Raw genomic sequence first — 56,471 nt, forward strand, 5'->3', positions numbered from 1 at the left:
GCCGAACAGGCGCAGGGCCGAACAGGCGCAGGGCCGAACAGGCGCAGGGCCGAACAGGCGCAGGGCCGAACAGGCGCAGGGCCGAACAGGCGCAGGGCCGAACAGGCGCAGGCCGGTCAGGCGCAGGGTTGCCAGCAGGTGCCGAGCTGGCAGGTGCGGACGCTGGGCCGAGCAGGCGCAGGGCCGGACCGGGCCAGGCCGGACGAAGCTGCGACACGGGCAGACGATCCGGCGCTTTCCCCACGGCCCGTCCCAGTCAGGGCGGCACTTCCCACAGAGCGGCCCCGGGCGGGGCGACGCACCCCTGCGGGCTGGGCTACGGAGTTGATCAAGGAGTTTGCGCCCTCAGACCTGCCCCTCCGAGACCAAAACTTCTTGATCAATGCGGGCGTCGGCGTGGGGGCGGTGCGCTTGCGCCTAGACGGGGCATGATCCGCGCAACTTCAGCGATATTGCTGTCTCCGAGGGGGCCTGAGGCAGCAGTATCCATGAAGTTGCGCGGATCATGATGTGCCGCGTGGGGTGAGCGGACTGCGGACACGGTGCACACCGTCGGACGGTCCCCCGGCAGCGCGAACGGTCCCGGGCAGCACGAACGGTCCCGGGCAACGCGAACGGTCCCGGGCAACGCGAACGGTCCCGGGCAGCCCACCGTGGACGGGTGAGCTGCCCGGGGTGGCGCCGGGGCGCCGGTCGCCCGGGGACGCGGGCGGGGATCAGCCGAGCCTGCGGGACGTGCTGGCGGTGGGAATCAGCCGATCTGGCAGGACGTGTTGTTGAGGCGGAAGTCGCCGGGGCGGTCGTTGGTGCCGGAGTAGGTCGCCTGGAGGCCGAAGGTGGCCGTGCCGTTGGTCGGCAGGCTGCCGTTCCAGGACACGTTGCGCGCGGTCACGGTCCGACCGGACTGGGTCACCTGGGCGTTCCAGGCGTTGGTGACCTGCTGGTTACCGGGGAACGACCAGGTCAGCGTCCAACTGCTCAGGGCCGACCCACGGTTGGTGACGCGTACGTCGGCGGTGAAGCCGTTGCTCCACTGGTTGGCCGTCCAACTCACCGTGCAGGCGGCCGGGCCGGTCGTGGGCGGAGGCGTCGTCGGAGGCGGCGTGGTGGGCGGCGGCGTCGTCGGCGGAGGCGTCGTCGGCGGGGGCGTGGTGGGGGGCGGCGTGGTGGGGGGCGGCGTGGTGCCGTCGCGGGGCGGGAAGCGCAGCACCCGGTCGTCGGTGGACGCTGGGGTGCCCCGGCCATCGCGGTTGCTGGTGGTGACCCAGAGCCAGCCGTCGGGGCCGTACTCGACGGTGCGCAGGCGTCCGTAGGCGCCGAGCAGTTCGGCGGTGGGGGTGCCGACGCCGCCGGAGCCGTTCAGCGGCACGTTCCACAGCCGGGTGCCGCGCAGGCCCGCCACGAAGAGCCGGTTCCCGGCGATGGTGACGCCGCTCGGTGACGCCTCGGCCGGGGTCCAGACGAGCAGGGGGTCACGGAACCGGGGGTCGTTGGCCCGGCCCTCGACCGTGGGCCAGCCGTAGTTGCCGCCCGCGACGATCAGGTTGAGCTCGTCCCAGGTGTTCTGACCGAACTCGCTGGCATATAGTCGGCCTTGGGCGTCCCAGGCAAGACCCTGTACGTGGCGGTGGCCGAGGCTGTAGACGGGCGAGCCGGCCGTCGGGTTGTCCGGCGGGACGGTGCCGTCCGGTCGGATACGCAGGATCTTGCCGTTGCGACTCTGCGGGTTCTGGGCCGTGGCGGTCTGTCCGGCGTCACCCACTCCGACATAGAGCATGCCGTCCGGCCCGAAGGCGATCCGGCCTCCGTTGTGGATCGACGCGCGGGTCAGTCCGGTGAGGATCGGTTGCTGGTCCTGCACGGCGGTGAGTCGGAACCGAGAGATGCGGTTGTCGGTCGCGGTGGTGAAGTAGACGTAGATCCAGCCGTCCTGTGCGTAGGTCGGCGAGACGGCGAGGCCGAGCAGACCACCCTCGCTGGTCGCGGTCACCCCGGAGATCGTGACGACGGGTACGGGCTGCTGGCCGGGACGGACGCGGACCACCTGGCCGGTGGGACGTTGGGCGACCAGGGCGCTGCCGTCGGGCAGGAAGTCCATGCCCCACGGCACCTGGAGCCCGGTGGCGACCGTTTCCGGACGGGTGAAGTCGAAGTCGCCGACGGCGAGCAGCCCGGGGGCTCCGGCGGTGACGGCGGACGGGCGTTCGACGGCGGGTACCGCGCCGGCGAGACCACCGACACCGACGGCACCGGCGACCAGCCCGGCGGTGAGTACGGCCCCGACCGTGAGTCGGATTTTCATGCCACCTCCCGAAATAGAGATGTTTATCAATGTAACATGCGCGAATTCTCGACACGCGCGAATCGCGCCATGCAGAATGCGGCGGAGGAAGAAAACGCGGGAATCATTCGCATTTCTGCCACGGGCCGTCGCCCGACTACGGTAGGGAGTCAGGCGATCCGGACTGCGGCTCGCCGGTCGAGGTGACGGGCCGCCCACGCGGCGGCGACAGTCTCGACACGCTCGGTCACCGAGGTCGCCGTCACATGCTATTCTCCGGCGTCGATCTCCGCAGCGCGGACCCGGATCGGGTCGATTGTCGCAAAGGACGCCCTCCCCCGATGTCGGCCCACACCGCTTCGATCGCGCCAACCGCTTCGGCGGAGCGCCCGGCCACCGGTGCGTTCACGCTGATCTTCACCCGGTTACCGGCGTTGCTACGACTCTCCTGCGGCCTTTTCGTCGCGGTGGTGGCGCTCTCCGTCCGTACCCCTCCGGTCCGGGTGGAGTTGTTGATCCCGGCCGTGGCGGTGCTGACCGCCTGGGCCGGCTGGTATTCGCTGCGCGCCTTCCGGCACGGCATCGGTCCCGCCGTGGTCACCGGGGACGTCGCCCTGACCACCGCCGCGTGCCTGGCGATGCCGGTCCTGGTCGCGCCGGAGGTGCTGCCCGGCGAGGCGAGCTGGATCGCGGTCCTGGCCAGCACCACGGTCATCAACGCCCAAGCGACCGCCCCGGCACGCTGGTCGATCGCCGCCGGCCTGCTGGTCACCGCGAGCTACGCGATCGGCGCGTACGCGACCGGGGACCCCGTCGAGGCCGGCGCCCACGCCGCGACACTGCTGGCACAGGTCGCCTGCACGGCGATGATGACCGCGGTGATGCGTCGCCGGATGGCCCGCGCCGACGCCGAGTTCGTGACGAGTCAGAAGGCCACCCGGGAGGCGCTCCTCGCGCGTACCGCCCGGGAGTCGGAACGGCAGCAGAACCGCGACCTGCACGACACCGTCCTGGCGACGTTGACCATGGTGGGACAGGGCGCGGTGCCCGGTCCGTCTCCGGCGCTGCGCGAGCGGTGCGACAGCGACCTGCGTACCCTCGCCGCCCTCGCCGACGCCCGGTCGGTGCCGGTGGGCGGCACGGCCCGGGTGGACGAACGGTTGCGGGCGGTCTTCGCCCGGCTGCCCGGCCTGCCGGTCAACGCCGACCTGCCGCCGTGCCCGGCACCGGTGCCGGTCGCCGAGGCGCTCGCGGAGAGCACCCACGCCGCGCTGACCAACGTGCTCCGGCACGCGCCCGGCGCCGCCACCACCGTGCGGCTGCGGCGCATCACCGGCACGGTCGCGGTCGAGGTGGTCGACGACGGTCCCGGCTTCGACCCGGCCACCGTCCCGGCGCACCGGTACGGGCTACGCGAGTCGATCCACGGCCGGATGGCCGCGATCGGCGGGCGGTCCGAGGTGGACTCCGCCCCCGGTCAAGGCACCCGGATCCGGTTGGAGTGGTCGGATGTCGGCTGAGGCGGGGACGGCACCCGGGGCGGTGGTACGGCCGGCGGCGCGTACCACCGGGGTGGTCGACGGTGTCGACGCCGGCCGGGCGGCGGCTGCGGTGGCGCGCATCTCCGACCGGGGAGCCCGGGTCGTCGCGGTGACCATCGCGCTGGTCTGGCACCTGGTGATCGGGCTGCCGGCGGTGCTCTCCGCCTGGTCCGAGCTGGCGGTGCCACAGGTGGTGCTCGGCGGCTGGCTGCTGGTGACGGCGGTCGGGGTGGTCGCCGGCGTACGCCTGCTGCACGACCGCCCGCTGCCGGCGGCGCCGACGGCCGGGCTGCTGCTGGCGGTCGACGTGGTGGTCTTCGCGGCGGCCGGCCGGGCGCAGTTGTTCAGTCCCGCCAACTGGGTCTGGGGCACGCTCGCCTGGTTCTTCCTGGTGGTGCTCTGGGGGCAGCGGGTGCGCTGGCTGCTCGCCCTGCTGGTGGCGCACGCGGCGATCGCGATGTCCGCCGTCGCGCTGTACGGCGCGACCGGCGCGGCGGACCTGGCCCGCTCCACGATGGCCCTGTACGGCACCTCCTCGCTGCCAGCGGCGGTCTTCGTCGGCGCGGTGGCCCTGTCGCTGCTCTCCCGCGAGCGGGCCGCCACGGTCGCGACCACGAACGCGATGGTGGCCGAGCGGGAGGCCGCCGAGCACGCCCGGCGCGAGCGACGGGAGCGGCTGGCGCTGGCCGGTGCGGCGGCCAGCGAGGTGCTGACCGAGCTGGCGCAGGGCCGGGCCGACCCGGCCGACCCGGAGGTGCAGCGCCGCTGCGTACGGGCCGCCGGCCAGTTGCGCCGGTTGATCGCCGAGTCCGACGACGTGCCACACCCGCTGTTCCACGAACTCCGTGCCGCCGCCGACCTGGCGGAGCGTAACGGGCTGCCCATCGACCTGGTCACAATTGGTGCACCGCCACCGTTGCCGGTGCAGGTCCGCCGGAGCCTGGCCGATCCGCTCATCGCCGTCCTCGCCGAGGCACACCAGTGGGCCCGGATGACAGTCGTCGCCGGTCCCGACGAGGTGGTGGTCAGCCTGGTCACACCGGACCGGGGCGGCCCGGAGACCACCGGGCCGCCGCCGGAGGAGAGCGACGCGCAGGTCGAGCAGGTACACGAACGGGACGGGGAGATCAGATGGACGCAGACGCGGTGGCGTCGTTGACGCCACAACGCCCCGTCGGAGTGGCCATCGTGGACGATCATCCGGTGGTCATCGACGGGGTCCGCGCCTGGCTGTCCACCGAGCCGCGACTGACCGTACTCGCCACCGGCGACGACCCCGACCAGGTGTTGCGCGCCGCGCCCGACGCCGACGTGGTCCTGCTGGACCTGCGCCTGCACGGTCGGCTGGTGCTGGACAAGCTCGCCGAGCTCTGTGCCGCCGGCCGGCGGGTGGTGGTCTATTCCGAACACTCCGACCCGCGCACCATGCTCGCCGCGCTGGACGCCGGGGCGGTGGCGTTCCTCGCCAAGCACGAGGGGCGGGAGCACTGCGTGGCGACGGTGCTGGACGCGGCGAGCGACCGCCCGTACGTCGCCCCGTCGTTGGCAGGTGCGATGGTCGGTGACCCCCGACCGGACCGACCGGTCCTCTCCGACAAGGAGCGCGAGGCGCTGTTGCTGTGGTTCCAGTCGATGTCCAAGGCGTCGGTGGCCCGCCGGATGCGGATCAGCGAACACACCGTCAAGCAGTACGTCGACCGGGCGCGGATCAAGTACACCCGGGCCGGACGGCCGGCGGCCACCAAGGCGGCACTGCTCGCCCGGGCGATCGAGGACGGACTAGTCCGACCAGAGGAAATAGGCATCTATCGGTCGCATGCGTCGACCGATTGGCCGACCCCCTAACGGGCGTCATGACAGGGTGTGTCGGATTGGGCGAGGCTCGTGATCAGATGCCACCGCCCGCACCGGAGGTTCCGTCCCGATGCACGATGATGCGTCCCCGTTCTTCATCGCCCCGCATCGCTTCGACGCGGTGCACGACGACGACGCCGGCCCGGTCCTGGACCGGCGGCACGAGCTGGTGCCGGAGCCCGGCGAGCAGGTGCTCGGCCGCCACCGGCTGAACGTGGCGGGTTACCTGCTGGGCCCGTCGGACGCCTCCCGGACGTGGACGCTGCCCGCCCCGGTCACGCTCACCGTCACCGACTTCCGGATGGTCTACGTCGGTACGCGCTCGCACCTGTCCCTGGTCGGCTCCCGTTCCGGCCCGGGCGGCCGGACCCCGGGGCTGGTCAGCGGGCAGATCCGCTGGCAGTGGCCGTCCCGGTTGGAGTGGTTGCCGGGCACCGACGACGACGCGATGCGGCTGCTGGTGGTCTGCGACGCGTTGCGGACCATCCGGCAGCCGGCGCTCGGCCTGATCGGGCAGCGCGCCGAGGTGGGCGAGTTGGCCCGGCAGATCCGCCGCGCGGTGGCGGTGTTCCGGCTCACCCGGCCGGAGCTGGTGGACCTGTCGCCGCCGGAGCGGGACGCACTCGCCCGGGTCGCCCGCAGTACGCTGCTGGCCGGCCCGGCACGGGTGGTGCTGCCCGGTTCCCTGCCCGTCGAGTTCCACTCCCGGGACGACTACTACCGGCCCCGGCACGCCGACCCGATGCCGTACGACGCGGCCTCCGGGCTACGGTGACCCGCCCGCCGACCTGATCCGCACAGCCAGATCCGCGCCGGTCTGATCCGCGCCGCGCGGGTCAGGGGTTCCGGGCACCCCGTTCGGCGTCGATGGCGTCGGCCTGCTCCGGGGTCGGCGCGGTGCCGCCGAGGTGGGCCGGCAGCCACCAGCGGTCCTCCGGTCCGGCGGGCCGGTCCGGGTACTCGCGCTGGGCCCGGTCCACCATCGTGGTGAGCCGGGCCGCCAGGTCGGCGGTCATCGCCGCGGTGTCCGGGTACGCGCCGGGCAGCATCGGCTCGCCGACTTCGATGGTGATCGGGGTGTGCCGGCGGGTCAGCGTGCGCGGTCGGCCCTTGGTCCAGAGGCGCTGGCTGCCCCAGAGCGCCACCGGTAGCACCGGCACGTCGGCGTCGCGGGCCATCCGGGCGGTCCCGCTCTTGAGCTCCTTCACGGTCAGCGACCGGCTCACGGTGGCCTCCGGGAAGACGCCGACCGCCTCGCCGGCCCGCAACGCGCGCACGGCGGCGGCGTACGACTCGGCACCCGCCTGCCGGTCCACCGGGATGTGTCGCATCCCGCGCATCAGCGGGCCGGACACCCGGTGCCGGAACACCGCGTCCTTGGCCATGAACCGGACCAGTCGCCGGGACTCCAGCGCCCCCAACCCGCAGAAGATGAAGTCCAGGTAGCTGACGTGGTTGCTGGCCAGCACCACGCCACCCGTGCGGGGCACGTGGTGCGCCCCCTCCACGGCCAGCTTCAGGTCGAGTACGCGGAACATCGTCTTGCAGGCGGCGATCACGGGTGGGTACACGAGTTCCGGCATCCGGCAACTTTACCGTTGGTAGGTTACGCATCGGTAGGACAGTGGCGCAGCCCCGTCAATCGGCGAGTTTGTGCAGGTCCAGCCGGCCTCGGGCGAAGGCGTCCACCCGACCCCAGCGGCCCGGGATGTCCAGCACCTCGATCCGGCCCATGCCCACCGGCAACCGTGGCTCGACCGCCAGGTGACCCTCGTGCGGCTCCAGCCCCAACATGGTGCGCAGCAGCAACAGCGGGGCGCCCGTCGACCACGCCTGCGGGCTGCATGCCGTCGGGTACTCCACCGGGAACTTCGTCTGCTCCCGCTGGTAGCCGCCGAACGCCTCGGGCAGTCGCCCGTCGAAGTAGCGGGCGGCGTCCAGGATGCCGTTGGCGATGACGGCCGCCTCCTCGGCGAAGCCGTACCGGCGCAGGCCCCACGCGCAGAACGAGGTGTCGAACGGCCAGACCGTGCCGTTGTGGTAGCCGATCGGGTTGTACCGCACCTCGCCCTCGGCCAGCGTGCGTACCCCCCAGCCGGAGAAGAGTCGCGGCCCGACCAGGTGGTGGGCGACCTGCTCGGCCCGGTCCTCGTCGACGATCCCGCTCCACAGCAGGTGACCGATGTTCGAGGTGAGCACGTCGCACTGCCGACCGTCCGGGTCCAGCGCCAACGCGTAGTAGCCGCCGTCGTCGACCCACCAGTCCCGGTTGAACCGCTCCTTGAGCGCCGCCGCCTCCCGCTCCAACTGGTCGGCGAACCCCGGATCGTCCCAGAACTCGCGGGCCAGCCGGGCACCGCGCATCTTCGCGTCGTACGCGTACCCCTGCACCTCACAGGTGGCCCGGGGAAACGGCGGCAGACTGCCGTCGGCGTACGAGATGGAGTCCCAGGAGTCCTTCCAGCACTGGTTCTCCAGGCCGGTGTCGGTGTTGCGGCGCTCGTACCAGATGTAGCCGTTACCGACCAGGTCGGCGTACTCGTCCATCCACCGGAACGCCCGGCGGCACTCCTGCTCCAACTCCTTGACCAGCGCCGCGTCCCCGCTCCACCGCTCGTACTCGTCGAGCAGCACCACGAACAGCGGCGTGGCGTCCACCGAGCCGTAGTACGGCGAGTGCGGCTGCTCCTCGAACGCGGCGCTCTCGCCGTACCGCATCTCGTGCAGGATCCGGCCCGGGTCCTCCTCCCGGAAGTCGTCACACCGGGTGCCCTGGAGGGCGCCGAGGATCCGCAGCGTGGTCGCGCTCAGCTCGGGCGTGAACGGCAGCGTCTGCAGACAGGTCAGGATGCTGTCCCGGCCGAACATGGTCATGAACCAGGGCAGACCGGCGGCCGGCAGCGTCTGTCCGCCGAGCGAGAGCGGCGCGAACCGCAGCGCGGCCAGGTCGACGATGCACCGTTGGTACGTCGCCGCGACCCGGCCGTGCTCGCTGTTCACCTTCGGCGCCTTGGCGATCCACTCCTCCAGGTCGTGCTGGAGGGCGAGCCGCTCGGTGCCGTGCACCTGCAAACCGATCCGCAGGTCCCGGTGGTCCGGGCCGAGCGCCAGCGTCTGCACGTCGATGGTGGTGTGCCACTGCTCGTTCGGCTCCAGATGGATCGTGTACGAGAAGCCGTTGCGGTCGTACCGGGTCGGCTCGGAGGAGGAGATGACGGTCTCCCGCCGGAAGTTGCCGCGCCGGTAGCCGATACGCAGCCGGTCCGACTCCACCTCGGCGTACGTCTCGCCCTTCTTGTTCAGGATCTCGTCCTTGACCTCGAACAGGTCGGCGAAGTCGCACGCCGCGTCCATCCGCACCTGGAGGTCCACGGCCTTCTCGTCGTGGTTGAGGATGGTGATGTTCTCCCGGAAGCTGCCCCCGACGGCCCGCTCGCGGATGATCGACAGCTTCGCGTCCACGTAGTGCGTGGCCAGGCCGGGCACCAGGAAGAAGCGCGACTCGAAGTACTGGAGGTCGTCGTAGGAGAGCGAGTTCAGCCGCTCACCGTTGACCGTGAGCACCCACTTGGACAGATAGCGGGTGTCGAAGGAGAACAACCCGGTCGGCTCGGTCGGTGTCGCCTCGATGTCGCCGGTCGCCTCACAGACCACGAAGGTGCTGCCGTCGAGGATCCGTACGGTGTGGCCGGGAGCCATCAGCGGACCCCCTTCCGGTACCGACGCGGCCCCTGCGCCTGCGGCGGCCCGGGAAAGAGCCGATCCACCTGGATCACCAGACGCGCGTCACCGGACACCGTGATGTCCCCGCGCAGCAGCGCCGCCAGCCCGTTCTCCCGGCCGGTCACCAGGTCCTCGAACAGCTCCGGGCTGGTCCCGACCACGGTGTCGGCCGCCAGGTCCTCCCGGGAGACCGTCATGTTCCCCCGGTCGATGCGCAGCAGCCAGTGGCTGGTCCGGGGTCCCTCGTGCAGATCGAAGCGCAGGGCGCCCGACGACTTCGCCAGCAGGGGCTCGTACCCCCGGTGGTCGAGGTCCTCGAAGAACCGTGTGGTCGCGTCCGACATCCCGCACTCCTCCCGGTCGCTGTGCTCCGACAGGCGGGTCCCCACGCTCGGCGGCGTCAACCTCGCCCGGATCGGGTGAGCCGAGCGGGCGAGGTGGGCGGGCGAGCCGGGCGGGCGAGCCGGGCGCGGTGGGCGGGCGCAGCTTGCGGGAAGGCGGGTGAACAGCGTCGACGCCGGCCCCCGGGACGGGAGCCGGCGTCGCGCGGCGGAGGTCAGTTGTTCGGGTCGTCGGCGCTGATGTCGGCCAGCACCGACTGCGGCTCCCGCTCCACGGCCAGGTCACCCATGGAGACCAGACCGATCAGCCGGCCGTCCTCGATCACCGGCAGCCGCCGTACGGCGTACGTCCGCATCAGGTCGGCGGCGGCCACGGCGTCGTCGTACTGACTGACCGTGATCACGTCCTTCGAGGTGATCTGGTCGAGTCGGGTGGTGTTCGGGTCCATGTCCTCCGCGACACCCCGAACCGTGATGTCCCGGTCCGTCACGATGCCGACCACGTTGTCGCCGTCGCACACCACCACGTCCCCGATGGCGGAGTCACGCATCTCCTGCGCCGCCGCGGCGAGCGTGGCGTCGCCGTCCATGGTCACCAACCGGGTCGTCATGAAGTCTCCGACCGTTGTCATGGCGCCTCCCTCTCGGTCGTGGGGCAACCCGGTGTCTACCCCACGACCGCAGGCAGTAACGCTCAGCGCTCGGCGGCGACCAGTTCGGCGAGCTGCACGGCGTTGAGCGCGGCACCCTTGCGCAGGTTGTCGTTCGCGCAGAACAGGGCCAGCCCGTGCGGGACCGTCTCGTCGGCCCGGATCCGGCCCACGTACGTCGGGTCCTGCCCGGCCGCCTGCAGCGGGGTCGGCACGTCGGAGAGCGCCACGCCCGGGGCGTCGGCGAGCAGTTCGTGGGCCCGCCGCGGGCTGATCGGCCGGGCGAACCGCGCGTTGATCTGGAGCGAGTGCCCGGTGAACACCGGCACCCGGACGCAGGTGCCGGAGACCTTCAGCTCGGGGATCTCCAGGATCTTGCGGCTCTCGTTGCGCAGCTTCTGCTCCTCGTCGGTCTCGGCGGAGCCGTCGTCGACGATCGAGCCGGCCAGCGGCAGCACGTTGAACGCGATCGGCCGGGCGAACGAGCGCGGGGCCGGGAACTCCACCGCCGCGCCGTCGAAGGTCAGACCGGAGGCGGTCTCGACCACCTTGCGGACCTGCTCGTCCAGCTCGGCCACGCCGGACAGCCCGGCGCCGGACACCGCCTGGTACGTCGAGACGACCAGGCTGACCAGCTCCGCCTCGGCGTGCAGCGGGCGCAGCACCGGCATCGCGGCCATCGTGGTGCAGTTCGGGTTGGCGATGATGCCCTTGGGGCGGTTCGCGGCGGCGTGCGGGTTGACCTCGGCCACCACCAGCGGCACCTCCGGGTCCATCCGGAACGCCGACGAGTTGTCGATGACCACGGCCCCGGCGGCGGCGACCCGGGGTGCCAGCTCCTTGGCGGTGCTCTTACCCGCCGAGAAGAGCACGATGTCCAGCCCCGAGTAGTCGGCGGTGGTCGCGTCCTCGACCGTGACCTCCTCGCCGCGCCACGGCAGCGTCCGCCCCGCCGACCGCGCGGAGGCGAACAACCGCACCTGCTCCGCCGGGAACTCCCGATCCGCCAACACCTGCCGCATGACGCCGCCGACCTGGCCGGTCGCGCCCACAATGCCGATCCTCATGCCCGCGAGGCTACCCAGCGGGCCGGTGGCGGCGGGAACGCTTTCCCACCGCCCGGACCCTCCGACCGCCTGATCACCGCGTGGCGTCGATCACCTCACCCAGCCCGGCCGCCACGATCTCGTCCCGGATCACCGCCGCGTCGCCCTCCACGACGAGGGTCAGCGACTCCGGGAACAGGTGGGCGGCCGCCGCCGCCGAGACCTCCGCCACGTCGGCGGCGAGCAGCGACTCGCGCAGCCGGGCGTGGTAGTCGTCCGGCAGGTCGTGCACCACCAGCGTGGTGAGCGCACCGGCGATCGCCCGGGGGCTCTGCAACTCGACCGAGAGCTGCCCGGCCCGCCAGGAGCGGGCCACCGCCAGCTCCTCCTCGGTCACTCCGCCGGCCTGGGTACGCGCGACCTCCCCGACCGCGTCCACCAGAGCCGGCGCGGTGACGGCGGTCTGCACGCCGGAGCTGACCCCGAACCGGCCGAACCGGCGCGACGAGGCGAAGTCGCCCCGGATGCCGTACGTGTAACCGCGTACCTCGCGGATCAGGTGGTTCAGCCGGGACGTGAAGGCGCCACCGAGCACCGTGCCGGCCAGCGCGATCGGCACGTGGTCCGGGTGGGCCCGGTGCGGCGCCGGATGCCCGAGCCGCAGCGTGGACTGCACCGAACCGGGCCGGTCGACCAGGATCACCCGGCGGCCTTCGCGCAGCGGCACCTCGATCGGCGCGCCCCGGTCCACCGGTCCGCCACCGGTGCCGGCGAACGCCGTCGCGGCCAGCGCGTCCAGGTCGAGCCGGTCCAGGTCACCGGCGACGACCAGGGTCCCGGGGCGGATGAACCACTCCGAGTGGAAGACCGTGACGTCCTCCACGTCCAGCCCGGCCACCGAATCCGGATCGCCGTACATCGGGCGGCCCCACCGGCTGTCCGCACCGAACAGGTCGGCACGCAGCACCGCGTCGGCCCGTGGACCCGGGTTCGCCCAGTCCATCCGCAACGCGGTCGCCTCGTCGTCACGGACCCGCCGTACGTCGTCCGGGTCCAGCCTCGGCGTACGCACCGCCTCGGCGAGCAGTTCCACGGCCGCGCCCAGCCGGTCCACCGGCACCTGCACACTGGCCTGGAAGGTGTCCCAGTCCAGCCCGGTCACCAACTCGGTGCCGAGCGCCTCGATGGCCAACGCGTACGCGGTGGCGTCCCGCTGGCTGGTGCCCTCCTCCAGCGCCTTGGCCAGTACCCCGCCCAGCCCCTCCTTGCCGACCGGCTCCCGGCCCGCGCCCGCGTCGAGCAGCAGCAGCGCGACGGCCAGGTTCTGCCCGGGCAGGTGCGCGGCGACGACCTGACCGCCTGCCACGCTCCGACGCACCACCTGCGGGAACCGGTACGGACGGGCCGCACCCGGTCCCGGACGATCGGCGATCAACGTCATGGCTTGTCCTCCGGAACGTAAGTGAGAGTCGCCCGGTCGGCGGGGGCGAGTACGTCGGCGGCGACCTCGGCGATCTGCTCGGCGGTCACCGCGAGCCAGCCCGGGAGCCGGTCGGCGAGCACGTGGGGGTCACCGAACTGGGTGGCGTACCGGCCCAACGCGTCGGCCCGTCCGTCCACCGTGGACATCTGCCGCCACCACGCGGTGGTCAGCAGCGCCTTGGCGCGGTCCAGTTCGGCGGCGGTGACCGGCACGGTGGCCAGTTCGTCGATCACCTCGGCCAGCCCGGCGGCCAGCCGCTCGGCGTCCACGCCGGGGCGGGCGGTGGCGGTGGCGATCAAGGGTGCCGGCGCGTGCGCCAGGTCCACCCCGTACGCCCCGACCAGATCCGGCTGGGCGATCCGCTCACCGTCGGCGAGCCGTTGGTAGAGGCGGCTGCCCCGGCCGCTGCCGAGCACGGTGGCGAGCACCGTCACCACGTCGTAGCCGGGCGTGCCGAAGGGGTGCGTGCGGTGGGCCACGTACACCCGGGGCGCCGGAACGTCCGCGACCACCGTCTCCGCCACCGGCTCGCCGCTGCGTGCCACGACCATCCCGTCCGGTGCGGACGGGATCTCCGGCCGGGGCGGGATGACGCCGAAGTACTTCTCGGCCAGCGCGGTGACCTCGTCGACGGTCGTGTCACCGACCACGGTCAGCACCGCGTTGTTCGGTGCGTAGTAGGTCAGGTGGAACGCCTGGAAGGTGGCCAGGTCGGCGGCGTTCAGGTCGGCCATCGAGCCGATCGTGGCGTGGTGGTAGGGATGGCCCGGCGGATAGAGCAGCGGCAGCAGCCGCAGCCAGGCGTCGCCGTACGGCACGTTCTCGTAGCGCTGGCGGCGCTCGTTCTTGACCACGTCCCGCTGGTTGTCCAGCGTCTCCTGGGTCAGCGCCGGCACCAGGCCGCCCATCCGGTCGGCTTCCAGCCACAGCGCCAGTTCGAGGTGCTCGGCCGGGACCGTCTCGAAGTAGTTCGTGCGGTCCGGGTTGGTGGTGGCGTTGAGCGAGCCGCCCGCGCCCTGCACCAGCTTCATGTGCTCGGTCTTCGCGACGTTCACCGAGCCCTCGAACATCAGGTGCTCGAAGAGGTGTGCGAAACCGGTCTGACCGGCCGGCTCGTGTCGCGAACCGACGTCGTACCAGAGGTTGACCGCGACCGCCGGTGCGGTGCGGTCCTCGCTGACCACCACGCGCAGGCCGTTGTCCAGTCGGGTCGTCGAGATGGGCCAGGGATAACCGCTGTCGGGCATGGCCCCGACGCTATCCGATCTCCGCGCTCCGGCGGGGATGGGACGCGGCACGCCCGTGTCGCGGGCGGCCGCGCCCCGGCGCGGTCAGTCCGGCGGCTCGATCGGGGTCACCGTCTGCTCCGAGGTACGCCGTTCCAGGACCGTGTCCGGTGCGGCGTTGCGGTCGGCCTCGCGGAGGTCCGACTCGGTCAGGATCGCGTCGGCCTGGGCCTGGGGGTCGTCGCTGCCGACCGCCGCCTCCTCCGGCAGCAGGTGGGCCCGCGACTCGATTCGCTCCTGGTCACTCTGCGCGTCAGTCATGCCGCTTCCTTACCCCCACCCCATCCCGCGCACGCGTGGATGTAAGGAGGGGTCCCCTGCTATGCACGAGGCGATAGCAGGGGACCCCTCCTTACACGTCAGGTGCGGAACGGGCCACGGACCTCGTAGGTGATGCCGCCGGAGGAGGAACCGGAGGTGCCGCGCTGCGAGGAGAAATAGAACCGGGTGCCGTCGGGTGAGAAGGCCGGCCCGCAGATCTCCGAGGAGGACTGCCCGGTGATCCGCAGGAACGGCGCGACCACCTCGTCCGGGGTGATCACGCAGATCTCCATGGTGCCGCCGTCCTCGGCGACGTAGAGATCGCCCGACCGGGCACCGGTGATGTTGTCCACCCCGGTCAGCGGCGCGGTCCCGGAGACCAGCGAGTCGTCGTACGCCAGGTCGATCCGCTGCCGCACCGCGTCGTACGCCCAGACCCGGTTGTCGCCCTTGGTGGTGAACCAACAGGTGCCGTCGGCGTACCAGCAGCCCTCGCCGCCGTTGAAGCTCTTGGCGCCGGAGACCTGGCGACGGGTGAGCGTGCTCGACGCCGCCGGGTCGGGCACCCGGGCCCAGGTGACCGGGCCGCTGGTGCCGCTGCCGGCGACCAGCGCCTCAAGCGTGCCGGCGGAGAGGTCACCCCAGGTCGTCGGCCGGAAGCGGTAGAAGCAGCCGTCGGTCTCGTCCTCGGTCAGATAGATCACCCGCCGGTCCGGGTCGCAGGCGGCGGCCTCGTGCTTGAAGCGGCCCATCGCCGCCCGACGCACCGCCGTGGTGCCGCCCTGCGGGTACGTCTCGTAGACGTACCCCCGGCTGACCTCCTCGCAGGAGAGCCAGGTGCCCCACCCGGTGGCGCCCCCGGCGCAGTTCTGGTTGGTGCCGGAGAGCAGTCGGTACGCCGACGCGACGCTCCCGTCGGCGTGGAACCGGACCGCCGAGGCACCGCCGCCGGGCGTGATCTCAGAGTTCGAGACGTAGATCCAGCCGGTGCCGGCGGCGAAACAGGCGCCGCCGTCGGGTGCGTCGTGCCAGACGTATGACGTGCCGGGCACTGCCTGGCGGGACCGGGCGATCACCCGGCTGGTGAATCCGGTCGGCAGCATGATGCCGTTGGCGTCGGCGGTGCGCAGCGGCCCGTACGGGCCGACGCCGGGTTGAGCAGGGGCGGCGACGGCGGCGCCGGCCCAGAGACCGCCGGAGAAGGCGGCGGCGCCACCGGCGACAGCGGTACGCAGAACGGTACGACGATCCATCGGAACTCCCCGGGAGACGTCTGTCGGTCGCGCCGAAACTACCGAGCGTTCCATTGACGGGGGTGAACCTGAGGCGAGGCTTCGGCGACGAGAAGGTGAGCATCCGCGCACCGTCAGGTACTCTTACCGCCGTGACGCGGTCGTATCGATGGTTTAGGCAGCCGGCTCGGCCGGTGACCTCACCATGATCTGACGTCACCGAATTCGAGCCGGCCGGGCAGGAGCTTTCGTTCCTGCCCTTTCGCGTACGAGCAGCCGGCTCGACCCGGGCACCGGCCCCGGGTGCGGTCGGCGAAAGGATGCCCACCGTGACGACCCCGGAGAACCACCGGGTCATCGACCAGCGGATCGACCGCGTCGTGCCGCTGACCACCCCGGCCCTGCTGCTGCACGAGTTGCCCCTGGACGCCGGCCTCACCTCGGCCGTGCTGACCGGGCGACGCGCGGTCGGGCAGGTCCTCGACCGTGCCGACGACCGCCTGCTGGTGGTGGTCGGGCCGTGCTCGGTGCACGACCCCGCCGCCGCCCTGGACTACGCGCACCGGCTGCGCGAGGCGGCCGAGCGGGTCTCCGACGACCTGCTGGTGGTGATGCGGGTCTACTTCGAGAAGCCGCGTTCCACGGTGGGCTGGAAGGGCCTGATCAACGACCCGGGGCTGGACGGTTCCGGCGACGTCAACACCGGCCTGCGGCTGGCCCGGGCGCTGCTGCTCGACGTGCTGCGCCTCGGGCTGCCGGTGGGCTGCGAGTTCCTCGACCCGATCACCCCGCAGTACATCGCCGACACGGTGGCGTGGGGCGCCATCGGGGCGCGCACGGTGGAGAGCCAGGTACACCGCCAGCTCGCCTCCGGCCTGTCCATGCCGATCGGCATGAAGAACCGCCCCGACGGCAGCATCTCCACCGCGGTGGACGCGATTCGGGCGGCCGGCGTACCGCACGTCTTCCCCGGCATCGACGTCTCCGGCACCCCGGCGATCATGCACACCCGGGGTAACGCGGACGGCCACCTGGTGCTGCGCGGTGGTGGCGGTCGGCCCAACTACGACGCCGAGTCGGTGGCTGGTGCGCTGGAGCTGCTGCGGGCCGCCGGCCTGCCGGAGCGGCTGGTGGTCGACGCCAGCCACGCCAACAGCGGCAAGGACCACCGCAACCAGCCCTCCGTGGCCGCCGACGTAGCCGCGCAGATCGCAACCGGTCAGCAGGGCATCGTCGGGATCATGCTGGAGAGCTTCCTGGAGCCCGGCCGCCAGGACCTGGACCCGACCCGCGAGCTGACCTACGGGCAGTCGGTGACCGACGCCTGCATCGGCTGGGACACCACCGGCGAGGTGCTCGACGCGCTGGCCACCGCCGTGCGTACCCGCCGCGCCCACCACTCGCGGACCCTGCCCACCCCCGCCTGACCTGCTTCCGTCGATCAGAGGTCGGCGGGCGGCGCGACCAGCGAGAACGCCGCCGACCTCATGATCGCCGCAGGTGCGGTGGGAGTTTGGCCGGGTGGGGTGGGGGTAGGTGGCGGGCGTGACCGATGACGTACCCGTGACCGGGGCGCCCGTGGCGCCCACGGCACCGACGACCGAGGCGCGGCTACCCGACGCCATCCTGGCCGACGTGCCCGTGGTCGACACCGCGGGCATCGACCCGGCCGTCACCGACCTGCCCGGCACGGCTGCCGCCGTACCGGACGAGGTGGAGACGGAGGAGGTGGACACCCGGCCGCTCGACGACCTGCTCGACGACCTCTACCACGGTCAGGAGCGGATCAGTCAGGTGGACATCTACCGGCGGGCCGTCGCCGCGGAACTGCCGGCGCAGTTGCTCTCCCGGCTCAACGCGCTGCCCCAGGGCGAGTACGCGGTCGACGAGGTGTCCGACCTGCTGGGTGGTACGGCGGGGTGACGTCCGGCGCCGACCCGGCCGGCGCCGGCGACGAGAAGAGGAACGTGATGTCGCAGCCCGAGGAAGACCAGGACGACCGGATGCCCGCGCTCGGCCAACCCCCGGAGGGCACCGACACCCTTCCCGAGCCGGACTTCGCCAACGAACACGACCGCACGGCCGTGGACCGGGACATCATCACCGGCGCCGACGAGGACGAACGGGAACCCGAGTCGCCGCGCGGCTGGTCCGGCATGCAGCGCTGACGCACGGCACACCAACAGGCCCGGTGTCCCCGGGCGGCACCCGCCGCCGGAGGACTCCGGGCCTGACGTCACTCCCGGTGGTCGCCCTCGGCCCCTCGCTGCGCCATCGCGTACGCCATCTGGAGGAAGTCGGACGCGGTCACCGCGGTCAGGGCGGTGGCCACCAGTCGGGTCAGCCTCGGCGTGAGCACCAGCGCACCGGTGAACCCGGTGGCCACCCAGACCGCCAGGCAGAACGGGCAGCTCAGCAGCTCGCCGATGGCGTGCCGGGTGGAGCTGCCCGAGTCGCGTACCTGCTCCATCACCTCGCCGCTGCCGATCGGCCGGTCGTACTGCGTGAACGGCGCCCGCAGCGGACTGGTCACCGCGTCCTTGGACAACAGCCGGCTGAGCTTGTGGGTGGCGATGGCCAGGAGCACCACGTCGGACGTGGCGGGCCGTTCCGGCACCGGGCGGCCGGTCGCCTTGACCAGCCCGGCGATGGCACCGGTCACCGCAGCGTAGGTGCCCATCGCCGCCAGGTACCCGCCCAACGGGCGGTGCTCGTGCGGGGCGTACGCCTGACGCAACCGCGCCACCTTCTGCTTCAGCTCGCTCACCCGGCCTCCTTCGTCTCAAGCGGGGGTGTGCCGTCCCGGCCGGGACGGCCCAGATCGCCGCCCGGACTCCGGGCGGCTCGGTCGTACGCTGTCCGGCCGGGTCAGCCGGCCTGGAGGTTGTCGTCCACCTCGCGAGCCAGCTTGGTGAGGGCCTCGTCGGCGAGCCGGTCGGTCTCGGCACCGCCGCCGGAGATGTCCAGACGGACCCGGGCACCACCGGCGTCGACCGGCTCCACCCGCAGCTCGGCCCACCAGTCGGTGCCGTGGCCGGCCCAGCGGGCCCGCATCCGGTCACCGTCGCCCTGGTCGGACGAGTCGCCGGTGAGCAGGGGTTCGGGCAGCCAGGCGGCGACCCGGTCCGGGTCGGTCGCGGTGTTGAAGACGACCTCGGGGGGTGCGGACACACCGCGTTCCGCGTACGCCATCACGCGTCCCGCAGCCGGCTCGGGTCGACCTCCCGCCCGGGGTGCCGGGCGAGGTACTCGGTCTCGAGTTCGGCGGTACGCCGCAGGTGGTTGGCCAACGCCGAGTCGGTGGCGTGGCGCAACGTGTCCAGGCGGGTGCGGTGCAGGCTCTGCACCTCGCGGATCAGGTCGTCCTCGCTCAGCTCGGCCGGGTCGACGCCGGGCAGGTCCCCGTCCAGCGGGCCGGTCGTCGTCCGGTCCTCGCCCCACTCGGGGATCCGCTGCTCGGGGCTCACCTCGGTGCCTCCGGTGGGAAACCCGTCCGATCGTCCTGATGCGGTCATCTCGCGCCCCCTCGTCCGTGCTGGGCTGGCGTCTGTACGGTTGCCCACGCGGGGTGCGGCCAAACCAGGGCCGCCACTACGACACCGCGTCGGAGAGCGCAGCCGGTCCCGGTACCCTCGTTGCCATGAAGCGGCTCTGGACCCCGGCGTGGATCGCCCGCCACGTGGCCCTGGTCGTGCTGGTCACCACCTTCCTCGGCCTCGGCTGGTGGCAGGTCAGCCGGGCCGCCGCGGGCAACGCCATCAGTTGGGGCTACGCCGTGGAGTGGCCGATCTTCGCGGGCTTCGTGGTCTTCGTGTGGTGGCGCGAGGTGCGCCACACGCTGCGGGAAGACCAGACCGCCGAGGCCGGCGACACGACGACGGCGCCGGACGCCTCGACCGAGCAGACGCGCGGCACCGACGAGGCCGGAGCGTCCGCCGGTACGCCGGAGGCGAACCGGCCGCGACCCGGGATCCGCCGGCCGGTACGGGTGGCCCGCGTCACCGCCGTCGACGAGGTTCCCGACGACGCGGACCTGGCCGCCTACAACCGCTACCTGTCATGGTTGAACGCCAATCCGGGCGCCAAGCCCGGTGACTACCCCGGCTGAGCCCGGGCCGGAAGGACTGACGAGACGTGCGCGCTGCTCTCACCCGCTACCGCGTGATCGCCTGGGTCGTCGGCGTGGTGCTGATCCTGCTTGTCGTGATCGGCATGCCGCTGAAGTACGGCTTCGACAACCCGATCCTGGTGGAGACCGTCGGCCAGGCGCACGGCTTCCTCTACATGCTCTATCTGGTCGCCGCGTTCGACCTGTCCCGGCGGGTCGACTGGCCGCTCAAGCGGATGGTCCTGGTGATGCTGGCGGGCACCGTGCCCTTCGTCTCCTTCTGGGCCGAGCGCCGGGTGAGCGCCCTGTACCTGGCCGAGCAGCGGGTGCGGGAGCAGCAGACGCCGGAGCCGGTGGCCGGCTAGCCGCGCGGCAGGGCCCTCAGCGGCGCGGCCGCCACGGGTCGGCGCTCGCCAACGGGTCCTCCCACCCGCCGTAGCTGTGCATTTCCCGGGCTCGGCGCAACGCCCGGCTCACCTGGCCGAACTGCTGCTCGTCGTCGCTGCTGAACAGCAGTTCCTCGACCTCGCCGCGCCGCCCCCACAGCTCGTACGGCGGCGGCCGCCAGCGGTCCCCGGCCGCCGCGAGCAGCACCGGCACCAGGAACACCGCCCCGAGCAGCAGGTACGCCTCGGCGGTGAGCCGGTGCAACCCGCCGGTGAAGCCGAGCATCAGACCGATGCCGCCGATGACGACGGTGGAGACCAGCACGGCCCGGGCCGCCACCGGGTCCTGGTTCCCCCGCGTGGTGTGCAGGTGGGTCAGCTCGGCGACCCGCCAGGTGCTGCGCCCGACGGTGAACCGGTCGGCGGTGACGATGATCCCGGGTCGGGCGTAGAGCAGCCGTCGGCTCCGGCCACCGGGCGCGGAGCGTGGTGGTCGTGTCGTCGCACCGTCAGGATTCACGGCCCCTCCTCCCCCCACCACCGGGCGTCGCCGGGCCGGTCCACCGACACCCACGACGCCGGCTGACGGGAATCCCGGCTGTGCGCCCATTGTCTGCCGGGCGCGCCAGCCGCACCGGCCTGTTTCCGGTGGTCACGCCGCTTCCACGGTCGACCGCCGCCGGAAAGAGCCGTCCAAGTCCGTCTTATCCGTTATAGCGCCGAGGCATCCGACGTCATATGCCGAGAGCGACCAGTACGGCATCTGCCCAGATAAGCCTACATACCCTCTTAGGGTGAATCAGATTCGCCACATGCTCCTCACATGTCCCGACAATCCCTGCCGGTAACTCTGTTCCCGTACTACCTTGGGCAGGTCGGCCCGGTCGACCGCCGTCCAGCCGGACGGCACCGGTCCGGTGCCGTCGCGGAGCGTCAGCAGGCCCGCGCCGGCCCTGGGAGAGGAGCATCGAGCTCTTGTCGTCCCTGACGAACACGCTGCGCGCCTTGGCCGTGGCCGCCTGTTCGCTGGCGCTGGTCGCGCCCGCCACGGTGGCCCGGGCCGAACCGTCGACCGCCGAGTTGACCCGGCGGATCGACAAGTCCTCCGCCGAGTTGCAGGACGTGGTGGAGTCACACAACGAGCTGCGCGAGAAGATCAAGGACAACCGGGCCGCCGTCGACCGGCTGCAGGAGCGGATCGGCCCGCTGGAGCAGCAGGCCGAACAGAGCCGGTCGGACGTCGGCCAACTGGCCGTCACCGCGTACAAGACCGGCAACCTCGGCGCCGCCGAGGCCCTGCTACGCGCCGACGACTCGACGTCCATGCTCGACCGGCTCGGCACGCTGGACCACCTGACCCGGCAACGCCAGGCGACGGTGGCCAGCTACACCGCCGACCAGCAGCGGCTGCTCGACGAGAAGACCCGGCTGGACGTCACGCTCAGCCGGCAGGCCGCCCAGTCCCGGGAGTTGGCCGCCGCGAAACGGCGGATCGAGCGGGACCTGGCCAAGCTGTACGAGATGCGCCGGCAGGCGTACGGCCGGGCGACCGAACGCCCGACCAACAACTCCGGCAGCGCCAACAACGCGCCCTCGGTCTCCGGGCAGGCCGGTGTGGCCGTCCGGTTCGCCTACGGCGCGCTCGGCAAGCCGTACGCCTGGGGGCAGGACGGGCCGAACGGCTACGACTGCTCCGGGTTGACCTCGGCCGCCTGGCGGGCGGCGGGCAAGTCGCTGCCGCACAACACCCGGATGCAGTGGGGCAAGGTGGCGCAGATCAGCCGTGGCGAGCTACGCCCCGGTGACCTGGTCTTCTATCGCAGTCTCGGGCACGTGGCGATCTACGTGGGCGACGGTCAGGTGATCCACGCCCCCACGTTCGGTCGGAACGTGGAGAAGCGCGCCGTCGACCTGATGCCCCCGTACGGCTACGGACGGGTGCGCTGAGTCGTACCCGCAGACGGCGAACGGCCGGCGTCCCCCTATCGGACGCCGGCCGTTCGCCGTCATTCTTACCAGCTCAGGCGGCCTGTAGGCCCTCCGCGCGAGCCAGCTCGCGCAGGCGCCCGAGCGCCTGGATCTCCAACTGCCGGATCCGCTCCCGGGAGAGCGAGAACCGCGAGGCCACCTCGGTGAGCGAGTGCTCCCGACCGTCCTCCAGCCCGTAGCGGGCCCGCATGATCCCGGCCGAACGGTCGTCGAGGTGGTTGAGCAACCCCTCGATCCGCTGCCGCTCCAGCCCGGTGAGCACGATCTCCTCCGGCGACGGCGCGTCGCTGTCGGCGACCAGGTCACCCAGGTTGGTGTCGCCGTCGTCGCCGACCGGCGTGTCCAGCGACACGGTGTCCTGCGACCAACGGACCAGCTCGTTGACCCGCTCGACGGTCACGCCGAGCGCCGCGGCGATCTGCTCCGGCTCCGGGTCGCCGCCCAGCTCGCGGGTGAGCTGGCGAGCCACGTTGCGCATCCGGTTGACGTCCTCCACCAGGTGCACCGGCAGCCGCACGGTGCGCTCCTGCTGGGCGATGGCCCGGCTGATCGCCTGGCGGATCCACCAGGTCGCGTAGGTGGAGAACTTGTAGCCGCGCTCGTAGTCGAACTTCTCGACCGCCCGGACCAGACCGGTGTTGCCCTCCTGGATCAGGTCCAGCATGGGCATCCCGGAGCGAACGTAACGGCGGGCGATCGACACGACGAGCCGGAGGTTGGCCCGGATGAACAGGTCCTTGGCCCGCTCGCCCTCGGCGACCAACCGGCCCAGGTCGTCCCGGGTGGCACCGTCGGGAATCCGGTCCTCACCGAGCAGGTGCTCGGCATAGAGGCCGGCCTCGATCGCCTTGGAGAGATCGACCTCCTTGGCGGCGTCCAGCAGTGGCGTCCGGGAGATCTCGTGCAGGTAGACTCCGACCAGGTCGCGCTCCTCGGCGACCTCGTCGGTGCGCATTCCGATGTTCTTGTCCACGTTGCCCACGGTCCCCTCGCTCGCGCCGGTTGCCCGGTTCCTTGCCATCCCCACGCCCATCGGCCCTCCCCGCAACTTCCGCTGTGCCCACCGGAGCCGGCATCTACACAACAGATGAGACGTGTCAGGGATTCCATGTCGTGGGTCGAAAGTGTCACGAATGCCTGATAATCCGCTGAGAGCACGGTCTACGTTTGCTGTCAGCACCCTGCCTGACTGGGGTCGGCAGGCACCTCGTGAGGTCGACGGATCGACGGATCGCCGTCCGTCCCGGTCCATGGCAACACTGCCCGGCCGACCGACACAGCGACCCGGGTCACCACCGTGCTGCGATCCTGGTCACTGCCTGATACGCGTACGCGGACCAGTCGGTTCATCCACGCCGGTGGTATTACCCCACGGCCAGTTGAACAATCCGTGCCCCGGTTCTATGCCCCGCCCGTACGGCGCCCGTGACGCCTGTCGGATTCAGGACGCGAGGAGCGCGAGCGCGCCGCGTACCTGGTCGGCGGAGCGGGCCAGGGCCGCCCGCGCGGTGGTCACCTCCACCCCGGAGACGAGGCTGACCAGGGCGGTCTTCAGATCGCCGTCCGCTTCGTCGAGGGCCTGACGGGCCCGGTCCTCGCCACAACCGGTCGCCTCGACAAGGATCGAGAGCATCCGTCCCCGGAGCTTCGCGTTGGTCGCCACCATGTCGATCATCAGGTTCGAGTAGACCCGGCCCAGGCGCACCATGACCGCGGTGGAGAAGCTGTTCAGCACGATCTTCTGGGCCGTGCCCGCCTTCATCCGGGTCGACCCGGCGACCACCTCCGGCCCGGTGTCCAGGCCGATGAAGACGTCCACGGACCGGGCGGCCGGAGCGTCCGGGTTCGCGCAGAGCAGCACCGTCGAGGCGCCCTCGGCCCGGGACGCGGCGAGCGCCCCGAGGACGTACGGGGTGCGACCGCTGGCGGTGAGGCCGACCACCACGTCACCGCGACGTACGCAGTCGGTCGCCTCGGTCACCCCTCGGCTGTCGTCGTCCTCGGCGTCCTCCACCGCCCGCCACACGGCGTCCGGACCACCGGCGAGGTGGGCGCAGAACCAGTGGCGGGGCGAGTTGAAGGTGGGGGCCAGCTCGGCGGCGTCCAGCACGCCCAGCCGCCCCGAGGTGCCGGCCCCGAAGTAGTGCACCCGGCCGCCGCTCCGCAGCGCCGTGACGGCGAGGTCGACACTCTCGGCGATCCGGTCGCCGACGGCGGCTACCGCGGCCGGTACCCGCCGGTCGGCCTCGTTGATCACGGCGAGCACGTCCCGGGTGGACATCAGGTCCAGGTCGACGCTGATCGGGTTGCGCCGCTCGGTCGGCGCACCGACCCGGACCGTCGGGCGGACGGCGGCCGGGGCCGCGTCGGGCTCCACCGCACCGGCGGTCATGCCCGCCTCCGCGCGGACCCGACCCGGTGGGACCGGACCGCCTCGGCGGTCGCCTCCAGCGCCTTGCGGGCCCGGGGGCGGTTACGCGCGGCGACCCCGACGAAGAGACAGTCGACCACGGTGAGCTGGGCGAGCCGGCTCGCGGTGGCGCCGGAACGGTAGGTCGTCTCCCGGGCCGCGGTGGTCAGGACGTGATCGGCGACCTCGGTGACCGGCGAGCGGGGGAAGTTGGTCAGCACCACCGTGGTGGCGCCCCGGGCCCGCGCCTGCTCCAGCACCTCCACCACGTCGGAGGTGGTGCCGGTGTGCGAGATGCCGACCGCCACGTCACCCCGGCCGAGCAGGGCCGCCGAGGTCAGCGCGGTGTGCACGTCCGGAAAGTAGAACGCGGTGCGGCCGATGCGGTGCAGCTTCTGCTGGAAGTCCGAGGCCACGAACCCGCTCGCCCCGGCACCGTAGATGTCGATCCGGCCGGCGCCGACGATGGCGTCCACCACCCGCTCGCAGACCGCCGGGTCGAGCTGCTCGGCGGTCTCCTCCACGGCGCGGGCGTCGTTGAACGCGATGGTCGCGATGATCTGGGCGAAGTCGGCCCCGGGCGGGATGTCGCCGCCCACCACCCGCGCGTCCGGGGGCTCGATCCGCCGGGCCGCCTCGGCGGCGAGCCGGATCCGCAGTTGCGGGTAGCCCTCCATGCCGACCGACCGGCAGAACCGGATGACGGTGGCCTCCGATGTCTCGGCGGCGGTGGCGAGGTCGGTGATGGTCCGCCGGGCCGCGTCGGCGGGGTCGGCGACCACCAGTCGGGCGACCCGTTGCTCGGCCGGTGACAGCGACGGGAGCAGACCGCTGATGTGGACGATCAGTCCACCCGGCTCCTGGCTCGCGGAAATCTTCGGACTCTTCCCCACGGATGAAACTTACTTTCACAAGCCGGGAGCGTCAACCACGCCGCGCCCACCCGACGGACGACACCGCCCGGGCGCACACCCACAGCCTGCCACCCGTCCGACCGGGCCCGCCTCCCCCGGCGGGCCGGGTCCCACCGGTCGGCCGGGGCCGCTCGGGGGCCGACCGGACGGCGGCGCTAGCGTGGGGCCATGACGCGACGCAGTGTGCTGGTCACCGGGGGCACGGGCGGGCTGGGCAGGGCGGTGACCGCCGTGTTCGTCGAGGCGGGCTGGCGGGTGGTGGCGCCGCAACGCGCGCAGCCGTCGCCGGAGACCGAACCCGACGGCGACGCACCGGTACGGCCGGTCGCGGACCTCACCGACCCACAGGACGTCGCCCGCGCGGTCGAGGTGGCCGCCGGTGACCCCGAGGCGCCGCTACGCGCCCTGGTCAACCTGGTCGGCGGGTACGCCAGTGGGGGCCTGGTGCACGAGACGCCGGTCGAGGAGTTCGAGCGGATGCTCACTCTCAACCTCCGCCCGACCCACCTGGTCACCCGGGCGGCCCTGCCGCACCTGGTCGCGGCCGGCGGCGGCGCGGTGGTCTGCGTGGCGGCCCGGGCTGCCCTCGCGCCGTTCCCGGGCGTGTCCGGCTACGCGACCGCGAAGGCCGCCGTGCTCGGCTTCGCCTCGGCCGTCGCGGTGGAGTACCGGGCCTCGGGCGTGCGGTGCAACACGGTGCTGCCCAGTGTCATCGACACGCCCACCAACCGGAGGGCGATGCCCGACGCCGACCACGCCCGCTGGGTGGACCCGGCCGAGATCGCCTCGGTGATCCGCTTCCTGGCCTCCGACGAGTCCGCGCCGACCAGCGGCGCCGCCGTACCGGTCTACGGCCGGGCCTGAACCGTCGGCGGTCGGATCGACCACGGGCGGACCTGGACAGAGGCCGACCCGGCCGCCCACGGCAGGGCCTGGATCGGCACCAGCGCGGTCACCGGCCCGGGCAGCCACGGCCGGTACCGCTGCGGACCCGGCTCGTCCGGCTCGTCGTCGGCCGGGAGCCACGCGGCGAGATGGTCGCGGATGTCCCGGGCCACCTGGTCCGCCGGTCGGTCCCCGTCGACCGGCACGAAGCTCGGTGACTCCGGCAGCGTGCGGTACGCCAGGTCCGCGGCGGTCAGGTAGGGCAGGCTCTCCTCGTCCGTGCCGCGCCGCTCGATCCGCCGATACGCCTCGTCCGGCGGCACCGTCAGCAGGAACGTCACCTGCGGCTGCGGGAAGACCCGGTACGCGACTCGGACCAGCCGTTCCCAGCGCCGACCATCGTGTGCCCGGAGGCTGGCGTACTGGCAGGCGGCGTAGCGGTCCATCACCGCCACCCGGCCGCTGACCAGGCTGCCGAGCAGGGCCATGGCGATGGCGAGCCAACGCAGCACGGACTCCAGCAGTAGCATCCCGTCGCGCCCGAGCAGCCCCTGCGCGTCCGGCCGGCCGAGCCGGTGCGCGGCCCGCCCCAGCCAGCGACGTCCACCGGCGTTGCGGTGGTAGGTGGCCGGGTGGCCGGCGGCGGTGAGCGCCTCGGCGAGCCGGTGTGCCTGAGTGGTCTTGCCCGAACCATCCACGCCGATCAGGGCCACGGTGCGCAGTCGGGCCGTGCCGCACCGGGTACCCGTCGATCTGGCCACTCTCGACAGGATATCCGACCCCCGCACGGCCACCGGGTGGTTCATCCCGCTATCCGCCTGATCGACCCCTTCCGCGCACCACGCAGGTGTGGGCGACCGGATTGCCGGGTACCGATCCGGCATCCCACTGGTAGCACCCGAACGATCTCGACGGGAGAGGCGACATGGCCGAGCGCGACGACGAGACTCTCCTGCACACACTGAAGAAGGTCGCCGCCGTGCTCAAGCAGTCGGACATCCCGTTCGCGCTCGGCGGCAGCTTCGCCGTGTACGCGCACGGCGGCCACTCCAGCGAGCACGACGTCGACTTCCTGATCCGTGAGCCGGACGTCGAAGCCGCCCTGGAGGCGCTGGTGGCGGCCGGCTTCACCGCCGAGCGGCCGCCGGAGGACTGGCTGGTCAAGGTCTACGACGGCGGACGGATGGTGGACCTGATCCACCGCCCGATCGAGACGCCGGTGACCGAGGAGACCTTCGCCGACACGGTCGTGCGACCGGTCGACGCGATCCACATGCCGGTGCTCTCCGCCACCCAGTTGATGGTGCACAAACTGCTCAGTTTCTCCCAGCACTACTGCGACTTCGCGCGAGGGCTGCCGCTGGCCCGGTCGTTGCGGGAGCAGATCGACTGGGAACGGGTACGCAAGGAGACGCAGCACTCGCCGTACGCGGAGGCGTTCCTGGTGCTGCTGGACAGGCTGGACGTCGTGCCCGACGGCGGCACGGCCGACGGGAGGGGAACACCGTGACCACGTACCGCGACCCCGGTGCCGGGCCGCCGGACGAGTACGTCGAGGCGGAGATCCACCGGCTGCTCGCCGAGGATCCGGCCGTCGCCGAGCAGGGCATCTCCGTGGTCCGCACGGAACGCGGTCTGGTGCTCATGGGCGAGGTGGAGAGCGCCCACCGGCGGGAGGAGATCCTGCGCCGGGTGGCCGAGCGCTTCCCCGAGGAGCCGGTCACCAGCGACATCGGGGTGATCCGCACGCAGGCGCCCACAGAGATCGAGCAGCTGCCCTGAGGAGGCGCGATGGCTATCCGGATCGCCGCGGTGGGCGACGTACACGTGGACGAGGACGTGGTCGGCCGTTTCCGGCCGGCCCTGGAGGAACTGCCGGACAAAGCCGACGTGCTGCTGCTCGCCGGTGACCTGACCCGGCACGGCACCGAGGCGGAGGCCCGGTGCGTGGCGCGGGAGTTCGGCGGACTGGGCGTACCGGTGATCGCCGTGCTCGGCAACCACGACCACCAGTGCGACCAGGTGCCGCAGGTGGTCGGCGCGTTGCAGGAGGCGGGAATCATCGTGTTGGAGGGCGACGGCGTGGTGCTCGACTGCGCCGGCGGCCGGCTCGGCGTCGCCGGGGTCAAGGGCTTCGGCGGCGGGTTCGCCGGCCGGTGCGCCAGTGACTTCGGTGAGCCGGAGATGAAGGCGTTCGTCCGCACCACGACCGAGAGCGCGGACCGGCTGGCTGCCGCGCTGCGCTCGCTGGACTGCGACACACTGGTGGCGCTGACCCACTACTCGCCGGTGCCGGACACCCTGGCCGGGGAGCCACTGGAGATCTATCCGTTCCTGGGCTGCTACCAGCTCGGGCAGGCCGTCGACTCGGCGCCCACCGCGCTGGCCCTGCACGGGCACGCGCACCACGGCTCCGAGCGCGGCACCACGCCCGGCGGGGTACGCGTACGCAACGTCGCGCACCCGGTGATCAAGCAGGCGTACAGCGTCTTCCATTTGGGCGAGAACCTTGATCAGCCGCAGGTTTCCGGCGTCGGAGTGGGGGGTATTCAGCAAACATGGAGCTGATTCTCTGGATTCTCGCAGTCGTACTGGTGGTCTCCGGCATCCTCGCGCTGTTCCGCCGGCAGATCCTGTGGGGCGTCGTCCTCATCGTCGTTGGCCTGCTGGTAGGCCCGGGTGGTGTGAGCATCTTCAGTTGACGTGGCGGCGCAAAGCGTCGCCTGTCCCGGACCCGCCGGGGTCGTCGTGACCGGAACTCCGTCCTCCCGACAGGAGCCACCGGCCACGGCGACCCCGGCGTACTTGTGTCCCGGCGTGTGTGTGTCCCGGCAGCGTCGCGCGCCGCCCCGTCGGCAGGTCTCTCCTGGTCCAGGCCGCATCGCGCACCGCTCCGCTGGCAGGTCCTTCCGGTCTGGGCCGCGTCGCACGCCACTCTGCGGGCAGGTCCTTCCGGTCCGGTCCGCGCAGAAGCCCCGCTCGGCCGGCAGGTCTCGTCGACCCACGGAGAAGCCCGCCCGGCAGGTTTGCCGGCCCGACCCACGGAGAAGCTGTGAGCATGCGGACGAGTGCGAACGACACCTGGCGAGGCGGTGCCCGGCAGTGGTGGGCGTTGGCCGGCTTCGCGGCGGCGGTGATAGCGGCGGCCGTCATCGGCAACCTCGCCGCCGTCGGCGCGGCGGACGAGTACCGCAGTATCGAGCAACCCTCCTGGGCGCCCCCGTCCTGGCTGTTCGGCCCGGTCTGGACGGTGCTCTATGTGACCATCGCGCTGGCCGGCTGGCTGGTCTGGCGTCGGGTGGGCTTCGGCCCGGCCGTACTCGCCTGGGCGGTGCAGCTCGTGCTCAACGCCGCCTGGACTCCGCTGTTCTTCGGCGCCGGGCAGTACGGCCTGGCCTTTGCCGAGATCGTGCTGTTGTGGTTGGCGATCGGCGTGACCGTCCTGCTGTTCCGACGGGTCAGCACCGCCGCAGCCGTCCTGCTGCTGCCCTACTGGGCCTGGGTGACCTTCGCCGCAGCGCTGAACTACTCGATCTGGCAACTGAACGGCTGACCCGTCCCGACTCCGATCTCAGATCAGAGCCGGTGCCGCACCCCTCGCGACTCATCATGATCCGCGCAACTTCACGGATACTGCTGCCTCAGCCCCCCTCGGAGACAGCAGTATCCGTGAAGTTGCGCGGATCTTGCCCCGTCCACACGCAAGCCCACCGCCCACACGCCGCCGCCCGCGTTGATCAAGAAGTTTTGGTCACGGAGCGGCAGGTCTGAGGGCGCAAACCCCTTGGTCAACTCCGGCCAGACCGGCCTGTCGGGGGTGCGCAGCCCGTCGGGAGTGTGCAGCCTGTGCGGGGTGCAGCGGCCGTCGGGCTGGTGGAAGTGCGACACCTCGCGTAGGGGCGGTCCGCCGCCCTTGACGGTCGGGGCGGCGGATCGACAGAGGTCATCGGGCGCGGTGGGAGCGCGCCCACGCAGGGGCGGCAGGTTTCCGGATTGTTACTCGGTCGTGTCCCGCCCAGGGGTGGACCGCGCGAGATGCAAGCGCTTACATGTGAAAACGCCCATCGGACCGGCGCCAGGTCACCGGAGACCATTCCCGGCCAGCGCCGGCTAGGAAGGAGGACGGCATGGCAGTCTTTGCCAGGCCACGCCAGGCCCTCGTGATCGCCGGCGCGCTCGGGCTGGCGCTCGGTGCCACCGCCTGCGGTACCGGTAGCAGCAGCAGTAGCGGCAACAACACCAACGCCGATTCCGCCGAGTGTGCCCCGTACGAGAAGTACCAGGGCCACGACGGCAAGAAGGTGACGATCTACTCGTCGATCCGGGACATCGAGGCCGACCGGCTGGACGAGTCGTGGAAGCAGTTCGAAGAGTGCACCGGCATCGACATCAACCACGAGGGCAGTGGTGAGTTCGAGGCGCAGCTGCCCGTACGCGTCGACGGCGGCAACGCCCCCGACCTGGCGTTCATCCCCCAGCCCGGTCTGATCCAGCGGTTCGCCGAGCGCGACCAGATCAAGGCCGCCGGCGCCGAGACCAAGGCCATGGCCGAGGAGAACTACCCGGCCGACTGGCTGACCTACAGCACGGTCAACGGCACCTTCTACGGCGCGCCGCTCGGCTCGAACGTGAAGTCCTTCGTCTGGTACTCGCCCAAGATGTTCCAGGAGAAGGGCTGGGCCGTCCCGAACACCTGGGACGAGATGATCAAGCTCAGTGACACGATCGCGGACAGCGGCACCAAGCCGTGGTGCGCCGGGATCGAGTCCGGCGAGGCCACCGGCTGGCCGGCCACCGACTGGATCGAAGACCTGATGCTGCGTACGCAGACCCCCGAGGTCTACGACCAGTGGACCAAGCACGAGATCCCGTTCAACGACCCCCGGGTCGCCGAGGCGCTCGACCGCGCCGGCACCATCCTGAAGAACGAGAAGTACGTCAACGGCGGCTTCGGCGGGGTGCGCAGCATCGCGACCACCTCGTTCCAGGAGGCCGGCGTGCCGATCACGGCCGGCAAGTGCGCGCTGCACCGGCAGGCCTCGTTCTACGCCAACCAGTGGCCGCAGGGCACCCGGGTGGCCGAGGACGGCGACGTGTTCGCGTTCTACTTCCCGGCCATCGACCCGGCCAAGGGCAAGCCGGTCCTGGGCGGCGGCGAGTTCGTGACGGCGTTCAGCGACCGTCCCGAGGTGCAGGCGGTGCAGACGTACCTCGCCTCCGGTGAGCACGCCAACAGCCGCGCGAAGATCGGCGACTGGGTGTCGGCGAACAACAAGCTCGACCTGGCCAACGTCGCGAACCCGATCGACAAGCTGTCCGCGGAACTCCTCCAGGACGACAGCTCGGTCTTCCGCTTCGACGGGTCCGACCTGATGCCGGCGGCCGTCGGCAACGGCACCTTCTGGAAGGGCATGGTCGAGTGGATCAACGGGCGGGACACCGCCACGGTCCTCCAGGGCATCGAGAGCAGCTGGCCGAACTGAGTCCAGTGGTGGGCCGGTCCGCGCACGCGGGCCGGCCCACCGGCTCTGTCGCCACCTCCGGGAGGGTTGATGAACTTCGACTTCGCCGCCCAGGCGCCGAAACTGATGATGTTGCTGTGGGGGCTGGTCGCCTTCGCAGTGGTGGTCGGCGGCCTGCTCGTCCTGCTCGACGCGGTGCCGGCGTTCTTCGCCCGGCGTCGCGAGGCGCAACTCGTCGCCGCCTCCGCCGGCAGCGCGCCGATGCCCCGGCGGACCAAGCCCCGGGAGGGGCTGTTCGCACTCTTCTTCCTGCTGCCGACCGTACTGCTGCTGATGATCGGCCTGGTCGTCCCGGCGATCCGCACCACGCTCCTGTCCTTCATGGACGGCGGCAGTCAGAACTGGGTCGGGCTGGACAACTACCGCTGGATGTTCGCCGAGGACGCGATCGTCCGGGTACTGATCAACACGCTGGTCTGGGTGACCCTGGTCCCGCTGGTCGCCACCTCGATGGGCCTGCTCTACGCCGTGCTGGTCGACAAGGCCCGGTTGGAGTCGCTGGCGAAGTCGCTGATCTTCATGCCGATGGCGATCTCGTTCGTGGGCGCCGCCATCATCTGGCGGTTCGTCTACGCCTACCGGGGTGAGGACCAGGAACAGATCGGTCTGCTCAACCAGATCGTGGTCAGCCTCGGTGGCGAGCCCCGACAGTGGCTGCTCGACTCGCCACTGAACACGCTGCTGCTCATCGTGATCATGGTCTGGATCCAGGCCGGATTCGCCATGGTGGTGCTCTCCGCGGCGATCAAGTCCATCCCGGCAGACATCGTGGAGGCGGCCCGCCTCGACGGGGTCACTCCCTGGCAGATGTTCCGGCAGATCACCGTGCCCAGCATTCGGCCGGCCATGATCGTCGTCGTGGTCACCATCTCGATCGCCACGCTGAAGGTCTTCGACATCGTCCGCACCACGACCAACGGCAACTACGACACCAGCGTGATCGCGAACGAGATGTACAACCAGGCGTTCCGGTACGGCCAGAACGGTCAGGGGTCCGCCCTGGCGGTCTTCCTCTTCGTCCTGGTGCTGCCGATCGTGATCTTCCAGATCCGGAACCTGCGTCAGCAGCGACGGGAGGGCTGAGATGACCACCACCACTCCCCCGGTCGCCGCCGGCGCCCAGGACACCAGCGGTACGTCGACACGGGCGTCCCGGGTACGCAAGCGGTTGAACAGCCGTACCGCGACGATCGTCGCGATCGTCATCGCGGTCGTCTGGACCATCCCGACGTTCGGCCTGTTCGTCTCCTCGTTCCGGCCGGAGCCCCAGCTCAAGACCACCGGCTGGTGGACGTTCTTCCGGGACCCGCAGTTCACCCTGCAGAACTACCAGGACGTGCTGTTCGGGCAGGCGTCCGGCTCGGGACAGCTCGCCAACTACTTCGTCAACTCGCTGGTCATCACCCTGCCGTCGGTGCTGTTCCCGCTCGCGTTCGCCGCTCTGGCCGCGTACGCGCTGGCGTGGATCAACTTTCGCGGCCGGGACTGGGTCTACATCGGCATCTTCGCGCTCCAGATCGTGCCGTTGCAGATGGCGCTGGTGCCGCTGCTGAGCTTCTTCTCGCGGGGAGTCAGCATCGGCGGCGTCACCCTGATGCCCGCCTGGAACCTCGACGGCGCGCAGAACTTCGCCCAGGTGTGGTTCGCGCACACCTGCTTCGCGTTGCCGTTCGCCGTGTTCCTGCTGCACAACTTCATCTCGCAGCTGCCGAAGGACCTGATGGAGGCGGCCCGGGTCGACGGGGCCACCCACCCCAGGATCTTCCGCACCATCGTGCTGCCGCTGGTCGCTCCCGCCCTGGCCGCGTTCGGCATCTTCCAGTTCCTCTGGGTCTGGAACGATCTGCTGGTCGCGCTCATCTTCGCCGGTGGCAGCGACGTCACCGCGCCGCTCACCGTCCGGCTGGCCGAACTGGCCGGCACCCGGGGCAACGAGTGGCAACGGCTGACCGCCGGGGCGTTCGTCTCGATCGTCGTACCGCTGATCGTGTTCCTGTCGTTGCAGCGCTACTTCGTTCGAGGGCTGCTCGCCGGCAGCGTCAAGGGCTGATACCCGGGTGGTGCCGCCGCCGACGGTGACGGCGGCACCACCCGGGACGTGAGCGGGGTAAGCGTGACCAGGATCGACGACGTCGCCCGGCTGGCCGGAGTCTCCACGGCCACCGTCTCCCGGGCGCTACGCGGACTGCCGACCGTGTCGGCCGCCACCCGCCACCGGGTGCTGGCCGCCGCCGAGCAGTTGCAGTACGCCGTGTCGCCGAGCGCATCCCGGCTGGCCGGCGGTCGTACCGGCACGGTGGCGGTGGTCGTCCCCCGGATCACCCGGTGGTTCTTCGGCGTCGTCGTCGAAGCGGTCGAGGACTTCCTGCACCAGGCCGGCTACGACCTGCTGCTGCACAACCTCGGCGGCCGGGAGCAGAACCGCCAGCGCCTGCTGCACCCCGCCAACCTGCACAAGCGGGTGGACGCGGTGATGCTGGTCGCCACCCCGCTGCGGGCACCCGAACTGACCGCCCTGGCCGCGCTCGACCTGCCGGGGGTGACCGTCAGCTCCGGCACCGACGTGCCGGGTTGGCCCTGCGTACGCATCGACGACGTGGTCGCCGCGCGGACCGCCACCCGGCATCTGCTGGACCTCGGCCACCGACGCATCGCCCACATCTCCGGCGACCCCGACGACGAACTCGCCTTCACCGCGCACCTGGACCGACGCCGGGGCTACCAGGAGGCGCTGCGCGCCGCCGGGTTGTCTCCCGACCCGAGCCTCGACGTGGAGTCCCGGTTCGACATCGCCGGTGGCACCCGGGCCACCGAGGAACTGCTGCGCCGGGGTGATCCGCCCACGGCGATCTTCGCCGCCTGCGACGAGATGGCGATGGGCGCGCTGACCGCGCTGCGCGACGCCGGCCTGCGGGTACCCCAGGACGTCAGCGTGATCGGCATCGACGACCACGCGCTCGCCGGTGTGCTCGGGCTGAGCACCATCGCCCAGCCCGCCGCCGAGCAGGGCCGGTTGGCCGCGAAGCTGCTGCTCGACCCGCTCGCCGGGCCGCCCCCGCAATCCGGGCCGCACCGTGCGACGTCGCCGGTGATCCTGAACACTCGGTTGGTCGTGCGTGAATCGACCGCGCCGGCGCGGGCACACTGACCCGATCACCTCGTCGTCCGGCGACCCGCCGGGCCGGCTCGACCACGGGAGTCCGTCCTGAACGACAACGCGACGCAGCAGACCGCGCCCTCCGCCCCGATCACCGGCTGGTGGACCGAGGCGGTGATCTATCAGATCTACCCGCGCTCGTTCGCCGACTCCAACGGCGACGGCATCGGCGACCTGCCGGGGATCACCGCCCGCCTGGACCACCTGACCGAGCTGGGGGTCGACGCGGTCTGGCTCTCCCCGTTCTATCCGTCGCCGCAGGCCGACGCCGGCTACGACGTGGCCGACTACCGGGACGTGGAGCCGCTGTTCGGCACGCTCGCCGACGCCGACGAGCTGATCGCGCAGGCCCGCGCCCGGGGGCTGCGGGTGATCGTCGACCTGGTCCCCAACCACACCTCGTCGGCACACCAGTGGTTCCAGGCCGCCCTGGCCGCCGCGCCGGGCAGCCCCGAGCGGCAGCGGTACGTCTTCCGTGACGGCCGGGGCCCGGACGGCGTCGAGCCGCCCAACGACTGGCAGAGCGTCTTCGGCGGACCGGCCTGGACCCGGGTCCCCGACGGGCAGTGGTACCTGCACCTGTTCGACACCGCCCAGCCCGACCTGAACTGGGACGCCCCGGAGGTACGCGCCGAGTTCCTGGACGTGCTGCGGTTCTGGCTGGACCGGGGCGTGGACGGCTTCCGGGTCGACGTGGCGCACGGGCTGGTCAAGCAGGCCGACCTGGCCGACTGGCGGGAGCCGCAGGAGATCCTCTCCGGACAGGAGGCCGACAAGCCCCGCCCGCCGATGTGGGACCAGGACGGCGTACACGAGATCTACCGCGACTGGCGGCGGCTGCTGGACGGCTACCCCGGGGAACGTGTCCTGGTCGCCGAGGCGTGGGTGGAGCCGGCCGAGCGGCTGGCCCGGTACGTCCGCCCCGACGAGATGCACCAGGCGTTCAACTTCGAGTACCTGGTCGCCTCCTGGACCGCCCCGGCCCAGTACGCGGTGATCACCCGGTCGCTGGAGGCCACCGATGCGGTCGGCGCGCCCAGCACCTGGGTGCTCTCCAACCACGACGTGGTCCGGCACGCCTCCCGGCTCGGGCTGCCGGTGGGCACCGTCCGACCCAACGGCATCGGCGTCGGCGACGAGCAGCCGGACGCGGCGCTCGGGCTGCGCCGGGCCCGGGCGGCCACCCTGCTGATGCTCGCCCTGCCCGGTTCGGCCTACCTCTACCAGGGCGAGGAGTTGGGGCTGCCGGAGCACACCAGCCTGCCCGACGAGGCCCGGCAGGACCCGACCTGGGAACGCAGCGGACACACCCAGCGGGGCCGCGACGGATGCCGGGTGCCGATCCCGTGGGAGGCCGACGCCCCGTCGTACGGCTTCGGGCCCACCGACGCGAGTTGGCTGCCGCAGCCGCCGGTCTGGGCCGAGTACGCCCGGGACCGCCAGCGCGACGTGCCCGGCTCGACGTACGAGATGTACCGGACGGCGTTGCGGCTGCGGCGTACCCACGGGTTGGGTCGAGGCACCCTGGAGTGGCTCGCCTCCGACGACGACGTGCTGACCTTCCGCAACGGCGACCTGGTCGTGTCGACCAACTTCGGCCCGGAGTCGATTCCACTGCCCGACGGCACACTGGTGCACAGCAGCGCTCCGCTGAACGAGGACGGTTCCCTCCCCACCGACGCAACCGTCTGGCTCCACTCCCCCTGATCGAGCGGTGGGGGTGGGTGTTGTAAGGAAGGGCACCTTATTAACGCCTCAGGTAGAGGAAGGGCCCCTTGTTAACACCGCCCGTCCCGGACTGCGGCAAGTCGAGCACCGCCGTCCGGGGCTGTCCCGTGCGGCCCGCCGGCCGGCGGTCGTTTTGTTAACAGGGGGCCCTTGCTATGCACGAGGCGTTAACAAGGGGCCCTTCCTTACATCTGTCACAGCTTTTCGGCGCGAGAGTGCAGCAGGTCGCGGACGTCGGCGATGTCCTTGGGGGACGTCCGGGCGGCCAGCCAGTACATGATCCCGGTGGGGATGAAGAAGAGCTGGAACGCTGCCAGCCCGACGGCGTAGTTCAGCGGCGGCGGGAAGGCCCCCCGCAGGGCGTGGAAGACCACGCCGACCAGCCCGTTGCCGGCCGCCCGGCCCACCCCGTTGACCAGGTTGCCGAGGCTGTAGACGGTGCCCCGATGCTCGGGCGGGTTGGCGTCGGCGATCAAGGCGAACCAGTTCGGTGAGTTCGCCGAGGTCAACGCCAACGCCAGCAGCGCGGTGAGCAGGCTCAGCCCGACCGTCGGCTCGGTGAACACGCTGCCCACCACGGCCGCCACCACCGCGCCGGTGCCGGCGCCGTCGGGCACGTCGATGCGGATCGGCACGAAGAACAGCACCAGGTAGAGCGGGACCGCCGCGAGGATGCCGACCGCGGCGACCAGGGCCCGGCCGGAGGGTGTACGCCGTTGCAGCGCATCGCCGATCAGACCGCCGACGATGGAGAATACGCCGCCGAGCTGGAACAGGGTGGCGAAGACGCTGCCCACCACGATCGCCGTCGCCGGTGAGTACCCCTGGTCCCGGGCCCGCTCGGTGAAGAGCACCGGCAGCCAGACCAGCGAGCCGAACGCGGCCTGTGCGGTGAGGCCCTGCAGGACGAGCCACCGGTTGGTCCGCCGGCCCAGGATGACCGGCAGGTCGGAGCGGCTGATCCGGTGCTCGTACTCGGCGCCGGCGGCCAGCGCGGCGGCCAGTTCCGGTTCGCTCTGCCCGCGCCGGATGTCGTACGTGAACAGGTACGCCCCAGTGGCGGCCAGGCCGACGACGGTGAGCAGTAGGAACGGGCGGCGCCAGTCGGTCGCGCCGAGCAGCCCGCCGACCAGCGTGCCGGCCAGCGTGCCGATGCCCTGGGAGAGTCCCCAGAAGCTCATCACCAGGCCCCGGCGGCGGGGCGAGATCAGGTCGGTGACGACCGAGAAGCCGACCGACCCGACCGCGCCGAGCCCGATCGCCGCCAGCAACTGCGCGGCCAGGAACGTCGGGTAGTCGCCGGCCAGGCCGCTGCCGCCGGTGCCGACCGCCCAGATCAGCGTGCCGATCATGAGCAGCGGCTTGCGGTTGGTGCGGTCTCCGAAGTACGCCCAGCCGACCGCAGCCACGGCGCTGACCAGGAAACTGATCGCGGTGACCAGGCCGAGCAGGCGCTGCGGCACCGCGAAGGAGTCGGCGATCGCGCCGTAGAGCGGCGGCACCAAACCGATCGCCACGTTGTCCAGCGAGGCGAGCAGCACGAAGACCACGACGCTGTAGATCCGGTGCGTGGCGCTCCCGCCCCACACCCGCGCGGATCGGCCCGTGCGCAAGGTCATGCCGGCAGCCAACCAGGACCGGATAACGGCCCGGTCACCGGGTCCACCCACCCCGACCGGCGACAACGGACAGGTCCCACCCGGCGCCACCGATCCGCGCACCCCGACGACCTTGGCCCCGACGACCCCACAAGGCCGACGAGGCCGACGAGGCCGACGAGGCCGACGAGGCCGACGAGGCCGACGAGGCCGACGAGGCCGACGAGGCCGACGAGGCCGACGAGGCCGACGAGGGCCGACGAGGGACGACGAGGGACGACGAGGGACGACGAGGGACGACGAGGGACGACGAGGGCCGACGAGGGACGACGAGGGCCGACGAGGGACGACGAGGGCCGACGAGGGACGACGAGGGCCGACGAGGGACGACGAGGGCCGACGGCCCGTCACGCCGCGACGAGGTGACGAGGCCGAACACCCCACAAGGCCCGACGACCCACAAGGCCCGACGACCTGATCTGGCCCGATGATCGTTCGGGCCGCGCGGCCAAGATCACGCTCGATCCTGGATCGAGTGGTCTCGTCGCGTCGCAATGACCACTCGATCCAGGATCGAGCACGACCTTGAGGTCAGCGAGCGAGTGGGCCGGCGGGAAGCCGATGCGATGCCCGAAAGTGCGACACGGCCGACGACCCGACGCGGCCCGACGCGGCCCGACACGACCCGGCGCGGCCCGACGACCCGAACATGACCCGGCACGACCCGACGTGGCCGACGGCCTGAGACGACACGGCCCGACGACCCGAATATGACCTGGCACGACCCGACGCGGCCCGACACGACCCGACACGGCCGACGGCCTGGCACCGCCCGACGCGGCCGATGCCCCGTCACGGCGCGACGGGACCGACCCAGCCGAGGAACCGACCAGGCCGAGGGACCGAGGAGACCGAGGAACCGACCATGCCGACGAGACCAAGAGGCCGACCAGGCCGACCAGGCCGAGGGACCGCGGGCACATGTGGGTGTCGGGCGTGGGACGGGCCGGGGCGGTGTCGCGCCCCGGCCCGGCCCGCGTGCGCTATCCGGTCGTCGAGCGGTCCAGGTGACGTTCCCGGGCCTCGGCGTAACGCTCCCGGATGGCCGGTACCGGCTCGGCGGCGTACTCCTCGGTGCCGGACGGCGACCACGACGGTGGTTCCGCGCCGCCGAGGGCCAGCCAGGCGGCCTGGCGGGCGGCGCCGTCGGCGACGTACTCGCCGGGTGGCGGGACGACCACCGGGCTGCCGAAGACCTGGGCGGCGATCCGGCGGACGGCGGCGGAGCGGGCCCCGCCACCGACCAGGATCACCCGGCGGACGGTCGCCCCCTGGGCGGCCAGCGCGTCCAGGCCGTCGGCGAGGGCGCAGAGCATGCCCTCGACCGCCGCCCGGGCCAGGTGGGCCGGGGTCGAGGTGCCCAGGGTCAGCCCGTGCACCGCCCCGGTGGCCAGCGGTCGGTTCGGCGTCCGCTCACCCTCCAGGTACGGCACCAGGACCAGCCCGTCCGCGCCGGGCGGCGCGGCCAGCGCCAGCTCGGCCAACTCGTCCAGCCCGACCCGCAGCATCCCGGCGGCGGCGTCCAGCACCCGGGCCGCGTTGAGCGTGCAGACCAGCGGCAGGAACCGGCCGCTGGCGTCGGCGAAGCCGGCGACGATCCCGGTCGGGTCGGCGGCCGGCGCGTCGGCGACGCTGAACACGGTGCCGGAGGTGCCGATCGAGACGACCACGTCGCCGGGGCCGGCGCCCACCCCGAACCCGGCGGCGGCGTTGTCCCCGGCGCCGGGTCCGAGCAGCGCGCCGCCGGGCAGCGCGCCCGCCGTCTCGGACGCCCCCAGCACGGTCGGCACCCGTACCGTCCGACCGAGCGCCCGTTCCAGCAGGTCGGGACGGTACTCGCCGGTGGCCGGCGACCAGTAGCCGGTGCCGCTGGCGTCACTGCGGTCGGTGCGCAGCGCCGCCAGGTCGGACGACCCGGACAGCCGCCAGGTCAACCAGTCGTGCGGCAGGCAGACGGCGGCCACCCGGTCGGCGTTGGCCGGCTCGTGCCGGGCCAGCCAGCGCAGCTTGGTGACGGTGAAGCTGGCCACCGGCACGCTGCCCACCGCGTCGGCCCAGAACTGCCGTCCCGCCGTACCGGCACCGGCCTCCTCGACGAGGTCGGCGGCGGCCTGCGCGGAGCGGGTGTCGTTCCAGAGCAGCGCCGGCCGCACCACCTCGCCGGAGTCGTCCAGGCAGACCATGCCGTGCTGCTGGCCGGCGACGGAGACGGCGGCGACGTCGTCCAGCCCACCGGCGGCGTCGATCGCCGTCTGGAGGGCCGACCACCAGGCCGAGGGGTCGACCTCGGTGCCGTCCGGGTGCGGCGCCCGGCCCTGACGGACCAGGTCACCGGTCTCCGCGTCCCGGACGACCACCTTGCAGGACTGGGTGGAGGAGTCCACCCCCGCGACGAGCGGCATGCCGTCCGCCTCAGCGCGCGCCGAGCACGTGCTCGACGGCGAGCTGGTTGAGCCGGATGAAGCCGAAGCCCTTGGCACCGGCCGCCTCGACGTCGTAGCCCTCGAACGCGCTGGTGTCGGCGAGCAGCTCGGCGTAGCCCTCACCCTCGCCCAGGGTGGGTACGCCCAGCTCGCCGACCTTGCTGGCGGCCAGCGCCTCGACCACCTCGGGGTCGGCCCGGAACGCCGCCGCCCGCTCCTTGAGCAGCAGGTAGGTCCGCATGTTCGCGGCGGCGGAGACCCACACCCCGTCCATGTCCTCGGTGCGGGAGGGCTTGTAGTCGAAGTGGCGGGGCCCGTCGTACCCGGGGCCGCCGCCCGGCGCGCCGTGCTCCAGCAGGTCCACCAGCGCGAACGCGTTGAGCAGGTCACCGTGGCCGAAGACCAGGTCCTGGTCGTACTTGATGCCGCGCTGGCCGTTGAGGTCGATGTGGAACAGCTTGCCCTGCCAGAGCGCCTGGGCGATGCCGTGCACGAAGTTCAGCCCGGCCATCTGCTCGTGGCCGACCTCCGGGTTGACGCCGACCCGGTCGGGGTGGGCGAGCGTGGAGATGAAGGCCAGGGCGTGCCCGACGGTGGGCAGCAGGATGTCGCCGCGCGGCTCGTTCGGCTTGGGCTCCAGCGCGAACCGCAGGTCGTAGCCCCGGTCGACGACGTACTGGCAGAGCAGGTCGACCGCCTCGCGGTAGCGCTCCAGCGCGGCCTGCACGTCCTTGGCCACGTCGTACTCGCCGCCTTCGCGGCCGCCCCACATGACGAAGGTCTGGGCGCCCAGCTCGGCGGCGAGGTCGACGTTGCGCAGCACCTTGCGCAGCGCGTACCGCCGGACGTCGCGGTCGTTGCTGGTGAAGCCGCCGTCCTTGAAGACGGGCTGCTGGAAGAGGTCGGTGGTGACCATCGGCACCACCAGGCCGGTCTCGTCGAGCGCCTTGCGGAACCGGGCGATCTGGCCGTCGCGGGTGGCGGCGTCCGCACCGAACGGCACGAGGTCGTCGTCGTGGAAGGTGACGCCGTACGCGCCCAGCTCGGCGAGCCGGTGCACCGACTCCACCGGGTCCAGCGCGGGCCGGGTGGCGTGACCGAACGGGTCTCGGCCCTGCCAGCCGACCGTCCAGAGGCCGAAGGAGAACTTGTCGGCGGGGGTGGGACGGGATGCCATTACAGACCTCCGGTGGTGTCGTCCGCTATTTGTTCAGTGGTTGAATTAAATGGCCGCGATGTGGCAGTGTCAAGGGGTGACCCGACTCGCAGCCCCGGCCGGCGGCGTACGCCAGGGCAGCCTGCGTGAGCTGAACCTCGCCCTCGTCCTCGGCCGGATCGCCGCGGCCGACCGCCCGCCCTCCCGAGCCGCGCTGGCGGCCGAGACCGGCCTGACCCGGGCCACCGTCTCGGCCGTGGTGGAGGACCTCGTCGCCGGTCGACTGGTCACCGAGGCCGAGCCGACTCCGCGCGCCGGTGCCGGTCGACCCGCCCGAGGTCTGGTGCTCGCCGGTGACGGCCCGGCCGGGCTCGGGCTGGAGATCAACGTCGACTACCTGGCCGCCTGCGTGGTCGACCTCTCCGGTGAGGTCCGGCACCACACCGTGCACCGGGCCGACCTGCGTCCGGTCTCCCCCACCGACGCGCTGGCCCGGCTGGCCCGGCTCGCCGCCCGCGCCCGCGCCGACGCCGACGCGCAGGGCCTCACCCTGGCCGGCGCTGCCCTCGGCGTACCCGGGCTGGTCGACGACACCGGCCGGGTGCGCCTCGCGCCGAACCTGAGCTGGCGGGACGTACCGGTGCCGGAGCTGCTGGCCGCACACCCGCCGCTCACCGAGACCGTGGCGGGCGTACCGGCGCTGGTGGTGGACAACGAGGCCAACCTCGCCGCGCTCAGCGAACTGCACGCCGGTGCCGGACCGGGCAGCTTCCTGCACCTCTCCGGTGAGGTCGGTATCGGTGCCGGGATCGTGCTCGACGGCGCGCTGTTCCGGGGCGTACGGGGCTGGAGCGGCGAGATCGGGCACATCCCAGTGCGGCCGGACGGGCCGCCGTGCCGGTGCGGCGGCCGGGGTTGCCTGGAACGCTACGCCGGACAGGAGGCGATCCTCGCCGCCGCCGGCCTGGCCGGGGCCGACCTGCCGGCCGACACCGCGCCGATGCGGCTGGCCCAGCTCGCCGAGGCCGGCGAGCCCGCCGCCCGCCACGCCCTGCACGAGGCGGGTACGGCCATCGGCATCACCGTGTCGAGCGTGATCAACCTGTTGGATCTGGACACCGTGGTACTCGGTGGCGGTTACGCCCCGCTCGCCCCCTGGATCCGGCCACCCGTGCTCGCCGAGATCGAACGCCGGGTGCTCACCGCCGCCTGGTCACCGGTGACCGTACGACCGGCGACCCTCGGCGCGACCGCTGCCGCGGTGGGCGCGGCAGGCTCGGTGGTACGCCGGATCATCGCCCGCCCGGCGGGTTGGCTGGCCCGGCTCTAGACCACGGTGTTCCTGCGAGGGCGCCCCTCGGGAGCCCTCGGTACCCTTGTCCCGAGGCAACAAACCCGTGGACCCGAGGAGCACAGCACCGGCATGCGTACAGGTCGACAGCGCAGGGCGCGGGACGACCGTCGGTGACCACGACCCGACGGGGCCCGGCCGCCGGCTCCACCGGCCGTGGGCGAACCGGCCGCCCGGGCGCCCGCAGCTCGGTGGACCCCGATCTCGCGCGGGAACTCCTCGACGGGCTCGCCGAGGCGGTGCTGATCACCGACGGTGTCGGGCAGGTCGTGCTGGTCAACGCCGCAGCCACCGCCCTGCTGCCGGAACTGCACCCGGGCGTCGGGCTGCCCGCTTCCCCGGTCGCGATGCTGGCCGAGGCGTACGCGACCGGGGCGGACGACGTCGAGGGTGAACACCGGGACCGGCGGCTGCGGGGCATCCGCCGCCCGCTGGCCGGTGACCGGTCGGCCTGGTACGTGCGGGACGTCACCGACGACCACCGGCGCGCCGAGGCGCTGCGCACCGAGCGGGGACGGACCGACTTCCTGGCCCAGGCCGGCCGTCGGCTCGGCCTGGCGCTGCACCGCGACCAGGCGCTCCAGGCCGCCGCGACGTTGCCCGTGCCGTACCTCGCCGACCTGGCCCTGATCGTGTATCTGCCGACCGGGGCGGTCGAGTACCAGCCGCAGTGGATCCGGCACACCGCTCACCACTCGACGCCGGCCCTCGGCGCCACCGACTGGGACACGGTCAGCGCCGTACCCGGGCTGGTCGAGGCGCTCGACGGAGAGGCCGGCGTGCCACGGCCCTGGCCCGCCAAGGAGCGCGACGGCGTCGGGCCGCTGATCCCCGACGACCTCGATCCGGCGGCGACGCTGCTGGTCAGCCCGATGCCGGGGGCCGGCCGGACGGCGGGCGCACTGGTGCTGGTGCGGGCCGGGGCGCGCGACGGGTTCGACCGGCGCGACGTCGAGCTGGTCCGGGAGTTCGCCGCCCGGGCGGGTGCCGCCATGGCCACCGCCCGGCTCTACGACGAGCAGACCTACCTGGCCCGGGTACTGCAGAACAGCCTGCTCCCGCCGGACCTGCCCGCCGTCGACGGCGTACGGCTCGCCGGTGGCTACCGCGCGGCCGGCGACAGCCTGCACATCGGCGGTGACTTCTACGACGTGCTCCCGACCGACGGCGGCGCGCTGTTCGCCCTCGGCGACGTCAGCGGCAAGGGCGTCGGCGCGGCGGTGCTGACCGGCCGGGTCCGCCAGTCGTTGCAGACGCTGCGCCTGGTCGAGCATCGGCCCCGGGAGCTGCTCGGGCTGCTCGACCGGGCCCTGCTGGACATCCCGGACGCGGCCCGTCGCGGCCAGTTCACCACCCTGCTGCTGGGCACGCTGCATCCCGAACCGGACGGCGGGCTGCGGGTCCGGGTGGCCGGCGGAGGGCATCCCGCACCCCTGCTGGTCGACGGTGCCGGGACGGTGACCCCGGTCCAGGTGGGCGGCATGCCGGTGGGTGCGGTGCCCGGGGCGCGGTTCGACGAGGCCGAGGTCCGGTTACGGCCGGGTGAGCTGTTGCTGGCCCGCACCGACGGGGTGACCGAGGCCCGGGGCGGGCCGCACGGCACCGAGATGTTCGGCGAGCGGCGGCTGCACCGGGCCCTGGTCGAGGCCGCCGGGTCCGCACCGGCGACGCTTGTCGACCGCGTGCTCCACCTGGTCGACGAGTGGTGCGGTGGGCACCGGCACGACGACGTGGCGATGCTCGCGGTGGGCCCGGCCGCACCCGGCTGACCGCCGGCCGGTCAGGCGGTACGTGAGACGGAGGTCTCCCCCGCCGCCGCCGCCCAGCTCCGTGGCTGCGGTTCGGCACCGTGCTCCACGGCGGGGCGGCCCGCCGGTAGCTGCTCCGGGTGGGCCTCCTGCTGCGGCACCAGCGGCGACACCTGCCGCATCACCCGCGCCCGAGCTGCCGCGTCGAACTCACGCAGCCCGTGCAGCAGGGCCTCGCGGGCCTCCGGCGCCATCGCGGCGAGGATCGTGGACAGCTGCTGGCGGCGGTCCTCGCGCAGCTCGGCGAGGAGCCGGCGGGCCTCGGCGGTGAGGTGCAGCGAGATCTCCCGGCGGTCGGCGCGTCCCGGCTCGCGTTCCAGCATCCCGGCGGCGACCAGCCGGTCGCAGAGCCGGCTGGCCGAGGAGAGCAGCATGTCCAGCCCGGCGGCCAACCGGCGCAGGTTGATGCCGTCCTGCCGTTCCACGAGCATGACGGCTCGCAGCTGGGCGGTGGAGATCCGGTTGGCCGTGCGTTCCCGCGCACCGTCCCAGACGGTCAGCAGGGCGCCTGCCGCGGTATCCAGCTCGGCAGCCATACTCATCTCGGGTCCCGGTGGACCATGCAGTTCCGCCATGGTGGGCCTGAGCGTACTCCGATTCTGTCGCCGAATGGGCTTGTGATCAAGGAGAGACGATGAGCGAGCCGGTCGACGAGGCCCGTGCCACACTCACGGCAGCCCCCGCAGACCTGCTCGTCCGGCGGATCGCGGAGCTGTTGGAGCGGGAGTACGGCATCACCGACACCGAGCTGCTCCAGGTCGACTACCGCCTGGCCGCGTTGCTCCCGCTCACCGGCGGTGACGAGGTGACCAGCCCGGGTCACCCCGCCTGGCGCTGCTTCGACCACGAGACCCCGGTGTACGCGGACGGCACCGGTTACCTGCCGGTCAACATGCGCGGCGAACGGCGTGGTGTGCTCCGGGTCGCACCGCTGGGCGACGACGGGCTGCTGAGCGAGCTGCTGGAGATCGCCACCGCGATGGCGCACGAGCTGACCGCAGTCGACCCCGGCACCGACGTGTACCGCATCGCGCGGCGTACCCGACGGCTCACGCTCGCGGCCGAGGTGCAGTGGGAACTCCTGCCCGGGCGCAGCCGGACCCGTCCCTCGTTCAGCCTGGCCGGCCAGCTCGAACCCGCGTACGCGGTGCGCGGTGACAGCTTCGACTGGTCCGACGACGGCGAACGGGTCTGGACCGCCACCATCAACGGGATGGGCGAGGGGGTGGCCGCCTCGATGCTCACCACGCTGGCCACCTGCGCGCTGCGCAACGCCCGCCGGGCCGGCATCCCGCTCGCCGACCAGGCCACCCTGGCCGACCAGGCGATCTACGACCTGCACCGGGGTGAGCAACATCTCTCCACCCTGCTGCTCGAACTCGACCTGCGTACCGGCCTGCTCACCGCCGTCGACGCCGGTTCGCCCCGGCTGGTGCTGCTGCGGGCCGGGCAGGTCACCGTGCAGCCGCTGGAGGCGCAGTTCCCGCTCGGCATGTTCGAGGGGACGAACTACCACGAGCAGTACGTCCAGCTCCAGCGCGGCGACCGTCTCTTCATGCTCAGCGACGGGGTGATCGACGCGACCGGGCGCAACATCCGCTACGGCGAGACCGCGCTGGACCGGATGTTGCGCCGTACCGCGCCGATGACCCCGCTCGACGCGGTCCGTTCCCTCCTCGGCGACCTGCGGGCCTTCGTCGCCGGTGACCTGACCGACGACGCGGTCGTGGTCTGCCTGGACTGGACCGGCCCGCAGCCCTGAGGCCCGTCCTAGTACGCGCCCCGACTGTTGACCACCGCGCCGAAGGTCTTCCAGAGGATGGTCAGGTCGGCCGCGAGTGACCAGTTCTCCACGTAGTAGAGGTCCAGCCGGATGCCGTCCTCCCAACTCAGGTCGGACCGGCCGCTGACCTGCCAGAGACCGGTCATCCCGGGCTTGACCAGCAGACGCCGGGCCACGTCGCCGTCGTAGCGGGCCACCTCGGACGGCAACGGCGGCCGGGGCCCGACCAGGCTCATCTGCCCGAACAGCACGTTGACCAACTGGGGAAGCTCGTCCAGCGACCACTTGCGCAGCAGCCGGCCGACCCTGGTCACCCGAGGGTCGTCCCGCATCTTGAACATCAGACCGTCGGTCTCGTTGCGGGCGGTCAACTCCGCCAGCAGGGCGTCGGCGTTCACCACCATGGTGCGGAACTTGAAGACGCCGAACTCGCGCCCGCCCTGCCCCACCCGGGTCTGCCGGAACAGCACCGGCCCCCGGCTGTTCACCTTCACCGCCAGCGCGATCGCCGCCAGCAACGGGAACAGCAGGGTCAGCGCCACCAGCGCGACCGAGCGGTCGACCAGCCCCTTGACCAGCTTGCGCGCCCCACGGAACTCGGGTGCCTCCACGTGGATCAAGGGCAGCCCGGCGACCGGACGGGTGTGGATACGCGGGCCTGCGACGTCGGTCAACGCCGGGGCCAGCACCAGGTCGATGCCGGTGCCCTCCAGCTGCCACCCGAGCCGACGCAGCCGGGTGGCGGTCAGCTCCCCGCAGGCGGTGACCGCGACCGTGTCCGCGCCGATGGCGTCGGCGGCCTCCGGGATGCCCCGGAACGAGCCGACCACCGGCACGTCACCGAGCCGCTGCGCCACCGGGGCCAGCAGCGCGTCCGGGATGCAGGCGCCGACCACCTGGTAGCCGGCGTACGGCTCGCGGCGCAGCGTGTGCACCAGCTCCAACACGTGTGCGGTGTCGCCGACCACCAGCACCCGCCGAGACCAGCCCGTCCCCCGCGACCGGGCTCGGTGCAGACGCTTACGCGCGGCGAACCGGGCCACTTCGAGCCCGATCATGCCCACCGCGAACGAGATCGCCAGGAAGCCACGGGACACGCCGACGTCGGCGACGTACCCGAGGATCGCGACGGCGCCGGCCAACCGGAGGCTGGCCATGCTCACCCGCCGGTACTCGTCCGCGCCGTAGCCGACCACCCGGTCGTCGTAACAGCGCAGGGCCTTCAGGGAGACCAACCAGGCCAGCACAAGTGCCGGCGCGAACAGGACGTAGGGCACGTGGGTACCACGTGGCACGGATTCACCGAATCGCGCCGCGTAACCGATGAGCACTGCCACGGAGAGTACGGTGGCGTCCAGCACGACCAGGGAACGGACGTATGTCCGCTGGTCGCCACGCACCGACCCGCTCGATGGCGCAGCCTCACCTGATCGCGATGACGATCTGGCGGGGGTCAACAGCGTCGCCGAGGTCACCAGCCCTCCCACACTTCGCTCGCCGACGGCCCGGGACCGGCCGGGACGGAGGCCGGATCTGCCGGTGCACGAGGACATCCTGCCTTGATAACTATGGCGGCCGATTGCTTCGGACGTATTGCCGTCACTTTCCGGTGTGGAGGACGACCGGAAAGGGGCCTGTCGTACCGCTTTCTCCGGTACCGCAGACCCCTTCCTGCGCCTACGCTCAGGCGGGTGCCTTCCTCAGGGCGATCGCCCTGAGGAAGATGTCACTGATCTTGGTGGGGTCGGCGGCGATGAACGCCCCGCCACCGGCCGCCCCTGCGATGGTGTCCAGCTCGGCCTTGCTCACCTCGGTGCCGATGCCCACGATGATGACCTGGATCGGCTGCTCCGGGTCCTTGATCCGCTCCAACTCAGCGAGCAGTTCGCGCTGCGAGATGCCGTCCGGGTTCTCGTTCTTGCCGTCGGTGAAGAGCACGATCGAGTTGACCTTGCCGGGTTCCCAGTTGCGCTGCACGTCCTTGTAGGCGGCTAGCAGCGTGTCGTACAGGCCGGTGTCACCGCTGGACGAGGTGACCGTGTCCAGTCCCCGCTCCAGGGTGCTGCGCTGCCGCGACAGCGGCGCGATCGGCACCACCTCGCGGTAGTCCCGCGTCCCCGCCAGCTTGGTGGAGAACACCCACAACCCGATCGACCACGAGTCGTCGAACAGGTTCAGACCGCGTCGGGCCGCCTCGATGGTGACCTGCTGCCGGGTCGCCCCGTTGGCCGTCGGCACGGTCTTCTTCATCGAGCCGGAGACGTCGATGATGCAGAGCATCCGACCGGACAGGGTGGCGATCGACCAGCTCGACACCGCCCGCTCCACCGCGTCCGGTGCCAGCCCACCGGCAGCCACCCCGCCCTGCGGCGGGGCGGCGGAGGAGTCGCCACCGGCCGGGCTGGGTGCACCCTGCGGCGCGGCGAAGCCGCTCCCCCAGTTGCCGTCCGGCCCACGCAGCGACTGCTCGGCCAGCTTGTCCTTGAACGACGAGGTGGTCAGCGCCTCGAACAGCACCCGGGCGGCCGACGCCTTGGCCGGGTCGATGCCGGGCAGCACCGCGTACGGGTAGTCCAGCGGCAGCGGCGCCGGTTTGAGGTACAGCGCCGCCAACGGCACCGGAGGCTTGCGGGCGTTGTACTGGATGACGTCCTCTTCGGAGAGGGCCGCCGCGCCGAGCGCACTGGCCAGCGTGGTGTTGTCCGCAGCGGTCGGGAACTTCGCCAGCAGGTCCTGGCGCAGCGCCGAGGCGCCCGACGCCAGCGCCCGCAACGCGCCGACCCGGTCCTGCTCGGCGGTGGCACCACCGGTGGACGAGGCCGCGGTCATCAGCGACAGCAGGCCGGACAGACCGGCGGCGTCCCGGGTCGGCTCGACGATCCCGGTCCGTAGCGGCCGGTCGCTGTTGACCCGGGCCAGCAACTGGGTCCAGTCGAGTTCCTTCTGCGGCCAGCCCAGCCGGGCGGCGATCGGCTCGGGCATCGCGACGACCACCGGGCTGCTGGCGATCGAGGCACCGTTGCCCGGCTCGAAGGCCGCCGCGCCACCGGTCTTGAGTCGCAGCAGCCAGGTGGAGGAGTCCGGGATCCAGACGTCGGGGCTCACCGCGGTGCCGCTGGCCTGGCCGACGCCGGCCAGGGTCGCGCCGTGCTTGGCCGCCACCACCGCCGCCACCTCGACCGGGTCGGCCGCCGAGACCGTCACGTCGATGCAGGTCCCCTCGACGGCGGCACCCTTCTCCTCCCACTCGGAGGCGGCCTGGTCCACCGCAGGAGCGAGCTCGTTTGCCACGGCGACGGACAGCTCGATCTTGCCCGAGCAGTCCTGACCGGCGAGTTGGCGATAGCCGACCCACCCCCCGGCCGTGACGACGAGAACGCCGACCGCCGCCGCGGCGGCGGCGCCGTGAATACCTGAACGCATGCGATGGCGGCCTGCTGACACGCAGACCATCTTGCGTATCCCGCCGGTGGACTGCCATGGCCGTTCGGTCGAAAGTTACAGAGGAGAAACAGTTTCCCCCGAATTGGTAACTTTGTGTGACGACGCAACGGCGCAATGTGGATACATCTATGTCTCAGGCCCACGATCAGGGCAGAACACAGGTCGGGCTGGCGACCACGAACGGCTCGCCCAGTGGCGCCGGAACGCCGGTCTCCCGGTCGACGAGAAAAGTGCGTACCATATCTGCCCGCTCGTCGGCGACGTACAGGTGCTCACCGATGACGGCGAAGTGGCGCGGCCACTCGCCGCCGGTGTCCACCTCGGCCACCTGCTCCGGCAGTTTCGCGCCGAGGGAGAAGGCGGTGATCGTGCCCACTCCCCGGTTGGCGACATAGAGGAAGCGCCCGTCGGCGCCCACGGCGATCTCCGACGGCTGCACGTGCCCGGCCCGGCCGCTGGCCTCGACCCGCCCGATCTCCTGGAGCCCGCCGTCGTCGGTCACCTCGTAGGCGAGGACCGAGCCGTCCAACTCGCCGGAGACGTAGCAGCGCCGGCCGTCCGGGTGCCGGGCCACGTGCCGGGGACCCACCCCCGGGGCGGTACGCACCCGGGCACCCCGGGGTGCCAGCGCGCCCGCCGCGTCGAGGTCGTACCGGTAGATCGAGTCGGTGCCCAGGTCGACGGCGAGCAGCGGCGCGCCGTCCCGGCCCGGCGAGACCATGTGAGCGTGCGCCTGCTCCTGCCGCTCGGGGTTCGGCCCGTGCCCCTGGTGGGCCACCACGTCGGTACGCGGACCCGGGACACCGTCGGCGTCGAGCGGGAACACGGTCACGCTGCCGCTGCCGTAGTTGGCCACCACGAGGTGTCCGCCGTCCGGCGTGACCGCCAGGTGGCACGGCTCCGCGCCCCCGGTCGCCTGGGTGCCGGCCGCGTCCAACTCCCCGTCGGCCCCCACCCGCCAGGCACTGATCTCACCGGTGGGCAGCTCGTTGACCGCGTACAGCATCGGCAGGCGGGGGTGGCGGGCGAGGAAGGACGGTGACGCGGTGACCGCGACCGTGCCCAGCGAGGTCAGCTCACCGCTGTGCGGATCCCGACGGGCCGCGACGATGCCGGTGGCCCGGCCGCCGCTGGACGCCGTGTAGCCGCCGATGTGCACGATCTCGCCCTGAACCGCCACCGTGTTCCGCCTCCCTGCCCGAATCCTGCGTCGATCTCACCAGAAGCCTTGCCCCGATGCCGACCGGTTAGACCTGGAATTCCCGACGGACCTGCGATCCGCCCGGTCCCGGCCCGCGTCCGGCACCCGGGTCAGGCCGCCGGCACCGGTTCGCCCCGCTGCCGGGCCACGTGCTCGACCAGAGAGATCAACACCGTCTTGCCGGACTGCCGGTCGCGGGCGTCGCAGAGCACCATCGGCACGTTGCCGTCGAGGTCGAGGGCGCGGCGTACCGCCTCCAGACTGAACCGCTGCGAGTTGTCGAAGCAGTTGACGCCGACCACGAACGGGATGCCGCGCTGCTCGAAGTAGTCGATCGACGGGAAGCAGTCGGCCAGCCGACGGGTGTCCGCGAGCACCACCGCGCCGAGCGCCCCGAACGCCAGCTCGTCCCAGAGGAACCAGAACCGGTCCTGCCCGGGCGTACCGAACAGATAGAGCTGGAGATCGTCGTTGATGGTGATCCGGCCGAAGTCCATCGCCACCGTGGTGGTCGACTTGGTCTCCACGCCGGAGAGGTCGTCGGTCTCGATGCCCGCCCCGGTCAGGATCTCCTCGGTCTGCAACGGCCGGACCTCACTCAACGCGCTGACCAGCGTCGTCTTGCCGGCGCCGAAGCCACCGGCGACGAGGATCTTCAGCGCGATCGGGATCCGCTGTCCCCGTTGCTCGCCGTCATAACGCACGGAGTCCATCGACCACCGCCTTGAGGATGTCGTTGTCGGGCAGGTACGTGGCACGCGGCGGCTGGTGCACGGCGACCAGTCCCCGGGAGAGTAGATCGCCGAGCAGCACCCGGACCACACCGATGGCCAGATTGAGATCGGCGGCGAGTTCCACCACCGGCGTTCCCCGACCGGCCAACTCCACCAGCAGCCGGTGTTCCGGGTACAGCTCCGGATAGGCGCCGAGGTCCGGGTCCGGCTTCGCCAGCACGTACGCCACCAGGTCGAAGGCGTCCGCGCTGGCCCGTACCCGGCCACCGGTCAGCGTGTACGGCCGGACCACCGGCCCGGCGTCGGCGTCGAGCCATTCGTGCTGGTTCCCCGGTAAGTCAGTGCGCATCGGCGGCACCCACCGACGCCCGGGTGGGTGTCCCCAGATTCTCGCCGACCCGGGTCACCAGCATCGCCATCTCGTACGCCACCAGACCGATGTCGGCGTCCGCGTCACTGGCGACCGCGAGGCAGGCGCCCTGCCCCGCCGCCGTCACGAAGAGGTACGCGGACTCCATCTCCACCACCGTCTGGCGCACCGGCCCACCGGTGAGGTGGCGGCTCGCGCCCCGGGCCAGGCTGGACAGCCCGGAGGCCAGCGCGCAGAGGTGCTCGGCATCGGCCTTGTCCATCCCGGTGGAGCAGCCGAGCAGCAGCCCGTCCGCCGAGAGCACCACCGCCTGCCGCGCGGTCGGTACCCGCTCCAACAGGTCGTCCAGCAACCAGCCGAGATCGGCACTTCGCCTCGTCGAATGCATCAGGCGTCCCTCTCAGTCGCGGTCGGGGATTGCACAGTCGCCGGGTCACCGGCCGGCGTCCCTGCCGGCTCGGTGCCGCGGTCCTGCTCCTGGTCGGCGGAGGCCGCACCGGATCGGCCCGGCGTGGGCGGTCCGGCGTGCTCCGCGTCGTCGTTCGGCTCGACGGCGGCGCGTCGACCCCGCGCGGTGCCCGCCTGGAGCGCGGACATGAACCGGCGGGCCTCCTCCGGGCTGCGCGGGGTCGGTTCGCCGAGCGGCCGGATCGGTCCGCGCGGGACCACCACCGGTTGCCGTACGGTCGGTCCGTCGATCGCCGAGGACACCGCCGGCATCAGCACCGTCGGCGCGTCGACGCCGTCCTGCGCCCGTCCTTGTGCCGTCCGGTGCCCGGCCGGGCCGGACGCTCCGTTTCCGGGCGCTCCAGTGCCGGACGTTCCGTTGCCGGGCGCTCCAGTGCCGGACGCTCCAGTGCCGGACGTTCCGTTGCCGGGCGCTCCAGTGCCGGACGTTCCGTTGCCGGGCGCTCCAGTGCCGGACGCTCCAGTGCCGGACGTTCCGTTGCCGGGCGCTCCGTTGCCGGGCGCTCCGTTGCCGGGCGCTCCGTTGCCGGGCGCTCCGTTGCCGGGCGCTCCGTTGCCGGGCGCTCCGTTGCCGGGCGCCGCCGTCGGCGCCACCTCCGCCGAGACGGTGGGTGACACCGGAGGCGAACCGACCGGTGCCGGTCCGACGGTCTGCGGTGCCGGTGCGGCGTCGCCGTCCGCGGCCGGCGGCACGGAGCCGGACGTCGCGATGGTGGCCGACGGCACGGCGGGGTCCGGCGATGCGGTGGCGGCCGACGGGGTGGTGGCGGCCGGGCCGCGCTGGCGGATGCGGCGGGGCAGGCCGTCGGCCTCGGCCGGGCCGACCGTGGAGCCGACGGTGGGGCCGCCCCGACTGCCGCTCGTGCTCGCCGGCACCGGCTCGGTGGCGGCCGGCTTCTCCGGCTCGGCCTGCGATCGGCTGCTCTGTCGGGGCACTGTGGTCAGCCGGGTGGCCCGGGCCAGCCGGCGCTGTTCCGGGGTGGCGGCCTGGTCGTCCCCGGCGGGAGTGTCCAGGTCGGGCAGGGGCGACGGCTCGGCGGTGATGAGTGCCGCCGGGATCAGCACCACGGCGGTCAGCCCGGTCCCGTCCGACTCCCGCAGCCGCACCCGTACGTCGTGCCGGGCGGCGAGCCGCGCGACCACGAACAGCCCCAACCGCGCGGTCTCGGCCGGGTCGAAGTCCGGTGACCGGGCGAGTTTCCGGTTGGCCTCCTCGATGGCGGCGGCCGTCATGCCGAGCCCGTGGTCGGTGACGGAGAGGGCGTACCCGTGCGCGACGTGCTCGCCCGAGATCTCCACCCGGGAGTCCGGCGGCGAGTACGCGGTGGCGTTCTCGATCAGTTCGGCGAGCAGGTGGATGATGTCGCCGACCACCCGGCCCACGGTGCCGGCGGCCTGGACGTTGACGATGTCCACCCGGTCGTACGACTCGACCTCGGAGATGGCACCCCGGATCAGGTCCACCATCGCGACCGGGTTGCGCCAGCCCCGACCCGGCGCCGCACCGGCGAGGATGACCAGGTCCTCGGCGTGCCGCCGCAACCGGGTGGCGAGGTGGTCCACCCGGAACAGCTCGGCCAGGTGGTCCGGGTCCTCGGCGTCGCGTTCCATCCGGTCGAGCACGGTGAGCTGTCGGTGCACCAGGCCCTGGCTGCGGCGGGCGATGTTCAGGAAGACCTCGTTGAGGCCGCGACGCAGGCTCACCTCGACCATGGCGGACCGGATCGCGGCCTTGTGCACCTCGGTGAACGCCTGGGCCACCTGACCGATCTCGTCCGCGCCCCGGTCGGCCAACGGCGCCTCGCCGGTCACGTCCACCTGCTCGCCCCGGCGCAACCGGTCCACCACCTCGGGCAGGCGCTCCTCGGCCTCCTTGACGGTGCCGCGTACCTGGGTCAGCCGCTGCGCCAGCGATCGGCCGACCCGCAGCGCGACGACCAGCGAGAGCACGACGGCGACCAGGCCGAGCAGTCCGGCGGCGGCCAGCCGGACCAGGGTCCGTGCCGCCATCGGCACCGAGCGGTCGGCCAGGCCGTCGGCCTGGGTCAGCTCGAAATCGCGCAGCGACCGCTGCACCGTGTCGTAGCTGTTCTGCCAGGCCTGCTGATCGAGCCGGAGCCGGGCCGAGGGGTCGGCCGCGACCAGCTCGTCCTGCATCTGCCGCAACTGCGTGAACTCGTCCTGCTCGGTCAACCGTTGGTACGCCGCCCGGTCCGGCTCCGGCAGGTCGGCCACCGCGCTCTCGGCCAGGAAGCGCTGGTTGGCGATGCCCTGCACGAGCAGCGTGTGCTCGCCCTCGGCGAGTCGTCCGCCGATCAGCGCGCCGGCCAGCAGCGCGTCGGTCTGACCGAGCAGCTCGCGCGAGCGGCCGATGTCGGTCAACGCCCGCGCTTCCCGGTTGAGGTCCTGGTCCGGCAGGTTCGCCAGGGCGGAGAAGGTGTGGAACGCCGACGAGATCATGCCACTGTAGAGGCCGATCACCCCGGCCCGGTCGAGGTCGCGGCGGTCGATGAACTCGCGCCCCGACGGCAGCGCCTCGAGTTCGCCGAGGAGGCGGTCCAGCCGGGTCTCCAGCAGCTCACCGGCGGCGTCGCGCAGTTGCTCCCCGGAGACCCGACGCTGGAGTTCGGCGATCGCGGTGTCGGTGCGACCCCGCTGCGCGACCAGTTCCGGAAGTACGCAGTTGGCCGGCGGCTGACCGCAGACCGTACGGGGCGAGCCGAGATGCACCACCGAGAGCCGCCGCTCCCGTTGTAGCTCGGCCACCACCGTCTCGCCCGGCCGGCCCAGGTCGTACAGGAGGGTCCGGGCGGCGAGCAGATCCAGTGCCGGGCCGAAGGTGAGCGTGGTCGCGAAGATCCACAGGGCCAGCAACGCGGTCACCGGCACGACCACCAGCGCGGTCAGCTTGGAGCGGATCGGCCAGTCGCGGGTGTTCAATCGGACCTCGCCCGGGAGGGTGGCTGGAAGGGCTCCGGCACGGCCGGGCAGCACCCTCGCCGACGCGCGCCCCGGCTGGCCGCCGGGACGCCGGGGTTCGGGCGCCTTGGGCAGGATACGTAATCCGCGCCGGACGCACTACCGTCTGTCGAGACTACCTATACGGTGCCGGACGTCCCGAGGACGCCCCTGCCGTCCGGAACGGGCGATCACGCGGCGCTCGTCCGGTTCCCGGCCTCGACCGATGCTCCGAATCGCCGCTCGTCCCCTCCTCCCCGGGCCTCCGCCCTGCCCACCGCCGATTCGGATGAGGAAAGTGCGCCGGAACGGGATTGGCG

The 56,471-nt window shown here is 72.2% G+C and carries 51 protein-coding genes and 2 pseudogenes; 24 read left to right on the top strand and 29 right to left on the bottom strand.

Annotated features, from left to right (window positions below; genetic code table 11):
* Positions 1-751: 751 nt before the first annotated feature.
* A complete protein-coding gene (locus ACWDVW_RS14785; RefSeq protein WP_449948476.1) occupies positions 752-2,302 on the bottom strand; it encodes a PQQ-dependent sugar dehydrogenase in 1,551 nt (516 codons plus the stop codon).
* Positions 2,303-2,622: 320 nt separating this feature from the next.
* Here ACWDVW_RS14785 and ACWDVW_RS14790 point away from each other — a divergent pair, with 320 nt between their 5' ends.
* The 4 genes from ACWDVW_RS14790 (at position 2,623) to ACWDVW_RS14805 (ending at position 6,451) form a co-directional block, all read left to right on the top strand.
* Positions 2,623-3,801 carry a sensor histidine kinase gene (locus tag ACWDVW_RS14790; RefSeq protein WP_449948479.1) on the top strand — a complete coding sequence of 393 codons (1,179 nt, stop codon included), beginning with the start codon at positions 2,623-2,625 and terminating at the stop codon, positions 3,799-3,801.
* On the top strand, positions 3,791-4,981 hold the full coding sequence (locus ACWDVW_RS14795) for a hypothetical protein (RefSeq protein ID WP_449948481.1): 1,191 nt from the start codon (positions 3,791-3,793) through the stop codon (positions 4,979-4,981). Before ACWDVW_RS14790 ends, ACWDVW_RS14795 begins: the two co-directional genes overlap by 11 nt.
* Positions 4,954-5,667: a response regulator transcription factor gene (locus ACWDVW_RS14800; protein ID WP_449948483.1), complete on the top strand. Its 714-nt coding sequence runs from the start codon at positions 4,954-4,956 to the stop codon at positions 5,665-5,667. The genes ACWDVW_RS14795 and ACWDVW_RS14800 overlap by 28 nt, the downstream gene beginning before the upstream one ends.
* Before the next feature lie 79 nt (positions 5,668-5,746).
* Positions 5,747-6,451: a hypothetical protein gene (locus tag ACWDVW_RS14805; RefSeq protein WP_449948486.1), complete on the top strand. Its 705-nt coding sequence runs from the start codon at positions 5,747-5,749 to the stop codon at positions 6,449-6,451.
* 61 nt (positions 6,452-6,512) lie between these two features.
* Here ACWDVW_RS14805 and ACWDVW_RS14810 read toward each other — a convergent pair whose 3' ends face one another.
* The 9 genes from ACWDVW_RS14810 to ACWDVW_RS14850 form a co-directional block, all read right to left on the bottom strand.
* Positions 6,513-7,259 (bottom strand): lysophospholipid acyltransferase family protein, encoded by a 747-nt coding sequence (locus ACWDVW_RS14810; protein ID WP_449948489.1) that lies wholly within the window; start codon positions 7,257-7,259, stop codon positions 6,513-6,515.
* Positions 7,260-7,314: 55 nt separating this feature from the next.
* Entirely contained in the window at positions 7,315-9,375 is a 2,061-nt protein-coding gene (locus ACWDVW_RS14815; protein WP_449948492.1) for an amylo-alpha-1,6-glucosidase, read from the bottom strand.
* Positions 9,375-9,743, bottom strand: coding sequence for an SCP2 sterol-binding domain-containing protein (locus ACWDVW_RS14820; protein WP_396751769.1), 369 nt, complete (start codon positions 9,741-9,743; stop codon positions 9,375-9,377). Before ACWDVW_RS14820 ends, ACWDVW_RS14815 begins: the two co-directional genes overlap by 1 nt.
* A gap of 212 nt (positions 9,744-9,955) precedes the next feature.
* On the bottom strand, positions 9,956-10,372 hold the full coding sequence (locus ACWDVW_RS14825) for a CBS domain-containing protein (protein ID WP_449948496.1): 417 nt from the start codon (positions 10,370-10,372) through the stop codon (positions 9,956-9,958).
* Between the two features lie 62 nt (positions 10,373-10,434).
* Positions 10,435-11,457, bottom strand: coding sequence for an aspartate-semialdehyde dehydrogenase (locus tag ACWDVW_RS14830; RefSeq protein ID WP_449948499.1), 1,023 nt, complete (start codon positions 11,455-11,457; stop codon positions 10,435-10,437).
* A gap of 73 nt (positions 11,458-11,530) precedes the next feature.
* On the bottom strand, positions 11,531-12,877 hold the full coding sequence (locus tag ACWDVW_RS14835) for a M16 family metallopeptidase (RefSeq protein WP_396751762.1): 1,347 nt from the start codon (positions 12,875-12,877) through the stop codon (positions 11,531-11,533).
* Positions 12,874-14,166 carry a M16 family metallopeptidase gene (locus tag ACWDVW_RS14840; protein ID WP_449948502.1) on the bottom strand — a complete coding sequence of 431 codons (1,293 nt, stop codon included), beginning with the start codon at positions 14,164-14,166 and terminating at the stop codon, positions 12,874-12,876. Before ACWDVW_RS14840 ends, ACWDVW_RS14835 begins: the two co-directional genes overlap by 4 nt.
* Before the next feature lie 84 nt (positions 14,167-14,250).
* On the bottom strand, positions 14,251-14,466 hold the full coding sequence (locus ACWDVW_RS14845; RefSeq protein WP_396690870.1) for a hypothetical protein: 216 nt from the start codon (positions 14,464-14,466) through the stop codon (positions 14,251-14,253).
* Between the two features lie 98 nt (positions 14,467-14,564).
* Positions 14,565-15,719 carry an alkaline phosphatase PhoX gene (locus tag ACWDVW_RS14850; protein WP_449948505.1) on the bottom strand — a complete coding sequence of 385 codons (1,155 nt, stop codon included), beginning with the start codon at positions 15,717-15,719 and terminating at the stop codon, positions 14,565-14,567.
* Positions 15,720-16,018: 299 nt separating this feature from the next.
* On the opposite strand from ACWDVW_RS14850, the gene ACWDVW_RS14855 reads away from it, so the two are divergent.
* From ACWDVW_RS14855 to ACWDVW_RS14865, 3 genes are all read left to right on the top strand, one after another.
* Positions 16,019-17,125 (top strand): 3-deoxy-7-phosphoheptulonate synthase, encoded by a 1,107-nt coding sequence (locus ACWDVW_RS14855; protein WP_449948508.1) that lies wholly within the window; start codon positions 16,019-16,021, stop codon positions 17,123-17,125.
* Positions 17,126-17,357: 232 nt separating this feature from the next.
* Positions 17,358-17,621 (top strand): hypothetical protein, encoded by a 264-nt coding sequence (locus tag ACWDVW_RS14860; protein ID WP_449948676.1) that lies wholly within the window; start codon positions 17,358-17,360, stop codon positions 17,619-17,621.
* Positions 17,622-17,668: 47 nt separating this feature from the next.
* The gene (locus ACWDVW_RS14865) at positions 17,669-17,866 is read left to right on the top strand and encodes a hypothetical protein (RefSeq protein WP_396691025.1); all 198 of its coding nucleotides are present in this window, start codon (positions 17,669-17,671) and stop codon (positions 17,864-17,866) included.
* Positions 17,867-17,934: 68 nt separating this feature from the next.
* Here ACWDVW_RS14865 and ACWDVW_RS14870 read toward each other — a convergent pair whose 3' ends face one another.
* The 3 genes from ACWDVW_RS14870 to ACWDVW_RS14880 all read right to left on the bottom strand — a co-directional run bounded on the left by ACWDVW_RS14870 (position 17,935) and on the right by ACWDVW_RS14880 (position 19,213).
* Entirely contained in the window at positions 17,935-18,465 is a 531-nt protein-coding gene (locus ACWDVW_RS14870; RefSeq protein WP_350692312.1) for a DUF1360 domain-containing protein, read from the bottom strand.
* Positions 18,466-18,566: 101 nt separating this feature from the next.
* Positions 18,567-18,890, bottom strand: coding sequence for a hypothetical protein (locus ACWDVW_RS14875; RefSeq protein WP_449948511.1), 324 nt, complete (start codon positions 18,888-18,890; stop codon positions 18,567-18,569).
* Positions 18,890-19,213: a DUF6158 family protein gene (locus ACWDVW_RS14880; protein ID WP_449948515.1), complete on the bottom strand. Its 324-nt coding sequence runs from the start codon at positions 19,211-19,213 to the stop codon at positions 18,890-18,892. The genes ACWDVW_RS14875 and ACWDVW_RS14880 overlap by 1 nt, the downstream gene beginning before the upstream one ends.
* A gap of 125 nt (positions 19,214-19,338) precedes the next feature.
* Between ACWDVW_RS14880 and ACWDVW_RS14885 the strand changes: the two genes are divergently transcribed.
* Positions 19,339-19,806 (top strand): hypothetical protein, encoded by a 468-nt coding sequence (locus ACWDVW_RS14885; protein ID WP_449948518.1) that lies wholly within the window; start codon positions 19,339-19,341, stop codon positions 19,804-19,806.
* Between the two features lie 26 nt (positions 19,807-19,832).
* Complete coding sequence (locus ACWDVW_RS14890; protein ID WP_350692320.1) at positions 19,833-20,171, top strand: DUF3817 domain-containing protein; 339 nt, start codon at positions 19,833-19,835, stop codon at positions 20,169-20,171.
* 16 nt (positions 20,172-20,187) lie between these two features.
* On the opposite strand, the gene ACWDVW_RS14895 is transcribed toward ACWDVW_RS14890, so the two are convergent.
* Positions 20,188-20,712: a DUF6232 family protein gene (locus tag ACWDVW_RS14895; protein ID WP_449948521.1), complete on the bottom strand. Its 525-nt coding sequence runs from the start codon at positions 20,710-20,712 to the stop codon at positions 20,188-20,190.
* Positions 20,713-21,167: 455 nt separating this feature from the next.
* Between ACWDVW_RS14895 and ACWDVW_RS14900 the strand changes: the two genes are divergently transcribed.
* Positions 21,168-22,139, top strand: coding sequence for an NlpC/P60 family protein (locus ACWDVW_RS14900; protein ID WP_449948523.1), 972 nt, complete (start codon positions 21,168-21,170; stop codon positions 22,137-22,139).
* Positions 22,140-22,212: 73 nt separating this feature from the next.
* Here the strand turns inward: ACWDVW_RS14900 and ACWDVW_RS14905 are convergent, their stop codons facing one another.
* The 3 genes from ACWDVW_RS14905 to ACWDVW_RS14915 form a co-directional block, all read right to left on the bottom strand.
* On the bottom strand, positions 22,213-23,202 hold the full coding sequence (locus tag ACWDVW_RS14905) for a sigma-70 family RNA polymerase sigma factor (protein WP_449948679.1): 990 nt from the start codon (positions 23,200-23,202) through the stop codon (positions 22,213-22,215).
* Positions 23,203-23,622: 420 nt separating this feature from the next.
* Positions 23,623-24,573 (bottom strand): N-acetylmuramic acid 6-phosphate etherase, encoded by a 951-nt coding sequence (locus ACWDVW_RS14910; RefSeq protein ID WP_449948526.1) that lies wholly within the window; start codon positions 24,571-24,573, stop codon positions 23,623-23,625.
* Positions 24,570-25,484, bottom strand: a complete 915-nt coding sequence (locus ACWDVW_RS14915; protein ID WP_449948529.1) for a MurR/RpiR family transcriptional regulator — start codon at positions 25,482-25,484, stop codon at positions 24,570-24,572. Before ACWDVW_RS14915 ends, ACWDVW_RS14910 begins: the two co-directional genes overlap by 4 nt.
* A 189-nt stretch (positions 25,485-25,673) precedes the next feature.
* Between ACWDVW_RS14915 and ACWDVW_RS14920 the strand changes: the two genes are divergently transcribed.
* Positions 25,674-26,369 (top strand): SDR family NAD(P)-dependent oxidoreductase, encoded by a 696-nt coding sequence (locus tag ACWDVW_RS14920; protein ID WP_449948532.1) that lies wholly within the window; start codon positions 25,674-25,676, stop codon positions 26,367-26,369.
* Here ACWDVW_RS14920 and ACWDVW_RS14925 read toward each other — a convergent pair.
* Positions 26,354-27,151, bottom strand: coding sequence for a dTMP kinase (locus ACWDVW_RS14925; RefSeq protein ID WP_449948534.1), 798 nt, complete (start codon positions 27,149-27,151; stop codon positions 26,354-26,356). The two genes, ACWDVW_RS14920 and ACWDVW_RS14925, sit on opposite strands and share 16 nt — an antisense overlap.
* Before the next feature lie 155 nt (positions 27,152-27,306).
* On the opposite strand from ACWDVW_RS14925, the pseudogene ACWDVW_RS14930 reads away from it, so the two are divergent.
* From ACWDVW_RS14930 to ACWDVW_RS14975, 10 genes and pseudogenes are all read left to right on the top strand, one after another.
* A pseudogene (locus ACWDVW_RS14930) lies at positions 27,307-27,900 on the top strand (nucleotidyltransferase); the annotation flags it as partial.
* Positions 27,897-28,172 (top strand): hypothetical protein, encoded by a 276-nt coding sequence (locus ACWDVW_RS14935; RefSeq protein ID WP_449948537.1) that lies wholly within the window; start codon positions 27,897-27,899, stop codon positions 28,170-28,172. The pseudogene ACWDVW_RS14930 and the gene ACWDVW_RS14935, both read left to right, overlap by 4 nt.
* Before the next feature lie 9 nt (positions 28,173-28,181).
* Positions 28,182-28,958, top strand: coding sequence for a metallophosphoesterase family protein (locus ACWDVW_RS14940; RefSeq protein ID WP_449948540.1), 777 nt, complete (start codon positions 28,182-28,184; stop codon positions 28,956-28,958).
* Positions 28,949-29,092 carry a GPGG-motif small membrane protein gene (locus tag ACWDVW_RS14945; protein WP_449948543.1) on the top strand — a complete coding sequence of 48 codons (144 nt, stop codon included), beginning with the start codon at positions 28,949-28,951 and terminating at the stop codon, positions 29,090-29,092. The genes ACWDVW_RS14940 and ACWDVW_RS14945 overlap by 10 nt, the downstream gene beginning before the upstream one ends.
* Positions 29,093-29,448: 356 nt before the next feature.
* Positions 29,449-29,943: a TspO/MBR family protein gene (locus ACWDVW_RS14950; protein ID WP_449948546.1), complete on the top strand. Its 495-nt coding sequence runs from the start codon at positions 29,449-29,451 to the stop codon at positions 29,941-29,943.
* A gap of 574 nt (positions 29,944-30,517) precedes the next feature.
* Positions 30,518-31,873, top strand: coding sequence for an ABC transporter substrate-binding protein (locus ACWDVW_RS14955; RefSeq protein WP_449948548.1), 1,356 nt, complete (start codon positions 30,518-30,520; stop codon positions 31,871-31,873).
* A 69-nt stretch (positions 31,874-31,942) separates the two neighbouring features.
* Positions 31,943-32,995, top strand: coding sequence for a carbohydrate ABC transporter permease (locus tag ACWDVW_RS14960; RefSeq protein WP_449948550.1), 1,053 nt, complete (start codon positions 31,943-31,945; stop codon positions 32,993-32,995).
* A gap of 1 nt (position 32,996) precedes the next feature.
* Positions 32,997-33,962 carry a carbohydrate ABC transporter permease gene (locus ACWDVW_RS14965; protein WP_350692341.1) on the top strand — a complete coding sequence of 322 codons (966 nt, stop codon included), beginning with the start codon at positions 32,997-32,999 and terminating at the stop codon, positions 33,960-33,962.
* 63 nt (positions 33,963-34,025) lie between these two features.
* Positions 34,026-35,060, top strand: a complete 1,035-nt coding sequence (locus ACWDVW_RS14970; protein WP_449948681.1) for a LacI family DNA-binding transcriptional regulator — start codon at positions 34,026-34,028, stop codon at positions 35,058-35,060.
* A 57-nt stretch (positions 35,061-35,117) separates the two neighbouring features.
* Positions 35,118-36,776, top strand: a complete 1,659-nt coding sequence (locus ACWDVW_RS14975; RefSeq protein ID WP_449948684.1) for a glycoside hydrolase family 13 protein — start codon at positions 35,118-35,120, stop codon at positions 36,774-36,776.
* Positions 36,777-36,991: 215 nt separating this feature from the next.
* Here the strand turns inward: ACWDVW_RS14975 and ACWDVW_RS14980 are convergent, their stop codons facing one another.
* From ACWDVW_RS14980 to xylA, 3 genes are all read right to left on the bottom strand, one after another.
* Complete coding sequence (locus ACWDVW_RS14980) at positions 36,992-38,416, bottom strand: MFS transporter (protein WP_449948553.1); 1,425 nt, start codon at positions 38,414-38,416, stop codon at positions 36,992-36,994.
* 1,022 nt (positions 38,417-39,438) lie between these two features.
* The gene (gene xylB / locus ACWDVW_RS14985; RefSeq protein ID WP_449948556.1) at positions 39,439-40,857 is read right to left on the bottom strand and encodes a xylulokinase; all 1,419 of its coding nucleotides are present in this window, start codon (positions 40,855-40,857) and stop codon (positions 39,439-39,441) included.
* A 10-nt stretch (positions 40,858-40,867) separates the two neighbouring features.
* A complete protein-coding gene (xylA, locus tag ACWDVW_RS14990) occupies positions 40,868-42,055 on the bottom strand; it encodes a xylose isomerase (protein ID WP_449948558.1) in 1,188 nt (395 codons plus the stop codon).
* A gap of 49 nt (positions 42,056-42,104) precedes the next feature.
* On the opposite strand from xylA, the gene ACWDVW_RS14995 reads away from it, so the two are divergent.
* Positions 42,105-43,364, top strand: coding sequence for an ROK family protein (locus tag ACWDVW_RS14995; RefSeq protein ID WP_449948561.1), 1,260 nt, complete (start codon positions 42,105-42,107; stop codon positions 43,362-43,364).
* A 134-nt stretch (positions 43,365-43,498) separates the two neighbouring features.
* On the top strand, positions 43,499-45,154 hold the full coding sequence (locus ACWDVW_RS15000; protein WP_449948565.1) for a PP2C family protein-serine/threonine phosphatase: 1,656 nt from the start codon (positions 43,499-43,501) through the stop codon (positions 45,152-45,154).
* An 11-nt stretch (positions 45,155-45,165) separates the two neighbouring features.
* On the opposite strand, the gene ACWDVW_RS15005 is transcribed toward ACWDVW_RS15000, so the two are convergent.
* Entirely contained in the window at positions 45,166-45,735 is a 570-nt protein-coding gene (locus tag ACWDVW_RS15005; protein WP_449948568.1) for a MarR family winged helix-turn-helix transcriptional regulator, read from the bottom strand.
* Positions 45,736-45,827: 92 nt separating this feature from the next.
* On the opposite strand from ACWDVW_RS15005, the gene ACWDVW_RS15010 reads away from it, so the two are divergent.
* Positions 45,828-46,955 (top strand): PP2C family protein-serine/threonine phosphatase, encoded by a 1,128-nt coding sequence (locus ACWDVW_RS15010; protein WP_449948571.1) that lies wholly within the window; start codon positions 45,828-45,830, stop codon positions 46,953-46,955.
* An 8-nt stretch (positions 46,956-46,963) separates the two neighbouring features.
* Here the strand turns inward: ACWDVW_RS15010 and ACWDVW_RS15015 are convergent, their stop codons facing one another.
* From ACWDVW_RS15015 to ACWDVW_RS15045, 7 genes and pseudogenes are all read right to left on the bottom strand, one after another.
* Positions 46,964-48,451 (bottom strand): sugar transferase, encoded by a 1,488-nt coding sequence (locus ACWDVW_RS15015; RefSeq protein WP_449948573.1) that lies wholly within the window; start codon positions 48,449-48,451, stop codon positions 46,964-46,966.
* A 208-nt stretch (positions 48,452-48,659) separates the two neighbouring features.
* The gene (locus ACWDVW_RS15020) at positions 48,660-50,420 is read right to left on the bottom strand and encodes a substrate-binding domain-containing protein (RefSeq protein ID WP_449948575.1); all 1,761 of its coding nucleotides are present in this window, start codon (positions 50,418-50,420) and stop codon (positions 48,660-48,662) included.
* 145 nt (positions 50,421-50,565) lie between these two features.
* Entirely contained in the window at positions 50,566-51,600 is a 1,035-nt protein-coding gene (locus tag ACWDVW_RS15025) for a lactonase family protein (RefSeq protein WP_449948577.1), read from the bottom strand.
* A 131-nt stretch (positions 51,601-51,731) separates the two neighbouring features.
* Complete coding sequence (locus ACWDVW_RS15030; protein WP_350692358.1) at positions 51,732-52,334, bottom strand: GTP-binding protein; 603 nt, start codon at positions 52,332-52,334, stop codon at positions 51,732-51,734.
* Positions 52,315-52,704 (bottom strand): DUF742 domain-containing protein, encoded by a 390-nt coding sequence (locus ACWDVW_RS15035; RefSeq protein WP_117225943.1) that lies wholly within the window; start codon positions 52,702-52,704, stop codon positions 52,315-52,317. Before ACWDVW_RS15035 ends, ACWDVW_RS15030 begins: the two co-directional genes overlap by 20 nt.
* A complete protein-coding gene (locus tag ACWDVW_RS15040; RefSeq protein ID WP_449948580.1) occupies positions 52,694-53,113 on the bottom strand; it encodes a roadblock/LC7 domain-containing protein in 420 nt (139 codons plus the stop codon). Before ACWDVW_RS15040 ends, ACWDVW_RS15035 begins: the two co-directional genes overlap by 11 nt.
* Before the next feature lie 669 nt (positions 53,114-53,782).
* Positions 53,783-56,133: pseudogene (locus tag ACWDVW_RS15045) on the bottom strand (nitrate- and nitrite sensing domain-containing protein); the annotation flags it as partial.
* Positions 56,134-56,471 lie beyond the last annotated feature (338 nt).

The organism is Micromonospora sp. NPDC003241, assembly GCF_053589795.1.

Coding starts and splice junctions, on each gene's coding strand:
- ACWDVW_RS14840 (WP_449948502.1), bottom strand. CDS start 14,166: ATGCCCGACAGCGGTTATCCCTGGCCCATCTCGACGACCCGACTGGAC.
- ACWDVW_RS14855 (WP_449948508.1), top strand. CDS start 16,019: ATGCCCACCGTGACGACCCCGGAGAACCACCGGGTCATCGACCAGCGG.
- ACWDVW_RS14795 (WP_449948481.1), top strand. CDS start 3,791: ATGTCGGCTGAGGCGGGGACGGCACCCGGGGCGGTGGTACGGCCGGCG.
- ACWDVW_RS14885 (WP_449948518.1), top strand. CDS start 19,339: ATGAAGCGGCTCTGGACCCCGGCGTGGATCGCCCGCCACGTGGCCCTG.
- ACWDVW_RS14825 (WP_449948496.1), bottom strand. CDS start 10,372: ATGACAACGGTCGGAGACTTCATGACGACCCGGTTGGTGACCATGGAC.
- ACWDVW_RS14905 (WP_449948679.1), bottom strand. CDS start 23,202: ATGGCAAGGAACCGGGCAACCGGCGCGAGCGAGGGGACCGTGGGCAAC.
- ACWDVW_RS14960 (WP_449948550.1), top strand. CDS start 31,943: ATGAACTTCGACTTCGCCGCCCAGGCGCCGAAACTGATGATGTTGCTG.
- ACWDVW_RS15040 (WP_449948580.1), bottom strand. CDS start 53,113: ATGCATTCGACGAGGCGAAGTGCCGATCTCGGCTGGTTGCTGGACGAC.
- xylB (WP_449948556.1), bottom strand. CDS start 40,857: ATGCCGCTCGTCGCGGGGGTGGACTCCTCCACCCAGTCCTGCAAGGTG.
- ACWDVW_RS14830 (WP_449948499.1), bottom strand. CDS start 11,457: ATGAGGATCGGCATTGTGGGCGCGACCGGCCAGGTCGGCGGCGTCATG.
- ACWDVW_RS14965 (WP_350692341.1), top strand. CDS start 32,997: ATGACCACCACCACTCCCCCGGTCGCCGCCGGCGCCCAGGACACCAGC.
- ACWDVW_RS14820 (WP_396751769.1), bottom strand. CDS start 9,743: ATGTCGGACGCGACCACACGGTTCTTCGAGGACCTCGACCACCGGGGG.
- ACWDVW_RS14850 (WP_449948505.1), bottom strand. CDS start 15,719: ATGGATCGTCGTACCGTTCTGCGTACCGCTGTCGCCGGTGGCGCCGCC.
- xylA (WP_449948558.1), bottom strand. CDS start 42,055: ATGGCATCCCGTCCCACCCCCGCCGACAAGTTCTCCTTCGGCCTCTGG.
- ACWDVW_RS14875 (WP_449948511.1), bottom strand. CDS start 18,890: ATGGCGTACGCGGAACGCGGTGTGTCCGCACCCCCCGAGGTCGTCTTC.
- ACWDVW_RS15030 (WP_350692358.1), bottom strand. CDS start 52,334: ATGGACTCCGTGCGTTATGACGGCGAGCAACGGGGACAGCGGATCCCG.
- ACWDVW_RS14865 (WP_396691025.1), top strand. CDS start 17,669: ATGTCGCAGCCCGAGGAAGACCAGGACGACCGGATGCCCGCGCTCGGC.
- ACWDVW_RS14800 (WP_449948483.1), top strand. CDS start 4,954: ATGGACGCAGACGCGGTGGCGTCGTTGACGCCACAACGCCCCGTCGGA.
- ACWDVW_RS14980 (WP_449948553.1), bottom strand. CDS start 38,416: ATGACCTTGCGCACGGGCCGATCCGCGCGGGTGTGGGGCGGGAGCGCC.
- ACWDVW_RS14910 (WP_449948526.1), bottom strand. CDS start 24,573: ATGACCGCCGGTGCGGTGGAGCCCGACGCGGCCCCGGCCGCCGTCCGC.
- ACWDVW_RS14815 (WP_449948492.1), bottom strand. CDS start 9,375: ATGGCTCCCGGCCACACCGTACGGATCCTCGACGGCAGCACCTTCGTG.
- ACWDVW_RS14995 (WP_449948561.1), top strand. CDS start 42,105: ATGGCCGCGATGTGGCAGTGTCAAGGGGTGACCCGACTCGCAGCCCCG.
- ACWDVW_RS14790 (WP_449948479.1), top strand. CDS start 2,623: ATGTCGGCCCACACCGCTTCGATCGCGCCAACCGCTTCGGCGGAGCGC.
- ACWDVW_RS14835 (WP_396751762.1), bottom strand. CDS start 12,877: ATGACGTTGATCGCCGATCGTCCGGGACCGGGTGCGGCCCGTCCGTAC.
- ACWDVW_RS14805 (WP_449948486.1), top strand. CDS start 5,747: ATGCACGATGATGCGTCCCCGTTCTTCATCGCCCCGCATCGCTTCGAC.
- ACWDVW_RS14950 (WP_449948546.1), top strand. CDS start 29,449: ATGCGGACGAGTGCGAACGACACCTGGCGAGGCGGTGCCCGGCAGTGG.
- ACWDVW_RS14810 (WP_449948489.1), bottom strand. CDS start 7,259: ATGCCGGAACTCGTGTACCCACCCGTGATCGCCGCCTGCAAGACGATG.
- ACWDVW_RS14940 (WP_449948540.1), top strand. CDS start 28,182: ATGGCTATCCGGATCGCCGCGGTGGGCGACGTACACGTGGACGAGGAC.
- ACWDVW_RS15005 (WP_449948568.1), bottom strand. CDS start 45,735: ATGAGTATGGCTGCCGAGCTGGATACCGCGGCAGGCGCCCTGCTGACC.
- ACWDVW_RS14955 (WP_449948548.1), top strand. CDS start 30,518: ATGGCAGTCTTTGCCAGGCCACGCCAGGCCCTCGTGATCGCCGGCGCG.
- ACWDVW_RS14920 (WP_449948532.1), top strand. CDS start 25,674: ATGACGCGACGCAGTGTGCTGGTCACCGGGGGCACGGGCGGGCTGGGC.
- ACWDVW_RS15010 (WP_449948571.1), top strand. CDS start 45,828: ATGAGCGAGCCGGTCGACGAGGCCCGTGCCACACTCACGGCAGCCCCC.
- ACWDVW_RS14945 (WP_449948543.1), top strand. CDS start 28,949: ATGGAGCTGATTCTCTGGATTCTCGCAGTCGTACTGGTGGTCTCCGGC.
- ACWDVW_RS14845 (WP_396690870.1), bottom strand. CDS start 14,466: ATGACTGACGCGCAGAGTGACCAGGAGCGAATCGAGTCGCGGGCCCAC.
- ACWDVW_RS15035 (WP_117225943.1), bottom strand. CDS start 52,704: ATGCGCACTGACTTACCGGGGAACCAGCACGAATGGCTCGACGCCGAC.
- ACWDVW_RS14880 (WP_449948515.1), bottom strand. CDS start 19,213: ATGACCGCATCAGGACGATCGGACGGGTTTCCCACCGGAGGCACCGAG.
- ACWDVW_RS14785 (WP_449948476.1), bottom strand. CDS start 2,302: ATGAAAATCCGACTCACGGTCGGGGCCGTACTCACCGCCGGGCTGGTC.